The sequence below is a fragment of the Bradyrhizobium sp. genome, from assembly GCF_016213215.1.
Lineage (GTDB): Bacteria > Pseudomonadota > Alphaproteobacteria > Rhizobiales > Xanthobacteraceae > Bradyrhizobium.
In genome coordinates, this window is the sequence record NZ_JACRAW010000120.1 from 1 (window position 1) to 51,429 (window position 51,429).

General features: G+C 64.2%; 44 protein-coding genes and 2 pseudogenes. 27 read left to right on the forward strand and 19 right to left on the reverse strand.

What is annotated here, in order from left to right; all coding sequences use genetic code 11:
* The 12 genes and pseudogenes from HY852_RS20310 to recN all read left to right on the forward strand — a co-directional run.
* Positions 1 to 598, forward strand: a 598-nt coding sequence (locus HY852_RS20310; RefSeq protein WP_291606604.1) for an FtsW/RodA/SpoVE family cell cycle protein, incomplete at its 5' end; no start/stop codon positions are given.
* An 83-nt stretch (positions 599 to 681) separates the two neighbouring features.
* A complete protein-coding gene (gene murG / locus HY852_RS20315; RefSeq protein ID WP_291606605.1) occupies positions 682 to 1,782 on the forward strand; it encodes an undecaprenyldiphospho-muramoylpentapeptide beta-N-acetylglucosaminyltransferase in 1,101 nt (366 codons plus the stop codon).
* A 149-nt stretch (positions 1,783 to 1,931) separates the two neighbouring features.
* The gene (gene murC, locus HY852_RS20320; protein ID WP_291606606.1) at positions 1,932 to 3,344 is read left to right on the forward strand and encodes a UDP-N-acetylmuramate--L-alanine ligase; all 1,413 of its coding nucleotides are present in this window, start codon (positions 1,932 to 1,934) and stop codon (positions 3,342 to 3,344) included.
* Positions 3,341 to 4,264: a UDP-N-acetylmuramate dehydrogenase gene (gene murB, locus HY852_RS20325; protein ID WP_291606607.1), complete on the forward strand. Its 924-nt coding sequence runs from the start codon at positions 3,341 to 3,343 to the stop codon at positions 4,262 to 4,264. The genes murC and murB overlap by 4 nt, the downstream gene beginning before the upstream one ends.
* Positions 4,264 to 5,250, forward strand: a complete 987-nt coding sequence (locus tag HY852_RS20330; protein WP_291606608.1) for an ATP-grasp domain-containing protein — start codon at positions 4,264 to 4,266, stop codon at positions 5,248 to 5,250. The genes murB and HY852_RS20330 overlap by 1 nt, the downstream gene beginning before the upstream one ends.
* 125 nt (positions 5,251 to 5,375) lie before the next feature.
* A pseudogene (locus HY852_RS20335) lies at positions 5,376 to 5,625 on the forward strand (D-alanine--D-alanine ligase); the annotation flags it as partial.
* Entirely contained in the window at positions 5,592 to 6,566 is a 975-nt protein-coding gene (locus HY852_RS20340; RefSeq protein ID WP_291606609.1) for an FtsQ-type POTRA domain-containing protein, read from the forward strand. The pseudogene HY852_RS20335 and the gene HY852_RS20340, both read left to right, overlap by 34 nt.
* Positions 6,563 to 7,882, forward strand: coding sequence for a cell division protein FtsA (gene ftsA / locus HY852_RS20345; protein ID WP_291606610.1), 1,320 nt, complete (start codon positions 6,563 to 6,565; stop codon positions 7,880 to 7,882). Before HY852_RS20340 ends, ftsA begins: the two co-directional genes overlap by 4 nt.
* Positions 7,883 to 7,978: 96 nt before the next feature.
* Positions 7,979 to 9,790, forward strand: coding sequence for a cell division protein FtsZ (ftsZ, locus tag HY852_RS20350; protein WP_291606611.1), 1,812 nt, complete (start codon positions 7,979 to 7,981; stop codon positions 9,788 to 9,790).
* 330 nt (positions 9,791 to 10,120) lie between these two features.
* Positions 10,121 to 11,080 carry a UDP-3-O-acyl-N-acetylglucosamine deacetylase gene (gene lpxC / locus HY852_RS20355; protein ID WP_291606612.1) on the forward strand — a complete coding sequence of 320 codons (960 nt, stop codon included), beginning with the start codon at positions 10,121 to 10,123 and terminating at the stop codon, positions 11,078 to 11,080.
* A 262-nt stretch (positions 11,081 to 11,342) separates the two neighbouring features.
* On the forward strand, positions 11,343 to 12,227 hold the full coding sequence (locus tag HY852_RS20360) for an outer membrane protein assembly factor BamD (protein ID WP_291606613.1): 885 nt from the start codon (positions 11,343 to 11,345) through the stop codon (positions 12,225 to 12,227).
* Between the two features lie 13 nt (positions 12,228 to 12,240).
* Positions 12,241 to 13,914, forward strand: coding sequence for a DNA repair protein RecN (gene recN, locus HY852_RS20365; RefSeq protein WP_291606614.1), 1,674 nt, complete (start codon positions 12,241 to 12,243; stop codon positions 13,912 to 13,914).
* 92 nt (positions 13,915 to 14,006) lie between these two features.
* Here the strand turns inward: recN and HY852_RS20370 are convergent, their stop codons facing one another.
* Positions 14,007 to 14,294 carry a GIY-YIG nuclease family protein gene (locus tag HY852_RS20370; protein WP_291606615.1) on the reverse strand — a complete coding sequence of 96 codons (288 nt, stop codon included), beginning with the start codon at positions 14,292 to 14,294 and terminating at the stop codon, positions 14,007 to 14,009.
* Positions 14,295 to 14,411: 117 nt separating this feature from the next.
* On the opposite strand from HY852_RS20370, the gene ligA reads away from it, so the two are divergent.
* Complete coding sequence (gene ligA / locus HY852_RS20375; protein ID WP_291606616.1) at positions 14,412 to 16,559, forward strand: NAD-dependent DNA ligase LigA; 2,148 nt, start codon at positions 14,412 to 14,414, stop codon at positions 16,557 to 16,559.
* A 114-nt stretch (positions 16,560 to 16,673) separates the two neighbouring features.
* Here ligA and HY852_RS20380 read toward each other — a convergent pair whose 3' ends face one another.
* Together HY852_RS20380 and HY852_RS20385 are read right to left on the reverse strand one after the other, a co-directional pair.
* Positions 16,674 to 17,915 carry a multidrug effflux MFS transporter gene (locus HY852_RS20380; RefSeq protein WP_291606617.1) on the reverse strand — a complete coding sequence of 414 codons (1,242 nt, stop codon included), beginning with the start codon at positions 17,913 to 17,915 and terminating at the stop codon, positions 16,674 to 16,676.
* Between the two features lie 290 nt (positions 17,916 to 18,205).
* The gene (locus HY852_RS20385) at positions 18,206 to 20,032 is read right to left on the reverse strand and encodes an aminopeptidase P family protein (protein WP_291606618.1); all 1,827 of its coding nucleotides are present in this window, start codon (positions 20,030 to 20,032) and stop codon (positions 18,206 to 18,208) included.
* Between the two features lie 188 nt (positions 20,033 to 20,220).
* Here HY852_RS20385 and HY852_RS20390 point away from each other — a divergent pair, with 188 nt between their 5' ends.
* On the forward strand, positions 20,221 to 20,400 hold the full coding sequence (locus tag HY852_RS20390; RefSeq protein WP_291606619.1) for a hypothetical protein: 180 nt from the start codon (positions 20,221 to 20,223) through the stop codon (positions 20,398 to 20,400).
* Between the two features lie 9 nt (positions 20,401 to 20,409).
* Here the strand turns inward: HY852_RS20390 and HY852_RS20395 are convergent, their stop codons facing one another.
* Positions 20,410 to 21,306 carry a 50S ribosomal protein L11 methyltransferase gene (locus tag HY852_RS20395; protein WP_291606646.1) on the reverse strand — a complete coding sequence of 299 codons (897 nt, stop codon included), beginning with the start codon at positions 21,304 to 21,306 and terminating at the stop codon, positions 20,410 to 20,412.
* 166 nt (positions 21,307 to 21,472) lie between these two features.
* Here HY852_RS20395 and HY852_RS20400 point away from each other — a divergent pair, with 166 nt between their 5' ends.
* Positions 21,473 to 21,637 (forward strand): Flp family type IVb pilin, encoded by a 165-nt coding sequence (locus HY852_RS20400; RefSeq protein WP_291606620.1) that lies wholly within the window; start codon positions 21,473 to 21,475, stop codon positions 21,635 to 21,637.
* Between the two features lie 283 nt (positions 21,638 to 21,920).
* On the opposite strand, the gene HY852_RS20405 is transcribed toward HY852_RS20400, so the two are convergent.
* Both HY852_RS20405 and HY852_RS20410 read right to left on the reverse strand, forming a co-directional pair.
* Positions 21,921 to 22,265 (reverse strand): cytochrome c, encoded by a 345-nt coding sequence (locus tag HY852_RS20405; RefSeq protein ID WP_291606621.1) that lies wholly within the window; start codon positions 22,263 to 22,265, stop codon positions 21,921 to 21,923.
* A 38-nt stretch (positions 22,266 to 22,303) separates the two neighbouring features.
* The gene (locus tag HY852_RS20410; RefSeq protein WP_291606622.1) at positions 22,304 to 23,905 is read right to left on the reverse strand and encodes an NAD(P)/FAD-dependent oxidoreductase; all 1,602 of its coding nucleotides are present in this window, start codon (positions 23,903 to 23,905) and stop codon (positions 22,304 to 22,306) included.
* A gap of 189 nt (positions 23,906 to 24,094) precedes the next feature.
* Between HY852_RS20410 and HY852_RS20415 the strand changes: the two genes are divergently transcribed.
* Positions 24,095 to 26,374, forward strand: coding sequence for a spermidine synthase (locus HY852_RS20415; RefSeq protein ID WP_291606623.1), 2,280 nt, complete (start codon positions 24,095 to 24,097; stop codon positions 26,372 to 26,374).
* Between the two features lie 16 nt (positions 26,375 to 26,390).
* On the opposite strand, the gene HY852_RS20420 is transcribed toward HY852_RS20415, so the two are convergent.
* From HY852_RS20420 to HY852_RS20435, 4 genes are all read right to left on the reverse strand, one after another.
* Entirely contained in the window at positions 26,391 to 27,314 is a 924-nt protein-coding gene (locus HY852_RS20420; RefSeq protein WP_291606624.1) for a glycerophosphodiester phosphodiesterase, read from the reverse strand.
* Positions 27,315 to 27,557: 243 nt separating this feature from the next.
* A complete protein-coding gene (locus tag HY852_RS20425; protein ID WP_291606625.1) occupies positions 27,558 to 28,337 on the reverse strand; it encodes a L,D-transpeptidase in 780 nt (259 codons plus the stop codon).
* Positions 28,338 to 28,613: 276 nt separating this feature from the next.
* Complete coding sequence (locus HY852_RS20430) at positions 28,614 to 29,375, reverse strand: ABC transporter permease (RefSeq protein ID WP_291606626.1); 762 nt, start codon at positions 29,373 to 29,375, stop codon at positions 28,614 to 28,616.
* A complete protein-coding gene (locus tag HY852_RS20435) occupies positions 29,372 to 30,295 on the reverse strand; it encodes an ABC transporter ATP-binding protein (RefSeq protein ID WP_291606627.1) in 924 nt (307 codons plus the stop codon). Before HY852_RS20435 ends, HY852_RS20430 begins: the two co-directional genes overlap by 4 nt.
* Before the next feature lie 246 nt (positions 30,296 to 30,541).
* Here HY852_RS20435 and HY852_RS20440 point away from each other — a divergent pair, with 246 nt between their 5' ends.
* Complete coding sequence (locus tag HY852_RS20440) at positions 30,542 to 31,267, forward strand: hypothetical protein (protein WP_291606628.1); 726 nt, start codon at positions 30,542 to 30,544, stop codon at positions 31,265 to 31,267.
* Positions 31,268 to 31,352: 85 nt separating this feature from the next.
* Positions 31,353 to 32,279, forward strand: coding sequence for a LysM peptidoglycan-binding domain-containing protein (locus HY852_RS20445; protein WP_291606629.1), 927 nt, complete (start codon positions 31,353 to 31,355; stop codon positions 32,277 to 32,279).
* 19 nt (positions 32,280 to 32,298) lie between these two features.
* On the opposite strand, the gene HY852_RS20450 is transcribed toward HY852_RS20445, so the two are convergent.
* From HY852_RS20450 to HY852_RS20475, 6 genes are all read right to left on the reverse strand, one after another.
* Complete coding sequence (locus HY852_RS20450) at positions 32,299 to 32,922, reverse strand: isoprenylcysteine carboxylmethyltransferase family protein (RefSeq protein ID WP_291606630.1); 624 nt, start codon at positions 32,920 to 32,922, stop codon at positions 32,299 to 32,301.
* A 36-nt stretch (positions 32,923 to 32,958) separates the two neighbouring features.
* Entirely contained in the window at positions 32,959 to 33,990 is a 1,032-nt protein-coding gene (locus HY852_RS20455; protein ID WP_291606631.1) for an NAD-dependent epimerase/dehydratase family protein, read from the reverse strand.
* Between the two features lie 21 nt (positions 33,991 to 34,011).
* Positions 34,012 to 34,536 carry a DUF962 domain-containing protein gene (locus HY852_RS20460; RefSeq protein WP_291606632.1) on the reverse strand — a complete coding sequence of 175 codons (525 nt, stop codon included), beginning with the start codon at positions 34,534 to 34,536 and terminating at the stop codon, positions 34,012 to 34,014.
* Between the two features lie 315 nt (positions 34,537 to 34,851).
* Positions 34,852 to 35,514, reverse strand: a complete 663-nt coding sequence (locus tag HY852_RS20465; RefSeq protein WP_291606634.1) for an OmpA family protein — start codon at positions 35,512 to 35,514, stop codon at positions 34,852 to 34,854.
* Positions 35,511 to 35,924, reverse strand: coding sequence for a hypothetical protein (locus HY852_RS20470; RefSeq protein ID WP_291606635.1), 414 nt, complete (start codon positions 35,922 to 35,924; stop codon positions 35,511 to 35,513). Before HY852_RS20470 ends, HY852_RS20465 begins: the two co-directional genes overlap by 4 nt.
* An 85-nt stretch (positions 35,925 to 36,009) precedes the next feature.
* Positions 36,010 to 38,616: an ATP-dependent helicase gene (locus HY852_RS20475; protein ID WP_291606636.1), complete on the reverse strand. Its 2,607-nt coding sequence runs from the start codon at positions 38,614 to 38,616 to the stop codon at positions 36,010 to 36,012.
* 281 nt (positions 38,617 to 38,897) lie between these two features.
* On the opposite strand from HY852_RS20475, the gene HY852_RS20480 reads away from it, so the two are divergent.
* Positions 38,898 to 39,071 carry a DUF1328 domain-containing protein gene (locus tag HY852_RS20480; RefSeq protein ID WP_291606637.1) on the forward strand — a complete coding sequence of 58 codons (174 nt, stop codon included), beginning with the start codon at positions 38,898 to 38,900 and terminating at the stop codon, positions 39,069 to 39,071.
* 16 nt (positions 39,072 to 39,087) lie between these two features.
* Here the strand turns inward: HY852_RS20480 and HY852_RS20485 are convergent, their stop codons facing one another.
* Entirely contained in the window at positions 39,088 to 39,594 is a 507-nt protein-coding gene (locus tag HY852_RS20485) for a thioesterase family protein (protein WP_291606647.1), read from the reverse strand.
* Positions 39,595 to 39,685: 91 nt separating this feature from the next.
* Between HY852_RS20485 and HY852_RS20490 the strand changes: the two genes are divergently transcribed.
* From HY852_RS20490 to HY852_RS20500, 3 genes are all read left to right on the forward strand, one after another.
* Positions 39,686 to 41,104: an FAD-linked oxidase C-terminal domain-containing protein gene (locus HY852_RS20490; RefSeq protein WP_291606638.1), complete on the forward strand. Its 1,419-nt coding sequence runs from the start codon at positions 39,686 to 39,688 to the stop codon at positions 41,102 to 41,104.
* 144 nt (positions 41,105 to 41,248) lie between these two features.
* Positions 41,249 to 42,577, forward strand: coding sequence for a Spy/CpxP family protein refolding chaperone (locus HY852_RS20495; protein WP_291606639.1), 1,329 nt, complete (start codon positions 41,249 to 41,251; stop codon positions 42,575 to 42,577).
* 83 nt (positions 42,578 to 42,660) lie between these two features.
* A complete protein-coding gene (locus HY852_RS20500) occupies positions 42,661 to 43,041 on the forward strand; it encodes a hypothetical protein (protein ID WP_291606640.1) in 381 nt (126 codons plus the stop codon).
* A 38-nt stretch (positions 43,042 to 43,079) separates the two neighbouring features.
* On the opposite strand, the gene HY852_RS20505 is transcribed toward HY852_RS20500, so the two are convergent.
* Together HY852_RS20505 and HY852_RS20510 are read right to left on the reverse strand one after the other, a co-directional pair.
* Complete coding sequence (locus HY852_RS20505) at positions 43,080 to 44,534, reverse strand: caspase family protein (protein WP_291606641.1); 1,455 nt, start codon at positions 44,532 to 44,534, stop codon at positions 43,080 to 43,082.
* Positions 44,535 to 44,651: 117 nt separating this feature from the next.
* Positions 44,652 to 44,807, reverse strand: a complete 156-nt coding sequence (locus tag HY852_RS20510; RefSeq protein WP_291606648.1) for a hypothetical protein — start codon at positions 44,805 to 44,807, stop codon at positions 44,652 to 44,654.
* Between HY852_RS20510 and HY852_RS20515 the strand changes: the two are divergent.
* The 5 genes and pseudogenes from HY852_RS20515 to HY852_RS20535 all read left to right on the forward strand — a co-directional run.
* Positions 44,791 to 45,417, forward strand: a pseudogene (locus HY852_RS20515) (EAL domain-containing protein); the annotation flags it as partial. The gene HY852_RS20510 and the pseudogene HY852_RS20515 overlap by 17 nt on opposite strands.
* A gap of 167 nt (positions 45,418 to 45,584) precedes the next feature.
* Positions 45,585 to 46,886, forward strand: a complete 1,302-nt coding sequence (locus HY852_RS20520; RefSeq protein ID WP_291606642.1) for an MFS transporter — start codon at positions 45,585 to 45,587, stop codon at positions 46,884 to 46,886.
* Between the two features lie 227 nt (positions 46,887 to 47,113).
* Entirely contained in the window at positions 47,114 to 49,732 is a 2,619-nt protein-coding gene (locus tag HY852_RS20525; RefSeq protein ID WP_291606643.1) for an EAL domain-containing protein, read from the forward strand.
* Between the two features lie 121 nt (positions 49,733 to 49,853).
* A complete protein-coding gene (locus HY852_RS20530; RefSeq protein WP_291606644.1) occupies positions 49,854 to 51,089 on the forward strand; it encodes a cytochrome P450 in 1,236 nt (411 codons plus the stop codon).
* Between the two features lie 133 nt (positions 51,090 to 51,222).
* Positions 51,223 to 51,429: AsmA family protein (locus HY852_RS20535; RefSeq protein WP_291606645.1), on the forward strand; the 207-nt coding region annotated here is incomplete at its 3' end.

Consider the following 51,429-nt stretch of genomic DNA (forward strand, 5'->3'; position numbering starts at 1 on the left):
CGCGGGCATGCGCATGATCTGGGTGATGGGATTGGCTGGTACCGTCGCTGCCGGGCTGTTCGCGGCCTATCTGTTCGTTCCGCACGTCGCCGGCCGCATCAAGCGCTTCATGAATCCCGCCTCGGGCGACACGTTTCAGGTCGACACGGCGATGGAGGCGTTCTTCAACGGCGGCTGGTTCGGGCTCGGTCCAGGCGAGGGCATCGCCAAGCGCAGCCTGCCGGACAGCCACACCGATTTCGTGTTCGCAGTGGCGGCCGAGGAGTTCGGCATCATCCTGTGCCTGGCACTGCTCGCGCTGTTCACCTTCGTCGTGGTCCGCACCCTGACGCGCGCCTATGCCAACCAGGACATGTTCTCGCGCTTTGCCGCCTCGGGGCTCGCGATCCTGTTCGGCGTGCAGGCGGCGATCAACATGTCCGTCAATCTGCAGCTGATCCCCGCCAAGGGCATGACGCTGCCGTTCATCTCCTACGGCGGCTCCTCGATGGTGTCGCTGGCCTACGGTGTCGGCATGATGCTGGCGCTGACGCGGCTCCGACCCAGGACTGAGGTCGAGTCGATCGGCGAGGCCGAAGCGATGCGCAGCTACGCGTAGGCTAAGCCGGCGGCGACGGTGTCGCGTTGCCGCGGTGGGGTGGCTCGCATTCGCGGCGCTTTCGCTGTAAACACCCCCGCGTCATGGATAACTCGCCCTTGATTCTCCTGGCCGCGGGCGGCACCGGCGGTCATCTGTTTCCCGCCGAGGCGCTCGCGGTGGAGCTGATCCGGCGCGGCTTTCGCGTCCGCCTGGTGACCGATGCCCGCGCGCTGCGCTATAGCGGACTTTTCAGCAAGGACATGATCGACGTGGTGCCGAGCGAGACCGTGCGCAGCCGCACGCCCTGGTCGTTGGCGCGCACGGCGGTCACGCTCGCCTCCGGTATCGTCACAGCCGTCATCCTGATGCGGCGCTTGAAGCCTGCCGCGATCATCGGTTTCGGCGGCTATCCAACCGTGCCGCCGCTGATCGCGGCAAGGCTGGTCGGGATTCCCAGCATCATCCATGATGCCAACGCGGTGCTCGGGCGCGCCAATCGCTTTCTGTCCCGCTACGTGCGCGCGATCGCAACTTCCCTGCCGGGCGTGCTCGATCGCGATCCTGCGCTGGCCGGCAAGACGACCACGGTCGGCACGCCGATGCGTCCCGCGATCCTGGCGGCCGCGGCCGTGACGTATGCGCCGCCCGATCGTAATGGACCGTTCCGCTTGCTGGTGGTCGGCGGCAGCCAGGGCGCGCGCGTGATGGCTGACGTCGTGCCTGGCGCGATCGAGCGCCTGGAGCCCGCGCTGTGGAGCCGGCTGATTCTGACGCAGCAGGTGCGCGAGGAAGACATGACACGCGTTCGCGCGGTCTATGACCGGCTGAAGATCAACGCGGAGCTCGCGCCGTTCTTCACCGATCTGCCGGCGCGGCTCGCCTCGAACCATCTGGTGGTGTCGCGTTCGGGGGCGGGAACCGTCGCCGAACTCGCCGCCATCGGCCGTCCGTCCATACTGGTGCCGCTGCCCGGCGCGATCGACCAGGATCAGTTCGCCAATGCCGGCGTATTGGCAAAGGTCAATGGCGCCCTGCGCATCCCGCAGACCGAGTTCACCCCCGACCGGCTGGCTTCGGAAATCTCCGCATTCGCCGCCGAGCCGGAGCGCCTCGCCGCGATGGCCGAAGCTGCCCGCAGCGTCGGCCGGCTTGATGCCGCCGACCGGCTGGCGGATCTGGTGGCGAAAGTGGCAGGAATCTGACGCAAAAACCGCTTGTCAGCGCCTTCAAAAGCGGGGCATCCAGTATTTCGCGCGGCTGACTGTGACCTCTGGCTTCGCGTCATACCGGGACGCCCGCCGTGTGCAATCCGCACAAGGCGGGCGATGAGAAAACCATTCAGGACAGACCTATGAGACTGCCGCGCGAAATAGGACCCATTCATTTCATCGGCATCGGCGGCATCGGCATGAGCGGCATTGCCGAGGTGCTGTGCAATCTCGGCTACACGGTGCAGGGCTCGGACGCTTCGGAAAACGCCAACGTGGTGCGGCTGCGCGGCAAGGGCGTCAAGGTTTCTGTCGGCCACCGGGCGGAGAACGTCGACGGCGCCGATGTCGTCGTGGTGTCGACCGCGATCAAACGCGACAATCCGGAACTGATGGCAGCGCGTGCGCAGCGCATTCCCGTCGTACGCCGCGCCGAGATGCTGGCCGAACTGATGCGGCTGAAGAGCTGCGTCGCCATCGCCGGCACCCACGGCAAGACGACGACGACGTCGATGGTCTCAACGCTCCTGGACGCCGGCGGCCTCGATCCCACCGTGATCAACGGCGGCATTATCAATGCCTATGGCACCAATGCGCGGCTGGGCGCCGGCGACTGGATGGTGGTCGAAGCCGACGAGAGCGACGGCACCTTCCTGAAGTTGCCGGCGGATGTCGCCATCGTCACCAATGTCGATCCCGAGCATCTCGACCATTTCAAGACCTTCGAGGCCGTGCAGGAGGCATTCCGCAACTTTGTCGAGAACGTGCCGTTCTACGGCTTCGCCGTCATGTGCATCGACCATCCGATCGTGCAGACGCTGGTCGGCAAGATCGAGGACCGCCGCATCATCACCTATGGCGAAAACCCGCAAGCCGATGCGCGGCTGGTCGACCTGACGTCCGGCGGCGGCGGCTCGAAATTCAAGGTCGTGTTCCGCGATCGCAAGACCGGCGCGACACACGAGATCGCAAACATCGCGCTGCCCATGCCCGGCCGGCACAATGCGTCGAACGCGACCGCGGCGATCGCAGTGGCCCACGAGCTCGGCATGTCCGATGATGCGATCCGCACGGCGATGGCCGGGTTCGGCGGCGTGAAGCGGCGCTTCACCAAGACCGGCGAGTGGAACGGCGTCACCATCATCGACGACTACGGACATCATCCGGTCGAGATCGCCGCCGTGCTGAAGGCGGCGCGCGATTCCTACGGCGGCAGGATCATCGCGGTGGTGCAGCCGCATCGCTTTACCCGTCTGCAATCGCTGTTCGAGGAATTCTGCACCTGTTTCAACGATGCCGATGCGGTGGTGGTCGCCGAGGTCTATCCCGCCGGCGAGACGCCGATTCCCGGCATCGACCGCGACCATTTTGTCCTGGGTCTGCGCGCGCATGGGCATCGCGAGGTGATTCCGCTGCCGAAGTCCTCCGATCTCGCGGGCATCGTCAAGGGCCTCGCCCGTCCCGGCGATCTCGTCGTGTGCCTGGGTGCCGGCAACATCACCCAATGGGCCTACGCCTTGCCGGGCGAATTGAAGGCACTGGGGTCAGGCCAGTGAGCTTTCCCGACACCACGCCCGAACTCAAAGCCGCGATGCCGGGCTTGCGCGGACGGCTGCTGGCGAACCAGTCGCTGGCCGAGCTGACCTGGTTTCGCGTCGGCGGTCCGGCGCAGGTTCTGTTCACGCCGGCCGATGAAGACGACCTCGCCTATTTCCTCGCGCATCTGCCGAGCGATATTCCGGTCCATGTCGTCGGCGTCGGCTCCAACCTGATCGTGCGCGATGGCGGCCTTCCCGGCGTCGTGATCCGACTGTCGCCGCGCGCCTTTGGTGAGGCGAGCGCGGCAGGCGAGGTGGTCAGCGCCGGCGCGGCCGCGCTCGACAAGCGCGTGGCGGAAGTTGCAGCCAGCGCCAATATCGGCGGGCTTGAGTTCTTCTTCGGCATTCCCGGCACGATCGGCGGCGCGCTGCGGATGAACGCGGGCGCCAACGGCAGCGAGACCAAGGACGTCCTGATCGAAGCCACTGGAATCGGCCGCGACGGCAGCAAGCATGTGTTCTCGAACGCTGACATGAAATTTGTCTACCGCAGCAGCGGAGTCGATCCCTCGATCATCTTCACCTCGGCGCGCTTCCGCGGCACGATCAAGGACGCGGAAACGATCCGCGCCGGGATGGCCGAAGTGCAAAACCACCGCGAGACCGCACAGCCCATTCGCGAGAAGACCGGCGGTTCGACTTTCAAGAATCCGCCCGGCCAAAGCGCCTGGAAGTTGATCGACGCGGCCGGCTGCCGCGGCCTGCGTGTCGGCGGGGCGCAGGTCTCGGAGATGCACTGCAATTTCCTGATCAATACCGGTAACGCGACCGGCTCTGACATCGAGACGCTGGGCGAGACCGTACGCGCCAGGGTTAAGGCAAAGTCCGGGATTGAGCTACAGTGGGAAATCAAGCGGATCGGGATCGAGCGGAGCTAATGCGCATCACCATTCTCTTCGGCGGTTCGAATAAGGAGCGCCTGGTCTCGGTCGCGAGCGCGCAGGCGCTGCACCAGGCGCTGCCCGAGGTCGATTTGTGGTTCTGGGACGTGGCGGATCGCGTGCATGTCGTCCAGTCGCAGGCACTTCTCAGTCACGCGCGCCCGTTCGAAGACGAGTTCAAGCCGGGCAATCAGGGCATTCCGCTGGAACAGGCGCTGGACCAGGCCAGGGATGAAGATCGCCTGCTTGTGCTGGGCCTGCATGGCGGGCGCGCGGAGAACGGCGAGCTGCAGGCGATGTGCGAGATCCGCGGCGTTCCCTTCACGGGATCCGGCTCAGCCTCGTCCCATCTAGCCTTCGACAAAGTGGCGGCAAAACGCTTTGCCGCGCTTGCGGGCGTGAAGGCGCCGCAAGGCATCGCGCTCGAGGATCTCGATGCTGCACTCGACGAATATGGCAAGCTGATCGCAAAGCCGTCGCGCGACGGCTCGAGCTACGGGCTGATCTTCGTCAACGCAAAGCAGGACCTTGAGGCCGTGCGTAGCGCGGCAAAGCTGGAAGAATATGTGATCGAGCCGTTCATCAGCGGCGTGGAAGCAACCTGTGGCGTCCTTGAGCGGTCTGACGGCTCGCTCTTTTCGCTGCCGCCGATCGAGATCGTGCCGGCGGAGGGCGGCTTCGATTACACAGCCAAATACCTCCTGAAATCGACGCAGGAGATCTGTCCTGGGCGCTTTTCGCCAGAAATCAGCGCCCAGATCATGGACCAGGCGCTGCTCGCCCATAAGGTCCTGTCATGTTCCGGCTATTCCCGCTCGGACTTCATCGTGTCGGAGAAGGGGCCGATCTTCCTTGAGACCAATACGCTGCCGGGGTTGACCAAGGCCTCGCTTTACCCGAAGGCCCTGAAGGCGCAGGGAATCGACTTTGTCGACTTCCTGCACGAACAGATTGTTCTGGCAGCTCGTCACACGCAAAAATAGCGAAAATCCGTTAAGGGCGCCCCAGGCTGGATGAAGCGCCCCACCGGAACCCGAATCGGTAAATCCCCGGGCCCCGCGGCGCAACTGCTTCACAAAACGAGCCAAAACGCACCGGCTCTCAACTAGTTTTACCTTTTGTTTACCAGGGTGTCCGAAGGTTAACGCTGGCGGCGCAGATGGCGCTTGGCTGCCGGCGCGTGAGTTGTCGCGGGTTTCCGCTGCACGGATCGCATTGAGAGGGGATGGCTTCTTCTGCTCAAGACCCAGCCGGGCAAGTCCGAGACGTCTGACGTGCCGAACCCCGCGAAGTTCTGCGGGCAAACTGTTGACGAGCTCGTGCAATGGATGGTGCAGCACGCCCCGCCCGATCGGTGAGGCCGAAGGCTAATCTGAAAGCGGCCGCGGTTGGCGCGGTCGTGCTGCTGCGCGAGTGGCTCAAGGCCAAGCGCCAATATCGCAAGCCCGCCATCAACCGCGAGCCGCCGCACCGGCTGATTGCCACTGTCGAACGCTATCTCCCGCGCCGGGTCGGCATCGCTGCGACCGCGCTGCTGCTGCTCGGCAGCACCGCCTTTGGCATCGTGAAAGGCGGCCATCTCCAGGAATTCACGATTGCCGTCGGCAACGCACGCAACGCGCTGGCCAATTCCGCCGGATTTCGCATCACCTCGGTCATCATCAACGGTCGCAAGCAGCTGAGCCAGGACGAAGTGCTCGGTATCGGCGGCGTCAGCGGCAGCTCGTCGCTCCTGTTCCTGGATGCCGAAGGCGTCCGCGACCGCCTGAAGGCCAACCCGTGGATCGCCGATGCCACGGTCCTGAAGCTTTATCCGGGCCAGCTCCAGATCGACATCACCGAGCGCAGGGCGTTCGCGTTGTGGCAGGAGGGCGGCCGGCTCTCGGTGATCGCCGACGACGGCGCCGTGCTTGAGCCCTACGTGTCCCGGCGCTTCCTGTCACTGCCGCTGGTCGTCGGCAAGGGCGCCGAAACCCATGCGAAAGATTTCCTGGCACTGCTCGCGCGCTATCCCCAGGTGCACTCGGTGACGCAGGCCGCGATCTTCGTCGGCGAGCGGCGCTGGAATTTGCGTCTGAAGGACGGGCTCGATATCCGCCTGCCGGAGCATGATGTCGGCAACGCGCTGGCGGCACTCTCGAAGCTCGACAAGGACGACAAGCTGTTCTCCCGCGACATTGTCGCGGTCGACATGCGCCTGCCTGACCGGTTGGTCGTGCAATTGTCCGACGATGCCGCCAGGGCACGCGAAGAGCTGTTCAAGGACAAGAAACCCAAGAAGAAGGCCGGTGACGCATGACCGGCCTTGATCGCCACCAGACACCGAAGACTCGCCCGATGTCGCACAAGCGCGCGGCGCTGGTTGCTTCGCTCGACATCGGAACCAGCAAGATCGCCTGCATGATCGCGCGGCTGAAGCCATCTCAGCCGAGCGAGGCCCTGCGTGGCCGCACGCACGCCGTTGAGCTGATCGGTTACGGCCAGATCCAGGCCCGCGGCATGAAAGCAGGCGCGGTGACCGACCTTGCCCAATGCGAGCACGCGGTGCGCCAGGCGGTGGCGCTGGCCGAACGCAAGGCCAAGGTGCGGGTGGAGTCCGTGCTGCTCTCCGTCTCGGGCGGCCGGCTGCAGGGTCACCTGGTCGAGGCGGCCTCGGATATTCGCGGCGGGTCCGTCACGGCGGCCGACGTCGACCGCGTCACCTCCACCGGCATGCACCATGCGACCGGGGAAGGCCGAACGGTGCTGCACACGCTGCCGGTCGGTTACACGCTCGACGGCGTCCGGGGAATCCGCGACCCGCGCGGCATGGTGGCGCGCCAGTTCGGCGTCGACATGAACGTCGTCACCTCCGACGCGACCGTCGCGCGCAACCTGATGCTGGTGGTCGAGCGCTGCCATCTCAACGTCGAAGCCATGGCCGCAAGCCCGTATGTGGCGGCGCTGTCGGTGCTCACCGACGACGAAGCCGATCTCGGGGCGGCGGTAGTCGAGATGGGCGCGGGCACGACGACGATCGCCATCTTCTCCGGCGGGCGCTTCGTCCATGCCTCGGGTTTTGCGGTCGGCGGGCAGCACATCACAATGGACCTTGCGCGCGGACTCAGCGCGTGCATTGCTGATGCTGAGCGAATCAAGACGTTATACGGCACCGTGCTGACCGGCGGGTCCGACGCGCGTGAGTTGATGTCCGTGCCGACCGCTGGCGACGAGCACGATCTGCCACAGATCGTATCACGCGCAACCATCGCCAACATCGTCAAGCACCGTGCGGAAGAGATTTTCGAAATGGTCCGGGACCGACTCGCGGATTCGCCGTTTGCGGCGGAGCCGAAGGGGTGTGTCGTGCTGAGCGGGGGCGCCTCCCAGCTCACCGGACTTGTGGAACTGGCGAGCCAGATACTTGGCCGGCCGGTGCGGATCGGACGTCCGCTCGGCTTCGGCCGGGTGCCCAACGAGGCAAAGAACGCCGCTTTCGCGGTGCCCGCGGGGCTCCTGGTCTATCCGCAATATGTTCACCTCGAACATATCGAGCCGCGGCATGCGCGGCCGTTGAAGACTGGGACGGGCGGCTATTTCGGCAAGGTCGGACGATGGCTTCGCGAGGGCTTCTGATGAACCTTTCAAAATTTTTCCGCCGCAAACGACATCAACCAACTCCCGCGGCCGCCGGCCGGGGCGAAACCACACGCGCGTGATCGAGAGGCAACCATGACCATCAATATCAACGTTCCTGATATTCACGAGCTGAAGCCGAGGATCACCGTGTTCGGCGTCGGTGGCGCCGGCGGCAACGCGGTCAACAACATGATCACCGCGGGCCTGCAGGGCGTCGACTTCGTGGTCGCCAACACCGACGCGCAGGCGCTGACGATGTCGAAGGCGCAGCGCATCGTCCAGATGGGGACGCAGGTTACCCAGGGGTTAGGCGCCGGCTCGCAGCCGGATGTCGGCGCGGCGGCGGCGGAAGAAGTCATCGATGAGATTCGCGATCACCTCTCGGGCGCCAACATGGTCTTCGTCACCGCGGGCATGGGCGGCGGCACCGGCACCGGCGCCGCGCCTGTCATCGCCAAGACCGCGCGCGAAATGGGGATCCTCACCGTCGGCGTGGTGACAAAGCCCTTCCATTTCGAAGGTGCGCGCCGCATGCGTACCGCGGAGGCGGGCATCGCCAACCTGCACAAGGTGGTCGACACCCTCCTGATCATTCCGAACCAGAACCTGTTCCGGGTTGCCAACGAGAAGACCACATTTGCCGACGCCTTCGCGATGGCCGATCAGGTGCTCTACTCGGGCGTCGCCTGCATCACCGACCTGATGGTCAAGGAAGGCCTGATCAACCTCGATTTCGCCGACGTGCGCGCCGTTATGCGCGAGATGGGCAAGGCGATGATGGGCACCGGCGAGGCCTCCGGCGACAAGCGGGCGCTGACCGCCGCCGAGGCCGCCATCGCCAACCCGCTGATCGACGATTCGTCGATGAAGGGCGCCAGGGGCCTGTTGATCTCGATCACCGGCGGCAAGGACCTGACGCTGTTCGAAGTCGACGAAGCCGCCACGCGTATCCGCGAGGAAGTGGATCAGGACGCCAACATCATTGTCGGCGCCACCTTCGACGAGGCGCTCGACGGCCTGATCCGGGTCTCGGTGGTCGCGACCGGAATCGAGCAGGCGCAGATCGCCCGCAATGCGGCCACGGCCGGCGCCCCCGCGGCCGCCAGCGCTCATGCCGCTGCCAACTCTCCGGCCGCTCCGGCACCAACGGCGGAAAATCGGCTGGCCGACCTGACCGCGCGGCTGCGTGCCGACAACCAGCGGCTGGCGGAGCGCGCCCAGAAACTGGAGGCGCACGCTGCTCCGGGAGCCGCTCCGGCTCCGGCGGCTCTGCAGCGCAACCATGTCGAACGGGCGGCCCTTGCCGCGATCGCCGCAGCCGTTGCGCCCGAAGCTTCGCAAGCCGCCGCGCACGCGCCGGTGCAGCCGGCGTCCTATGGCGACGTCACGGTTCGCCCGATCGCGCAGAAGCCTTCGCTGTTTCCCGAACCCGAGGCGGCCCCCAGCGCGACAAATGAGCCGCTGACTCCCGAGAACTTCATCCCGCCGCCGGCCGAACGTCCGCCGGGCCGCGCGCCGCGCATGCCGAAGTTCGAGGATCTGCCGATGCCGGCCCAGGCCGAGATCAGGCAGGCGCGTGGCGAGGTCGAGGAGGACATTCCGCAGAAGACCCGCCTGTCACTTCTGCAGCGGCTCGCCAATGTCGGCCTCGGCCGCCGCGACGAAGAGAACGAGCCGCCGATTGCGGCTAGATCCGCAGGTCCGGCGATGCCGTCCCTGCCGGAGCGGAGGCCGCAGCGCACGGTTACCCAGCAGATCGCGACCAACGAGCCGGTATCAGAATATGCCCGTCGGCCGGCGCCGCAGGGATTGGACCAGCATGGCCGCCCGGCGCCTGTTGCGCCTGCGCCACAGGCTGACGACCATCTCGATATCCCCGCCTTCCTGCGCCGTCAGGCAACCTGACGATCGTTACAATTGTGGTGATGAAAAGGGTCCCGGCGCTTCCTCGCCGGGACCTTTCCTTTACCGGAATAGCCAACCGGCTCGCAGGCAAGTACCTGATTTAAATGATTAATTATCGCTTTCGTGATGCAATTGAGTTGCAAGTGCCTTTCGCGGCGTGGCGCAATTTGGCGCGAATGCGGCAGAGTTGGGGTAACAATTAGTAAAAAAGCGTGAGTTGGCGCTGTTTGGGGCAAAGTTTATGGTTCGCCATGACTTGGGGATGTCGAGATTCGGAACGGCCCTAACGGCCAACGGGTCTTTGCATAAGTCGTGTGGGCGGGTCTTGGAATGAAATTCAGCCGGCAAACAACGCTTAGGGCGCAGGCCACCGTGTCGGGCGTCGGCGTCCATTCGGGGCTTCCTGTCAATTTGACCATCGGGCCTGCACCGGTTGACGCGGGCTTTGTTTTTATCCGTACCGGCCTTGATGGTTGCGACCGCGAAGTGCAGGCGACCGCCACCTCGGTAATCGCGACCGACTTTGCAACCGTCCTCGGCGACCGCGAAGGTCCGCTTGTTTCCACCGCCGAGCACGTGCTCGCTGCACTGCGGGGCATGGGCGTCGACAACGCCACCATCGAGATCGATGGACCGGAAGTGCCGATCATGGACGGCAGCGCGGCCGACTTTGTTGCCGCGATCGAGCAGGCTGGAATCATCACCCAATCGGCGCCACGCCGCTTCATCCAGGTGCTCAAGCCGGTTCAGGTCGCAATGGGTGACTCCTTCGGGGAATTGCGGCCTCATGCGGCTGGATTCCGCGCCGAAGTAGAGATCGACTTCGCCAACCCGCTGATCGGCCGGCAGAAGTACACGCTCGATCTCGGTGCAGAGCGGTTCCGTCGTGAAATCGCCCGTGCTCGTACCTTCGGTCTCATGTGCGATGTGGCGCGGCTCTGGGGCGCCGGATTCGCGCTCGGCGCCTCCTTCGAGAATTCCGTCGTGTTTGACGACACCCGCCTGCTCAATACCGATGGGTTGCGCTACAGGGACGAATGCGTTCGCCACAAGATGCTGGACGTGATCGGCGATCTTGCGCTCGCCGGCCTGCCGCTGCTCGCGGCCTATCGCTCGGTTCGCGGCGGTCACAAGCTCAACCATGCCGTGCTGACGGCGCTTTTGGCCGACCGCAGCGCCTGGCGGGTGGTCGAGGGCGAAGCCGCGCGTCGTTCGCGGACGCATGCCGAAGCAGGCAGCGGGATCATGGGCGGCATGATCGCCCCGGCCTACGGGCCGGACGTTTCCTGAAGGCCAGTTCCTGAAAGCCAAGTTGTTCTGAAAGCAAGGCGCGAATCGGCCGAGGCCGTTTCCACGCCTGCTCCTGGTAACCATCATCTGGTCGTGCCGCCTTAATCCCGGCGAAATGCCTCCCTATCCGGTTGGTTAACGATCGTTTTTCGGTTAAACGGGCTTGGTCGCATGGCAGGGCGCCATCGGCCGCGCCAATCATTGCCTTGGGCCGCGTTTTCGGGGCGGCGGGCACCGCATTACAGGGCGTCAGGTCTCATTCATGTCGGCACAGCGTATGACGCGCGGATTACCCAGGGTTTCGCCTCAGGCACGCTCGCTGCGGCTCGTGGCCGGCCTGTTCATGATGGGCCTTCCCTTGGGCGGCTGCTCCGAAATGTGGGACAAGTTCACCGCGAAGGACGACACCTTCGTCGAGGTGCCTGCAGACAAGCTCTACAATGAGGGCTTGTATATGATGAACGAGAAGAAGGATCCGAAGGGCGCGTCGAAGAAATTCGAGGAAGTCGACCGGCAGCATCCTTACTCGGACTGGGCCCGCAAATCCTTGCTGATGTCGGCTTACTCCTTCTACCAGGCAGGCGATTATGACAACTGCATCGGCGCTGCGACGCGCTATGTGACCCTTCACCCCGGCAGTTCGGATGCCGCTTACGCGCAGTATCTGATCGCCGCCTCGCATTACGACCAGATTCCGGACATCAGCCGCGACCAGAGCCGCACCGAGAAGGCGATCGCCGCGCTCGAAGAAGTGATTCGCAAATACCCGAACTCCGAATACGCCGCCAACGCCAAGGCCAAGCTGGAAGGCGCGCGCGACCAGCTTGCGGGTCGCGAGATGAATGTCGGCCGCTATTACATGCAGAAGCGCGACTACACGGCGGCGATCAACCGCTTCAAGACCGTGGTCACGCAGTATCAGACCACCCGGCATGTCGAGGAAGCGCTGGCGCGCCTGACCGAAGCCTATATGGCCATCGGCATCGTCGGCGAGGCGCAGACCGCCGCGGCGGTACTTGGGCACAATTTTCCCGACAGCCGCTGGTACAAGGACGCGTATAATCTAGTAAAGTCCGGCGGTCTCGAGCCGAGCGAGAATCAAGGCTCCTGGATGAGCAGGGCCTTCAGGAAAATGGGTCTCGGCTAGGAAGCTGAGTCTCATGCTGGCGCGTCTGTCGATCCGCGACATCGTCCTGATCGAACGGCTCGATATAGAGTTTTCCCGTGGCCTCGCAGTCCTGACCGGCGAGACCGGGGCGGGCAAATCCATCCTGCTTGATGCTTTCGCGCTGGCGCTGGGCGGCCGCGGCGACGCCGGCCTCGTTCGCCATGGTGCGGAGCAGGGGCAGGTCACAGCCGTCTTCGACGTGCCGAAACGCCACCCGGCCACCGCGATCCTTGCCGGGAATGGGCTCGAGGACACCGGCGAGATGATTCTGCGGCGGGTTCAGTTTGCCGACGGCCGCACCCGCGCTTTCATCAACGACCAGGCGATCAGCGTGCAGACGTTGAAAGCGGTCGGCTCCGCGCTGGTCGAGATCCACGGCCAGCACGATGAGCGCGCGCTGGTCGATGCGGCCACCCATCGCCGCCTGCTAGATGCCTTCGCGGGGCTCGAGAAGGACGTTGCCGCCGTGGAAGAACTCTGGGAGGCCCGCCGCGCCGCCAACAGCGCGCTGGAGCAGCATCGGGCCAGCATGGAGCGCGCCGCGCGCGAGGCGGACTACCTGCGCCACGCCGCCGACGAACTGAAAGCCCTGGCGCCGAAGGACGGCGAGGAGACGGCCCTTGCCGAACGGCGGACTGTCATGATGCAGGGCGAGAAGATCGCCGGCGATCTGCGCGAGGCACAGGAGACGGTGAGCGGGGATCATTCGCCGATCGCAGCCTTGTCGGCCGCGGTGCGCCGTCTCGAGCGGCGCGGCGTAAGCTCGCCGGCCCTCGTCGAGCCCGCGGTGAAGGCGATCGACGCTGCGATCAACTCGCTGGAGGAAGCCGATCAGCATCTGGCCGCGGCGCTTGCCGCAACCGATTTCGACCCTGCGGAACTGGAGCGCATCGAGGAGCGGCTGTTCGCGCTGCGCGGCGCCTCGCGCAAATATTCGACGCCGGTCGACGGTCTCGCCGAGCTTGCTGCGAAATTCGCTGCCGACGTGGCGTTGATCGATGCGGGCGCCGAGCAGTTGAAGAAGCTCGAGAGCGCGGCAACGCAAGCCGACCAGCGCTATGGCACCGCCGCCGCCAGACTTTCCGCCGCCCGGGCAAATTCCGCGGACAAGCTCAACAAGGCGGTGAACGCCGAGCTGGCGCCGCTCAAGCTCGAACGCGCCAGGTTCATGACCCAGGTGGAGAGTGATCCGAAAGCGCCGGGACCGCAGGGCTTTGATCGCGTCGAATTCTGGGTGCAGACCAATCCGGGCACCAAGCCCGGCCCCTTGATGAAGGTGGCCTCCGGCGGCGAGCTGTCGCGTTTCCTGCTGGCGCTGAAGGTCGTGCTGTCGGACCGCGGATCGGCGCCGACGCTGGTGTTCGATGAAATCGATACCGGGGTGGGCGGCGCGGTTGCGGACGCCATCGGGGCTCGCCTGGCGCGGCTCGCCGGCAAGGTGCAGGTGATGGCGGTGACACACGCGCCGCAGGTCGCTGCAAGGGCCGACCAGCACCTTCTGATTTCCAAGGACTCGCTCGACAGGGGCAAGCGCGTTGCCACCCGCGTCAATGCGCTCGCTGCCGACCACCGTCGCGAGGAGATCGCCCGCATGCTCGCCGGCGCCGAGATCACGGCCGAGGCGAGGGCCGCCGCCGAGCGGCTGCTGCGCGCCGCGACGGCATAGCTTGGTACCGTCATTCCGGGGCGCTGCGAAGCATCGAACCCGGAATCTCGAGATTTCGGGTTCGGTCCTGCGACCGCCCCGGAATGACGTTCTCAATTGCAGATCGAATCGTACAGGTCATCCCAGTTCGGGTTATTCTTTTCGATCAGTTTGGTTTTCCAAGCACGCTTCCATTTCTTCAGCTCCTTCTCACGCGTTATCGCCGAGACGGGGTCGTTATAGATTTCGAACCAGACCAACCGCGTGATATTGTATTTGGATGTGAAGCCGGAGACGGCCTTTGATCGGTGTTCAAAGATGCGGCGGATGATGTCATTTGTGACGCCGACATAGATTGCCCCATCTCGTCGGCTTGCTAGGATATAGACGTCGTATGCCATGAGACGCGATTCCCACCACATCGTTATTCCGGGCACGCGAAGCGCGAACCCGGAACCTCGAGATTCCGGGTTCGGTCCTGCGGACCGCCCCGGAATGACGGATCAATAGTCTTTCGCATGATAGCAAGAGCAAAATCCAAAACCCTTCCCGACGTCGCCGATCTCACCAAGGCCCAGGCCAAGGTGGAGTGGAAACGGCTGGCGCTCGAGATCGAGGGACACGACCGGCGCTATTACCAGGAAGACGCGCCAAATATTAGCGATGCCGAATATGACGCGCTGCGCGGTCGCCTCAAAGCCATCGAAAAGCGCTTTCCCGAATTCGTCACCGCCGAGTCGCCGACGCAGAAGGTCGGCGCGGCGCCGTCCGGGCGGTTCAAGAAAATCCGCCATGCGGTCCCGATGCTGTCGCTTGACAATGCCTTTGCCGAGGAGGACGTGCGCGATTTCGTCGGCCGCATCGAGCGCTTCCTCAAGCTGACGGATGCGAAGATCGACCTTTCCGCCGAGCCGAAGATCGACGGCCTGTCGATGTCGCTGCGCTACGAAGACGGCGAACTCGTCACCGCCGCGACGCGCGGCGACGGCGCCGAGGGCGAGGACGTCACCGCCAACATCCGCACGCTCGAAGACGTGCCGCAGAAGCTGCATGGCCGCAACGTGCCCGAGATCTGCGAGGTGCGCGGCGAGGTCTACATGACCAAGAAGGCCTTCCTTGCGCTCAACGAGCGGCAGAAGGCGGCCGGCGACACCATCTTCGCCAACCCGCGCAACTCGGCGGCCGGATCGCTGCGCCAGAAGGACCCGGCCATCACCGCAACGAGACCACTAGGCTTTTTCGCCTATTCCTGGGGCGAAATGAGCGGGATGCCGGAGGAGACGCAGACCGGCATGATTCACTGGTTCGAGCGCTGCGGCTTCAAGACCAATCCGCTGACCAAACTGTGCCATTCGGTCGAGCAGTTGCTGGCCTTCCATCGCAAGATCGAGGAGCAGCGCGCCGCGCTCGACTATGACATCGACGGCGTCGTCTACAAGGTCGATCGCATCGACTGGCAGGAGCGTCTCGGCTTCGTATCGCGCACGCCGCGCTGGGCGATCGCCCACAAGTTCCCGGCCGAGCGCGCCATGACCGTGTTGCGCGATATCGAGATCCAGGTCGGGCGTACCGGCTCGCTCACACCGGTCGGCAAGCTCGAGCCCGTCGGAGTCGGCGGTGTGATCGTGCAGAACGTCACCTTGCACAACGAGGATTATATCCGCGGCATCGGCGGCAAGGGCGAGAAGCTGCGCGAGGGGCGCGACATCCGGATCGGCGACACCGTGGTGATCCAGCGCGCCGGCGACGTCATTCCGCAGGTCGTCGACGTCGTGATCGAGAAGCGGCCGAAAGATGCCAAACCATACCATTTTCCGAAGAAGTGCCCGTGTTCGCTGCACACCGACGTCGTGCGCGAGGAAACCGCGACCGGTGAGGAGGGCGCCCGCGCGCGCTGCACCGGCGAATTCGCCTGCCCGTTCCAGAAGATCGAGCACCTCAAGCTGTTTGCCTCCCGCCGCGCCTTCGACATCGACGGTCTCGGCGAAAAGCAAATCGAGTTCTTCTTCGAGCAGGGCTGGGTCAAGGAGCCCGCCGACATCTTCACGCTTTCCGAGCGCAACGCGAGCATCAAGCTCGAGGAGATCGAAGGCTACGGCGAGACCTCGGTACGCAACCTTTTCAATGCCATCGAGCAGCGGCGCCGTATTCCACTCGAACGCTTCATCTACGCGCTCGGCATGCGCCATGTCGGCGAGACCACGGCGCTGGCGCTGGCGCGGGGCTACGGCTCCTGGGACGCGGTCCACGACGCCTGCATGAAAGTCGCCAAGGGCGATGAAGATGCGATCGTCGAGATGGATGCGCTCGACCAGATCGGCGATACCGTGATCAGGAGCATCGCCGCCTATTTCGGCGAGAGCCATAACCGCGGCATCGTCGAGCGGCTGACCGGGCAGGTCGATATCCTGGACGCCGAAAAGCCGAAGAGTAATTCGGCAATTGCCGGCAAGACCGTGGTGTTCACCGGAACGCTGGAGCGCATGACGCGCGACGAGGCAAAAGCGACCGCCGAGCGGCTGGGTGCCAAGGTCTCCGGTTCGGTATCGAAGAAAACGGATTATGTGGTCGCGGGTCCCGGCGCCGGTTCGAAACTGGCGGAGGCCAAGAAGCACGGCGTCACCGTGCTGACCGAGGACGAGTGGCTCAAGCTGATCGGGGAGTGACATCATTCATCGTCGCGAGGCGCGCAGCGGACCAAGCAATCCAGACTGTGACCGCGGAAGCATTCTGGATTGCGTCGCTTCGCTCGCAATGACGGAGTTCGTGTCTTCCCTCTTTTACTCTCCCTCCGCCTGCCGCTTTCGTCGCGGCACGACGAAAATCATCATGGAGGCGCACGCGAGCGACAGGGCGAAGATCGCGGCCGTCAGCGGCAGGGTCGAGCTAAAGTGACCGCCGAGCCAGGCGCCGAACTGGGAGACCAGGGAGCCCAGTCCCATCTGCAGAAATCCCATCGCGCCGGAAGCGGTGCCGGCGGCCTGTGGCCGCACGCTGATGGCGCCCGCGGCCGAGTTCGACATCACGAAGGCGTTCGCGAACATCACGATCATCTGCGCTCCGAACAGCCATGACGGGGTCTGGTTGAAGCCGGCGACGCTCAGGAACAGGTTGAGAAGGCTGCCGGCGAGTTGCAGTGCAAGGCCGATCCAGATCAGTCGCTCCAGCGCGTGGCGCGGAGCAAAGCGGACGCAGAACAGGTTGCCGATGAGATAGGCAAACGCGGTGGTCGCGAACCAGGCGCCATATTCGGCGCTGCTGCGGCCCATCTCGTTGATCACAAGATAGGGGCCGCCGCCGGCGAAGATGAAGATGATCTGGGAGGCCAGCACCTGGCACAGCATGAATCCGACGAACGGGCGGCTGGTGATCAGGCTGCCGACGTCGGTACGAAATCCACTGTCCCCAGTGCGTGCACGGCGGGTCTCCGGCAGCGCCACCACGATCAGCACGGCGACGAGCACCGACACTGCGGCGATGGCATAGAAGATCGCGCGCCAGCCGAAGGCGGTCTCCAGCAGGCCTCCGGTGAGCGGGCTCACCATCTGCGCGATCATCATTACCCCGACGACCAGGCTGATCATGCCGCCGACGCGTTCGCGGCTGTAGAGGTCGCGGATGATGGCCCGGCTGATCACCATGCCGGTGGCCCCGCCCAGCGCCTGCAGAAAGCGCGCGACGATCAGTTGAGGCAGGGTCTGCGCGAACACGCATCCCACGCTCGCGGCCACCGTCAGGCTGAGTCCGGCGATCAGCACCGGGCGGCGTCCGAACTTGTCGGACAACGGCCCCATGATGATCTGCGAACAGGCGATGCCGACGAAATAGAGCGACACCGTCATCTGGGCGACCGAGATGGCGCTGTCGAAGGTGGTAGCAAGTACAGGCAAGGCCGGCACGAGGAGATAGAGCGAGATCGGCGCCACGCCGTTCATGGCAACCAGCAGGACCAGCATCACGCGCGAGGTCGCCAGGTCCTTGCCTGTTGCGGCTTCCGCCGGCTTTCCCGTCGTCCCGTGCATCGGTCCCGATTCCGTTCGTGAGAGACTGTAGCGGGATCGCTCCCGCCGCGAATATGGGCGTTTGGGAATGTGCCTATTCCGATTTCGGGAGGGTGGTAATGACGGCGACGGCGCAGCTCAAACGGTCATCATCATCCGCAGAAGCGGATCCAGTATTCCAGGGGCGGCCATTCCTACGGAAATCGCACGATCTGGATTTTCCGCCGGAGCCTGTTATCGGGCGGCGCTTCGCGCCGACCCGTTGGCGAGGGACAACAGTTCTTCTGAAAAGGCGTTGTTGCTGCCGCCGGCTATTTCAACTCTGCCGTCGCCTGGTCGAGCCAGAGACCGGTCGTTTCATCCAGGCTGGAGCGCACCTCGCGCCTGACACGGGCGTGATAGGCATTGAGCCAGTCGAGTTCATCCCGGCCCAGCATCCTCGCATCGATCAGCCGCCGGTCGATGGGCGCGAGCGTCAGCGTCTCGAACGCGTTCATGGTCTTTTCGGCGCCGGCGATCTCGGTGCCGATCACCAGCTCCAGATTCTCGATCCGGATGCCGTAGGCGTCCGTCTTGTAATAGCCGGGCTCGTTCGACAGGATCATGCCGCGTTTCAGCGGCGTGGTCCCGAGCTTCGAGATCCGCGCGGGTCCCTCATGCACCGACAGGTAGCTGCCGACGCCATGGCCGGTGCCGTGCTCGAAATCGATGCCGGCGTTCCAGAGAAACTGCCGTGCCAGCGTATCGAGCTGGGCGCCGGTGGTGCCGTCGGGAAATACCGCGCGTGCAATCGCCAGATGGCCGCGCAGCACGCGGGTGAAACGGTCGCGCATCTCTTCGGTCGGCTCGCCGACCGCGATGGTGCGCGTGACGTCGGTGGTGCCGTCTTCATATTGCGCGCCGGAATCGACCAACAGGAGATCGCCGGGTGCGATCCGCCGGTTGCTCTTGCGGGTAACACGGTAATGCACGATGGCGCCGTTCGGTCCGGTGCCGGCAATGGTCGGGAATGAGACGTCCTTCAGCGCGCCGGTTTCGCGCCGGAACGTCTCCAGCGCCTCGACGACGTCGATCTCGGTCAGGGTACCGGCGGGTGCTTCGCGATCGATCCAGGCAAGAAAGCGCGCCAGCGCCACCGCATCACGCCGATGGGCGGTTCGCGTTCCTTCGATCTCGGTGGCGTTCTTGACCGCCTTGAGCATGGCCACCGGATCGGTGGTGGGCACCGGCTTGCCGCCTTCGGCGCTGATCAGCCGGCTCAAGGCATCGGCGGCGGTGACATTGTCGAGCCCGATCCAGGCGCCGGTCTCGGCGATCGCCGCCAATTTGTGCGTCAGGGCCTCGGGGTTCTCGACGTCGGCCGATTGTTCGAGATGGTCGCGGGTGGAGTTCGACAGCTTGCGGTGATCGATGAACACCGTCGGTCGGCCGTCCCTTGGGACCAGCGCGTATGACAAGGGCAGCGGCGTGTGGGCAATGTCCGCGCCGCGGATATTGAAGGTCCAGGCCACCGCATGGGAATCAGACAACACCAGCGCATCGATGCCGAGCTTTTCGAGCTGCAGCCGGATGCGCCTCAGCTTGTCGGCCTCGCCTTCGCCGGCCAGTCGCAGGCCATGCACGGAGACGGGACCGAGCGGCGGCGTTGGGCGTTCGGGCCAGACGGCATCCACCGGGTTGGAGTCGACGGCGACCAGCTCGGCACCCGCCTTGGCGCAGGCCTTGGCCAGCCGCTCGGCAGCCGGCGTCGTGTGAAGCCAGGGATCAAATCCAAGCCGGTCGCCGGGCTTGAGGTGGCTCGCGAGCCAGCTTTCCGGCGGCGGATCGACCAGCGACTCGACGGCCCACGCCTTGCCATCCACCTGCTTGCCCGCCTGCAGGGTGTAGCGGCCGTCGACGAAGATCGCGGCTTCCTGGGGCAGGACGACGGCCATGCCGGCCGAGCCGGTGAAGCCCGTCAGCCAGGCGAGCCGCTCCTCGGACGGCGGAACGTACTCGTTCTGCTGCTGGTCGGCGCGCGGAACGACGAAGCCGGTCAGCTTGCGCCGCGCCAGTTCTTCGCGAAGGACCGACAGACGCGCACTCAGCGCAACGCCGGTTTCGGGTTCCTCGAAAGTCTGGAAAAGCGCCTCGAACATGCGGTCCACCGTAGAATTAAGGGGGGCTGTCCGCAATGTAGACTCGAACGCACCTGATGTGGCATAAACTGTGCTTCAAATAGTTCCATCCGACGGGCGATGGAACGGGCGCGGCCGCTCAAGGCTCCGCGTGTGATCTCAGGGGAAATAACCAGGAGTGTTTCAACTCAATGACGAGGGGATACACCATGGCTGCGTTCACATTTGAGAAGATCTCGTCTCCGGATCGTCGCACACCCATTGCGCCGGCTGCCAAGAAGCAGCGAGGCCTCATCAGCCAGATGATCGACCGCTTGGCAGAGACCCGCGCCAGGCGCAGCTCGCGCGGGGAGCACAACGGTCGCCGCGAGGGAAAGTCGGGCAGCTAGAGTACTGGATTATCGGTCTGGACTATTCGTGTAGCGCAGCAGCAGGCTGCTCCAGCCTTCGATACGCAAATGCCGCACAGGGACCAGTCCGCGTGCGCGGTAGGCGGCAATCACACCTCGTGCCTGATGGGTCAACAGGCCGGACAGGATAACCAGCGCCGAAGGCGCGAGGTGCTCTGCCATCGCTCCCGCCAGTTGCCGCAGAGGATTGGCGAGGATGTTCGCCAGCACCAGGTCGAACGGACCACGCGCGGCAAATTCCGGCGCCGAAAAGCCGGTAGCCTGGATCACCATCACTAGATCCCCGACGCCATTGAGCGCCGCATTTTCGCGCGCCACCTGCACCGACGGCGGATCGATGTCGCTGGCGAACACCGGTCGATGCCGCGCCTTGGCTGCCGCGATCGCCAGCACACCGGTGCCGGTGCCGAGGTCGAGCACACGCCGGGGCTGACGCGCCTTCAGCACATGGTCGAGCAGCAGCAGGCAGCCGCGGGTGGTGCCGTGATGGCCGGTGCCGAAAGCGAGCGCGGCCTCGATCTCGATACCGAGCTTGTTCGCCGGCACGCGCGCCCGGTCGTGCTGTCCATGCACGACGAAGCGGCCGGCCGGCACGGGAACGAGATCCTCAAGGCTGGCCTTGACCCAATCCATGGCTTCGACGACCTCGAAGGTGATCGCGTCGGCGATCTGTTGGCCGGCCGCATTGGCGACGACTTCGCGCAACAGCACCTGATCGGGTGCTTCGGCAAAATGCATGCTTACGGCCCAGCGCCCGTCGGGGCGCTCGAACCCGGCAATGGCGGCTTCGGCTTCGAAGAAGATCTCGGTGAGGACGTCTACGGCGCGCCTGGCCGAGGCTTCATCGCCAATGGCGAAGGTGGCGCGATGGGTGGCGGGGGTCATTTCGGGCAAGTTGCTCACGTCTTTTCCGACAGATTTGCAGATTTATGGAGCGATTGCCCTGCATCAACCGCAACACTTGCAGCGCTCGCCTTTATACAACCTTAGGTCTATGTTCGTACAACTACTGGTGTTTGGCTGGCCAAATACACCATGAACGGAGGCGAACTTGAAGCGCATGGTTCTGACGTTCCTGTCTGACGAGTCCGGGGCGACCGCGATTGAATACGGGCTGATTGCCGCCGGCATCGCGCTCGCCATCCTCACGATCATTTTCAACCTGGGCACTGAGCTGGTCGCGAAGCTTACGGCCCTCAGCAGCGCGTTGAAGTAGTCCGGCCCGAAGTCTCCCTTCCCAGAGAGAGAATTCGCGATCTTCATAGGTCCTCATCCGACAATGGCCGCAAGGGAAGACATCCCCTTGCGAAAACGTCGCGAGCAGTACCCGCTGCCCACAGCCGGCGCACCGCTTCTCAAACACGTTTTCCACATCTTCTGCACGGCTTGATCACAGTTTGTCCACAGCGACCTAGCCGCGCTCGCTCCCGCGTTGTACCAAAACTGTCCAGCCGGAATGCACCGTTTGTCCACCGGCTTTTCCCGGAGGCATCCACAGGTCATTTCCTGAGCGCGAGCGCATACAGGTAGGCCATGATGGCGTCGGTATCCTCGTCCGAAAAGTCGATCTGCGGCATTTCCCGGTGCCTGGAGACCATGCCCTCCTGGATTTCGGCGCGCAGTTCCTTGGGCGCGAAACGGCCGTAGATGGTGCGCATCGGCGGCGCGCCTTTGAGCGGGCTTAAGTCCCTTGTGCCGACGGCATGGCAGCGGCTGCACTTCTCCTCCAGGATCGCCTTGCCGCGGCTGCGCAGCTCTTTTGTGGTCGCGGCCTGCGCGGCAGCCGACACCCCCAGGCTGAGCGCCATCACAAGCAGGGCTCGGCTGGTAAAACGGCAGAGCATCACTCAACCCCTCGGTGCGTGTCCTTCGTTGAAGATGGTTACCCGAATAATGCCCGCTCGTCGCGCAGGATCGCCCGCGCGGCATTGTGGCCGGGTGCGCCGGTGACGCCGCCGCCGGGATGGGCGCCGGAGCCGCAGTGGTAAAGGCCTTTGAGCGGGCCGCGGTAGTCGGCGTAGCCCAGCATCGGTCGGGCCGAGAACAGCTGGTTGAGGGTCAATGCGCCATGAAAGATGTCGCCGCCGAGCAATCCGAACTGCCGCTCCAGGTCGAGCGGAGACAGGATCTGGCGCCCGATCACGCTGGCCGCAAAGCCCGGCGCATGACGATCGACGGTGGCGATCATGAGGTCCGCGACTTCTTCGCGGTGATCGTCCCAGGACTTGCCGTCGGGCAATTCGGGCGCGACGTGCTGGCAGAACAGGCTCGCCACGTGCTGGCCTGAAGGCGCCAGCGTGTCGTCAAGCATGGAGGGGATCAGCATCTCCACGACCGGCTCGCGGCTCCAGCCGAAGCTCCGCGCGTCGAGCCAGGCGCGATCCATGTAGGAGAGGCTCGGCGCCATGATGATGCCGGAGGTGAGATGATCGCCTTTGCCAGGCAGCACTGTGAACGAGGGCAGGGCGCTCAGCGCCACATTCATGCGGAAGGTGCCCGAGCCGTTGCGCCAGTGCTGCATGCGCGCCAGGAATTCCGGCGCGAGCGTTTCGGCCGGCACAAGACGCGTGTAGAGCAGCTTCGGATTGACGTTGGACGCGACATACCTGGCGCGGATGGTCTTGCCGTTGTCGAGAACGACGCCAACGGCGCGGTCGTTCTCGACGATCACCTCGCGCACGCCCGCTTCCGTCTCGATCTCGGCCCCATGCGCACGAGACGCGGCCGCCATGGCTTGCGTGATCGCGCCCATGCCGCCGATGGCGTGGCCCCACACGCCCTTCTTGCCGTTCACCTCGCCGAAGGCGTGGTGCAGCATCACGTAGGCCGAGCCGGCGCTATAGGGGCTCGCATAGTTGCCGACGATCGCGTCAAAGCCGAACAGCGCCTTGACCAGGTCGTTGTCGAAGCGCTCGTCCAGCATTTCACCCGCCGAGCGTGTGAACAGGTCGAGCAGGCTGCGCTGCTGCTCCAGCGACAGCTTGCGCAGGATGTTGGCCGTGCCGAGCGCGTTGACGGCCTCCCGGATCGCGGCGGCGCCGAAGCCTTCCAGCAGGTTAGGCGGTGCGCGCAGCACGAACTGGCGCAGCACGTCTGCGATCGCCTCGAGTTCGCGTGAGAAGATCTCGAAAGCCTTGGCGTCGTGCTCGCTGAGCTTCCTGACCGCTTCCAGGGTGCGGCCCTCGCCCGTAAGCAGAGAGCTGCCATCCGGCGAGGGGAGAAAATTCTGGGCGCGCCGCTCGACGATCCGCAAGCCGTGCTCGGCGAGCTTTAGGTCTCGAATTACTTTCGGGTTGAGCAGGCTCACCGTGTAAGCCGCGACTGAGTTGCGAAAACCCGGATGGAACTCTTCCGTCGCGGCGGCGCCGCCGACGACCTTGCGGCGCTCCAGTACCTTCACGCGCAGGCCGGCCTTCGCAAGATAGGCTGCGCAGGTGAGGCCGTTATGCCCCGCGCCGATGATGACGACGTCCGTCCCGGTCATGAAAGCTTCAAGAATTGTTGATCGCTGTGTGCTGTCGCGCCATCGCGGGCATTCGTCAAGCAGCGTTTATTGCCCGTTCAGGCGCCATGTGCTCGATTGCGCCGCCCGGCGCCCGCCGGGCTTTTCTGGCGCGCCTTTCGCGCGCGGACCGGTTTTTGCTTCGATTGAAAAGATAGTACCGGAGCTTTCATGGATTCTCGCCTGCAATCCGTTGCCGCGGAGCAGCCCTCTGCTTCGCGAAACCGCCTGGTGCTTGCGGTCTATACCGCCGCGATCTTCCTGAGCGCGTTGCTGCTGTTCTCGGTGCAGCCCCTCTTCACCAAGATGGTGCTGCCGCGGCTCGGCGGCTCGCCGGCGGTATGGTCGGTGGCCATGGTGTTCTTCCAGGCACTTTTGCTCGCAGGTTACGCCTACGCGCACTTTCTGACGCAGATCAGGCATCGCGCGATTCCCGTGGTCGTGCACCTTGCCCTGCTGCTCGTTGCGCTGCTCAGCCTGCCGCTCTCGATCGCAAGCACCTGGGGCGAGCCGCCGACCAGCGGTTACGCCTTCTGGCTGCTCGGCCTGTTTGTGGCTTCGATCGGCTTGCCGTTCTTTGCGCTCGCCGCCAACAACCCTCTGCTGCAGGCCTGGTTCGTCCGCACCGGCCACCCGGCCGGGCCCGATCCGTATTTTCTCTACGCGTCCTCGAATATCGGCAGTTTCCTGGCGCTGCTGTCTTATCCGGTTCTGCTGGAGCCGTTGTTCACGTTGCGCACGCAAAACCTGATCTGGACCTTTGGCTATGGCCTGTTGATCGTGTTGATCGCCGGATGCGGCGCGCTGCTGGTGCGCTCGCCTGCATCGGTTGTGGTCGATGCGCCGGCCGACGAAGCGAATGAGCCGCCGCCTTCGTGGCTGTTGCGGGCGCGCTGGATCTTCCTTGCCGCGGTCCCCTCCGGACTGCTCATCGCAGTGACCGCGCATATCTCGGCCGACGTCGCTGCCGCCCCCTTACTGTGGGTGCTGCCGTTGTCGCTCTATCTCTTGACCTGGGTGCTGGTGTTCCAGTCGCGGCCGTTGGTGCCGCACAAATGGATGCTGCTGCTCCAGCCGATCGCGATCGCCGACATCGTCATCCTGCTCGCCTTCGGTAGCGAGCAGAATTTGCTACTGACCCTCGGCGGCCATCAATTGTGCTTCTTCATCATCGCCATGGCCTGTCATGGCGAACTGGCGCGCACGCGGCCGCCGGCAAAATACCTTACCGGCTTCTATGTCGCGCTGTCGTTCGGCGGCATGGTGGGCGGCCTGTTCGCCGGCCTCCTTGCGCCCTACGCATTTTCCTGGGTTGCGGAATACCCGATCCTGCTGGCGCTGGCGGCGCTATGCCGGCCGGCGGGCCATGAACGATTGTCGCGCTGGATGCGCTGGTACTGGCCGGCGCTGGCAGTGCTTGCGGTCGTCCTGGTCACACTCGCCTATTCCGGCGGCCAGATCACCGAATGGCTCAAGGATCATCGCGCCTGGGTCGCCGGCAGCGTGGCGGCGCTTGCGGTGCTGCTTGCGCTCGCGCTCAATGCCGACCGCTGGAAAATTTCTGCGACGGTCGCCCTGGCACTCGTTCTGATCCGCGTCTATCCGGCGGATGAGGGCCGCGTCGAAACGGTGCGCAGCTTCTTCGGCGTGCACAAGATCGTGGTGACGCCCGGCGATCATTATCACGTGCTGATGCACGGCACGACTATCCATGGCGCCCAGCGATTCAAGAACAACGACGGTACGCCCGCGTCGGGCCGGCCCGAGCCGATCACCTACTATCACAAGGACGGCGGCATCGGGCAGGCGATCACGGCGGTCCGCGAGCGCAAGGGCGCGCCTCTCAAGGTTGCCGTCATTGGCGTCGGATCCGGCACGCTGACCTGCGCCTCGGAGCCGGGCGAGAGCTGGAAGTTCTTCGAGATCGATCAGACCATGGTCGATACCGCGCGCGATCCAAAATATTTCAGCTACATCGCCAGCTGCGAGCCGGACATGAAGCCTGTGATCGGCGATGCGCGTCTCACCTTCGCCAGGGAGTCGGACGGCGCCTACGACCTGATCATCGTCGATGCCTATTCATCGGATGCGATCCCAATCCATCTTGCGACCAAGGAGGCAATGAAGATCTACAAGGACAAGCTTGCGCCTCAGGGCGCGGTGGTGATGCATGTGTCCAACCGTCATCTCGAGCTGGAAAGCGTCGTTGTCGGCATTGCCGATGCCAACGGCTTGAAGAGCTGGGTCTACAACGAGGATTCCGGGCGCGATGACGAGTATATCTTCTCGACCGACGTCGTGATCTCGGCACGGGAGGCAGCCGACGTAGGCAGGCTGGCATCGTTGGAAGATTGGGAGAAGACCGAGCCGGAAGAACACGAGCGCGTCTGGACCGACGACTACTCCAACATCATCGGGGCGCTCTACCGGCGCTGGCGCAATGTCGAGTGATCTTTCGTAGCCTTTGCTAGGGCGTAACCGGGTAGCCGGCCGGCAGGTCGATGCCCTTCTCCGCGGCTATCTTACGCAATAGGTCGGGACGGTCGGAGATGATGCCGTCCACGCCCATGTCGATCATGCGCTCCATGTCTGCCGGCTGGTTGACGGTCCACGCGATGACGCGCAGTCCGACATCGTGAGCTTCGGCGATCAGCACAGGGCTCAAGTCGGCGTAATGAGGCGACCAGATCGCGCCGCCGGCGGCTTTGATCGTGCGCGGCAGCGATCCGCGGTGGTCGGCGGGATTGAAGCCAGCAGTCCAGTTGGTGGCCTTGTCGAGCGCGACGTTTTGTGAAGATCCGCGCTGCAGGGTGAGATAGGCGGTCGGCACCGCCGGCGAGCGTTGCTGGACGATCTTTAAGGTACGCCAGTCGAAGGACTGGATCATGACGCGGTCGGTGAACTTCTCCGCCTCGAGCAGACCGAGAATCCGCCTGACGAACGTTTCGGGATCGGGTGACTCCTGCGGATAGTCCGGGTCGATTTTGGTTTCGATGTTGAGCCGCACGCGGGGATTACCTGACTTGCGCACCAGGTCGATGACTTCCTTGAGCATCGGAATTCGGGTGCCCGGGACGGCCTGTTGCTCGGGAAACTGCTTGGCGTAGGCGCTGTCCGGCCGAATCTGGCCGACGTCATATCTCCTGACCGCTTCGAGGGGCAGCCGGACCAAGGGCGTGCCGGGCGGCGAGACATAGGTGCCATCGGCATCGCGGGCGAGGTCAGGGTTCAACCGGCGTTCGTGCGACACGACGATCGCGCCGTCCTGCGTCACCCCGACGTCAAGCTCCAGCGTGTCGATCCCCATGGACAACGCCTTGGCGAAGGCCGGCAACGTATTTTCCGGCAGCAGCGCCCGTCCGCCGCGATGCGCCTCGATGTCGAAAGCCATGGCCGCCCCGCTGAAGAGAAAGCAAAGTACGGTCAGGATGACACAGAGGATGGGCATTTGTCGCTTTGGTTCGGAAGCAATAGTGATGAGCCCAAATGTAAATGAATCCATATCATCGGCATCGCCGCTGCATGAGAGATGAGCGGCCGCGCAACGTCAATGTGGTGTGTGGAGACCTTTTGCGGTGATCGGAGCGGATGCCCCGAGAATCGTAGTACGCCGGCCGTTGGGCCACCGCCGCAATCAATCCTGATAATAGTAGCGACGCGGCTGGTAATAGGGACGTGGCTGATAGTATCCCTGTGGCGCGTATTGCTGGCGGTAGCCGGGATCGTAATACTGGTATTGCTGCTCCGGAAGGACTTGCGAGCCATAGAGGCGACGGCTGCTGCGCGGCGCCGGATAACGTGCGCCGTCCGAGCTGCCATCGGCAGGATAGATGTAGTCGTCGTCGGCCTGTTGCTGGGGCGCGTAGCGACGGCCCGGCGCCAGGTCGACCGGATCTCCGACCGTATATTGCTGGTCGTACTGCTGCATCTGGTCACGACGCGCGACCGCCGTGTTGCCGCGGCGCGGATTGCGCGCAAGCGCCACCTGCGCGGAGCCGGTGAGGGTCACCGTGGTCTTGAGCACGCCTTCGTTTTGTACGAGGTCGTAAAGCGTTGCGGCATTGGCGCGCGACAGTCGTACACATCCGTGTGAAGCCGGCGAGCCAAGCTTGGCTTCGAAATCGGTGCCGTGGATCGCATGCCCGATCTTGGTGAAGAAGATCGAATGCGGCATCGGTGCGTCGTCGAATTCCTTGGAATAGTGGTCCTCCTCCATCCGGAAGGTGCGGAAGCTGCCGTTCGGCGTCTCGTAAGAGGGAATACCGGTCGAGACCGGCCACCGATAGCGCTCGACGCCGTCGACCGACACGGTCATGGTCTGGTTGTCCTTGTCGACGAGGATGGAAACATTCGCCTGGGCGGCGGAGCCGGCGAATAGCGTCAAACCGGCAATCGCAATAAGCAAGGAACGCATCTGACTTGGCCTCCGGCCTTCGCAGCGCCACGGCTCTCCGTCTCCCGGCATCCATTATGCCCGGGAGCCGGCTTCGGTTCCAGCGGCCCGGCACGCATCGTTAAAGGCCGGAAGGGTTTAAGCAAGGTCGGCACAGGCGGATTCGGCGAAGCCAGGCTGACGTTTTCGCGAGCATAACGGCCGGCGTTGCGACCTTGGTCACAGAGGCGCAACCATTTGGCCGCATCGCTCCTTCGCATTGCCCGTCTCTACAGAGTTGATCACCGCTGCCGCGGATCAGTTCTTCAGCCGGTAGCCGGTTCGGAAGATCCACCACACGATGATCATGCAAATGACAAGAAACGCCGTTGTCATGCCGACGCTGAGGGCGACGCTGACGTCGGCGATCTCGTAGAAGCTCCAGCGGAAGCCGCTGATCAGATAGACCACCGGGTTGAGCAGCGCGACGGTGCGCCAGCCCGGGGGCAGCATGTTGATGGAATAGAAGCTGCCGCCGAGGAAGGTCAGGGGCGTCACCACGAGCATCGGGATCATCTGCAGCTTTTCGAAGCCGTCGGCCCAGATGCCGATGATGAAGCCGAACAGGCTGAAGGTGACCGCGGTCAGCACCAGAAACGCCAGCATCCAGAACGGATGCTGGACGTGCAGCGGCACGAACAGGCCGGCGGTGGCGAGGATGATCAGGCCGAGGATGATCGACTTGGTCGCGGCTGCGCCGACATAGCCGAGCACGATCTCGAAATAGGATATCGGCGCCGACAGGATTTCATAGATGGTGCCGATGAATTTCGGAAAATAGATTCCGAAGGACGCATTGGCGATGCTCTGCGTCAGTACCGACAGCATCACCAGACCCGGTACGATGAAGGTGCCATAGCTGACGCCTTCGACCTGGGTAATGCGCGAACCGATCGCCGCGCCGAACACGACGAAGTAGAGCGAGGTCGATACCACCGGCGAGACGATGCTCTGCAGCAGCGTGCGCCAGGTGCGGCCCATTTCGAACAGGTAGATGGCGCGGACCGCCCGGCAATTCATGACGTCCTCACGAGATCGACGAAAATGTCTTCCAGCGATGATTGCGTGGTTTCGAGATCGGCAAAGCGGATGCCGGCATTGCGGAGATCGCCGAGGAGGCTCGTGATCCCGGTGTGCTCGCCCCGGGTGTCGTAATTGTAGATCAGCTGCCTGCCGTCGTCGCAGAGCTCGAGCTTGTAGGGCGCGAGAGCCGGCGGGACGGCATCGATCCTGTTTTGCAGGTGCAGCGCCAGGCGTTTCCTGCCGAGCTTCTGCATCAGCCTGGTCTTGTCCTCGACCAGGATGATCTCGCCCCTGTTGATGACGCCGATGCGATCGGCCATCTCCTGGGCCTCCTCGATGTAATGCGTGGTGAGGATGATGGTGACTCCGGCGGCCTTGAGTTCGCGGACAACCTCCCACATGCCCTTGCGCAGCTCGACGTCGACGCCCGCGGTGGGCTCGTCGAGGAACAGGATCTGCGGTTCGTGCGACAGCGCCTTTGCGATCATCACGCGACGCTTCATGCCGCCCGACAACGTCAGGATCTTGCTGTCCTTCTTGTCCCACAGCGAGAGGTCCTTCAGCACCTTTTCGATGTGCGCGGGATTTTTGGCCTTGCCGAACAGGCCGCGGCTGAAGCTGACCGTCGCCCAGACGGTTTCGAAGGAATCGGTATGTAGTTCCTGCGGCACCAGCCCGATCAGTGAGCGCGCCGCACGATACGACTTGATGATGTCGTGCCCGCCCACCGCCACGCTGCCTTGGCTCGGGTTGGCGATGCCGCAGATGATGCTGATCAGCGTGGTCTTGCCGGCGCCGTTCGGCCCGAGCAGCGCGAAGATTTCGCCGCGCCTGATGTCCAGGTTGATGTCGCTCAGCGCCTTGAAGCCGGACGCGTATGTCTTCGACAGATTGGTGAGGGAAATGACGGGCGACATGTGATCCGGGAAGTGGGCCTCGAGGAGGCCATGAAGGGAACGGCTGAGATATGAAGCCGAGCGCTCGCCTGCAATCAGTGGACAAACTTGCCTTGGAACGCGGGCACCCGGGGATATGATTTCCGCAAGTGTTGCAGCGGAGACACGCTCCGCGGGTTAAGCTCTCGTTCCCAACGCCAGAATGTTGCATGTGCGAGCAGGCGAAGGGTACGCTTGCTGGCGACGCCCAGGTCCCAGGGAACTTCGATGAAGCCAAGCAGCAGCCGTCACGGCTCCCGCGCTAGCCGTTCGTCCGCCATTCAGATGCGATTGCAGGCGTGGGCAATTTGCCTGCTTCTGGTGTTGCCGTTCGCGATGACCCCGGCCGGCGCCACCGCCGCGGCGCCGTCCACGGCCGCAGCGACGACGCATGTCTATCTGCTGCGTGGCGTGCTGAACATCTTCTCCCTCGGGCTTGACGATATCGCGGCCAAGCTGCAGGCGCAGGGCATTCCGGCGACGGTCCACAACTTCATGTTCTGGTCCTCGCTGGCCGATGAGGCAGCGGCGGGCTACAGGAGCGGACGACTGAAGACGATCATTCTGGTCGGGCATTCGTCCGGCGCCACTGCGTTGCCCGACATGATCGCGAAGCTTGCCTCGCTTGGCGTCCCCGTCAAACTGGCGATCGGCTTGGATTCGGTATTCAAGACCAGGCTCGCCGGCGCCGCGGAGCGCTACATCAATTTCTACATTGCGAGCGGCGCCGGCGAGCCGGTGACGCGCACGCAGGATTTCAAGGGCAAGCTGGAGAATGTCAATGTGCAGTCGGTGCCCGGGGTCGGGCACGTCTCCATCGAAAAGAATCTGATCATGCAGCAGAAGGTGATCAACGCCGTCGATGCGGTCGTTTTCCGCCAGAAATCACCGGCGGCTCCGGCCGGGGCGAGCGCCGCGCGGCACAATGCCGGCGTCGCCACCACGCGCAACTAGGGCGGCCCCGGTAGCGCCCCAAATTCCGCCAAATCAGCCGCCAGTAAGTCTCGGTGGGAGACAGCCCCGTTTCCCACGCGGAGGGATGCGTGGCGTGGCTTATCCGAGGCGAAAAGCCCTGCTTGCCGTTTGCGCGTTGCTCGCGCTGATACTGTCCGCGGGCGAAGCGTCGACCAAGTCGGTGATGGCTGAGACCGGAACCGCTCCTCCATCAGCCGCTGAAGTGGAGCCTCTGCCGCAGGGGCGAGTTTATTTGTTCCGCGGGGCGCTCGGACCGATCTTCTCGCGCGGCATCGATCGCCTGGCGGCGCGGCTGACCGATGCCGGTCTGAAGGCCGACGTTTATGAATTCACCCTCTGCCGGCTGGTCGCCCAGTGGGCGATTTCGAGCTATCGCGAGACGCACGCCCCGATCATCCTGATCGGGCATTCCATGGGCGGCCTGTGTGCGCTGATATTCGCCGAGGTCCTCAGCAAGGAGAATATTCCCGTGAGCCTCGTGGTCACCATCGACCCAGCACACGCCAGCCCGAAGGTCCCGCTCAACGTCGAACGCTTCATCAATATCTTCCTCTCCGACGGCGTACTGGGTGGTGGCGATATCGTGGCAGAGCCTGGCTATCGCGGTCACTACGCGAGCTTCGACCTGAAGAAGCAGGGGGACGTCACGCACATCAACATCGATAAGGCGGACTACATCCACGAGCAACTCGTCGGCATGATCACGCAGCTGCCGCGGGTGCCGGCGAGGACGGAAGGCGACGCCGTACCGCTCCGCTATCTCGTTCCGCCGGATACAAAAGTGGAACTTTGGGACAGCGGCATGCGCCTGCCTGCGCGGCCGGGCGACACGCTGGAGCGTGTCGCTGCGCTCTATCGCGTGCCGGTGTGGTCGCTGCTGCAGGCCAACAAGCTGCCGCAAGACGCGCCGCTCCCGGCCGGGCAGGAAATCGTCGTGCCGCGTCGTCTGACGCCGGCGGAAGTCGCACCTGCGGTGTCGACGCCGCGCTAGCCTGACAGCCTGGAGGCGATCAGCGCGGCAGGAACGGAATGATCATCGGAACACGGCGGCAATAGGAGCCGTAGGCATCGGCGCCGAGCTCCTCGGTGAGAAATCGCTCCTCCATGCGGGCTTTCTGCCACATGCCGAGCGAAATGAGAATAGCGCCCAGGATCGCGGTGATCGTTCCGACGGCGATGCCGGTCGCGAGCATGCCGGTGATCAGTCCCGTGTATATCGGATGGCGCACGAGCCCGTATGGACCGGTATCGATGACGCGATGACCTTCCTTCTGGGTGATCGCATTGGACCAGAAGCGACCGAGATGGATTCGCGCCCACCACGTGAACGAAATGCCGGCGATCATGATCGCCACGAGCACGTAGATGCCGGCATTGCCGAAGTGCCATAGCGGCTTCTCACCCAGAGCCTCGGACGTCCACGGCGTAAGGAGGATGGCTCCGGCGAGGATGGGCAGCCGGTAGCGGCTGGAGTCCAGGGTCATCACGTGTTTTTTGGTCTGACCAGACCAGAACGATGCGGCGACCCAGCTGGCGAGCCATGCGAGCCAGATGATCGCCAGAAGTTGAGTTGGCCAGGTCGCGGTCCAGCCGCTCCAGACGAAAGATACCAGTTTGCTGAAATCGTAAGACATGCGTTGGATTGTATCCGAACTTGGACGGAGCGAAAATCAACTCGCGCGGGAGCTCAGGGCCGGTTGCTTCAGCGATGCTGATCCCGCGTTGGCTTCGAGGGCGAGAAGATGGGCGATGGTTTCCTGCAGCACAGGCTCGATCGGACGAGGCTCATAGCCCAGTTCGTGTCGGGCCTTCTCGATTGAAAGATCGCTGGCCGCCAGCGCGATCCGCACGCCCTCGCCGGTTCCGCTCGGAGGCTTGTGGGTCAGGCGATCGGCAATAAGTTCCAGCATGGTGGCCGACAGCTCGGCAATCCTGCCCGGAACCGGGACGGGAAGCTGTCGACGGCCGCTGATCGCAGACATCATCCGCAAAATCCTGCGCAGCCTGATGCTTTCACCGCCGAGAATGTAGCGCTGGCCAATCCGTCCGCGCTCCATGGCCAGAGTTAGCCCCATGGCGACATCACGCACGTCGACAAGGTTCACCAGGAAGTCGACATGCAACTGCAGGCGGCGCCTCAGAAAGTGCCGCAGCATGGCCGTCGGCGGCGTCAAATTGTGATCGGCGGGCCCGATCGGCATGGTCGGAGTGCCGATGACGACGGGAAGGCCTGATGCCGCCGCCTGTCGCGCCAGCCCTTCTGCGAGCGCCTTTGAACGCGTATAGGCGCCAGGCATCACTTCGGCGGGCTGTAGCATTTCCTCTGCGCTGCCGCAGCCGAGGTCGGAATAGCGGAAGAGAATGGATTCGGTCGAGCAATGCAGGAAACGCGAGATGCCGCGCTTCTGCGCGGCCGCCAGCATGACTTCCGTGCCACCACAATTGACCGCGTGGAAGTCCTGCTTCCTGCCAACCCACATGCCCGGCAGCCCGGCCAGATGATACACCTGATCGACACCGGTCAGAGCCCGATCCACCGCCGCGGGATCGAGCACTGAACCCTGAAGGTATTCCACGTCCGAAGGCAGGGCTCCCGGAGAACGGGTATCGAGAATTCTCACGCGCTGCCCTCTTGCCTGGAGGGCCGCTACGACGTGGTGTCCGATAAAGCCGCTGCCGCCAGTGACAAGGACATGCATCATGAAAAAAGAGTGCCGCTCTCCTCAGCCCTCGCGCGTCGAAACTGCGTTGGCCGGAACGGGTCCGATAATTGCGGCCAAATCGCGTCGAAAGCCAAATGCAATGTAAAGTTTCGCCATCACAAACATTGGTCCAAGCATCAGATGATTTGGGAACGTGAACAGCGACGGTTCGCGTCCCTCGAACACTTGGTGGCCAATGGTTTGCGCGGCGAGGCCAAGCACAATCAGTACGCCAAATATAGACCACATCGTGGCGGTATCCGAGTGACTTGCAATTGTTGCGGCAATCGAAAGAGGTATCACCGCCGCCACCAGGATTCCGATGCCGAGAGCCGCGTCGAGTAACAGCCAATAGACGAAGCACGGCACCGCCAGAAGCGCCCCGAGGGTGACCGGAACACCGAGAATGTAGAACTTCTGCAGGCTCAGCGGCAGCACCGCGCCGGTGAACAGAAGCAGGATTCCGCATACGTGCATGAACGCGTTGCGGGGGTCGCGATGGTACTCGATATAGATCGCCATTTGGCGCTTGAAAAAGTCACCCATAGTTATCGTCCTCGCGTACAGCAGGTCTGGAGCGACCGAAAACCCTATACCATTTGCCCGTCTGGGCGACAAACGGCGAGTTCGGTTCAAAGGCCGCACGGGAGCCGAGATCCGTTTGTTGGCGTGTGCCACGCCGCACAGCGACGGGTTTGCGGACTCGACGAGGGTTGTCGCGGACTGCGGGCGCTCGGCGGTCATCCGTTCAACGCATGAAGATACCGGCTGGGCCGCATCAACGCTGGAATCTCAGTACGGCGGAGGAGTTTAGCGCGGGCGAGAGCGCGCTGAATGGAACGCAGGTCGAGAAGCGATCGTCTATTTCCTGCTCGCCTTTTTCTTCGCGGGCGGTGCCGGCGTAGCGGCCGTGGGCTCGCTCTGCTCGGGCACTTTGGCAAAGGTCAGGATTTGCAGCTGCCCGTTGGCCGCTGCGGTCGGATGCGCCGGATCGAGAAGCTGCTCTTCGCCGAGGCCGATCGACTGGATCCGTTTGGCCGAAATCTTGAACGTGTTCACCAGCACGTCGCGCACCGCGTCCGCCCGACGTTGACTGAGGATCACGTTGGCTTCGCGCCTTCCGTTCGATTCGATGTGACCGACGATCAGGAACGTGTAGGGCAACAGCGAGGCATGGACGAGCGCGTCCGCCATGCGCCCGACTGTCTGGTACGATGCCGGCTGAATGATAGGCGTGTCTGCATCGAACTGGATGGGGGTCGTGAAACTCGGCAGTTTGACGAGGTCCGGCGCCACCGGCGGGCGGTTCACCGGGCCGGGATCGTTTTTGATCCTGGTCTTTGCCCGCTCCAGCACCTGCTGACGCAAGGCCGCCAGGTCGATCTCGGGCGCCGTTTCAAAGCGGTTGAGCTTGCCGACGATGTCGTCCCTGGTCGCTGGCGCCTGGGCGTTCGCCGGCGCGGCTGCGGCAAAGGCCAGAGCGGCGAGCAACAGGCCGATATGGAATTTCGCCGTTCCCATCATCGATAACCCGCCTCGCCCATGGCCTGGATGCAACGCGCGCTGACGCCCGCCGTCGTCGTCAGGCAGGGAATCGATTTGCTCGTCTCCTTGGTCGAGCCGCCGCACAGTTTGACGATCTCGCGCGAACAGGCGTTGGCAACCGTGGTGCGTGCCGCGACCCGCTTCTGGATAGCATCGAAAGCGGCGAGATAGTTGCTCTGGCACTGAGGCGACAGCGCGTCCCGGTTGCGCGAGAGACACTCCTTGAGGCGGTTCGAGTCGGGATTGACGCCGCGGCAGTTGGCGACGATTTCCGCGCCGCAGCTTTTCGCCAGCAACGCCACCGAATCGCCAAAGCTCATGGTCTCCGCCGCTGCCAGCGACGGTACCGCAACTGCGAGCATCAATGCGACAATGGAGCCCCGGACCATGCGTGCATCTGATACGGGGAAGCTGGGCACGGTCAAGACCTGTGAATGGGCGCGAGTGGCGGCGAAACGTCTCGCCCGAGAGCTCTCATGCCCGCTGCACGAAACTGTCCACTACCTTCTTCTCGCCGGCCTTCTCAAAGGCGATGGTGAGCTTGTTGCCATCGATTTTCACGACATGGCCGTAGCCGAATTTCTGGTGAAAAACGCGGTCGTCCAGTGAAAATTGCGACACTGTTCCGGTCGATTTGGCCACCAGTTCGCCTTCGATGGTCATCGGACCGCGCCGGCGCGAGAAGGTGCCGAACTCGCGCGAAGAGAACGGTGACTGCGCTTCGTCAAAGCCGCCGCGCGCGGATCCGTTGCGGCCGGCTTGGCCGCGGGCGCGGTTGGCCTGGGCGCGCTGCCAGCCCGGCGTTGCATAGCTCGAGCCGAACGCCTCGACGTCATCGAAGCGCGACGGGCCGTAGCCGCCGGCGCCGCCCCAGGCGGTGCCGCCCTTGGATTCGGTGATCTCGACATTGGCGGCCGGCAGCTCGTCGAGAAAGCGCGATGGGATGTTGGTCGACCAGGTGCCGTGAATGCGGCGGTTGGTCGCGAAATAGATCTTGGCCCGGCGACGGGCACGGGTCAGCCCGACATGGGCAAGCCGCCGCTCCTCTTCCAGCCCGGCCCGGCCCTGCTCGTCCAGCGTGCGCTGGCTCGGACACAGCCCTTCCTCCCAGCCGGGCAGAAAGACGTTTTCGAATTCGAGGCCCTTGGCCGAATGCAGCGTCATCAGCGACACCGCGTCGTCCTCGGCCTCGCTGTCACGGTCCATCACCAGCGCGATGTGCTCGAGAAAGCCCTGCAGGTTCTCGAACTCCTCCATGGAGCGCACAAGCTCTTTCAGGTTCTCCAGCCGCCCGGCGGCATCGGCAGAGCGGTCTTTCTGCCACATCTCGGTATAGCCGCTCTCGTCGAGCACGATTTCGGCCAGCTCGGTATGCGTGGTCACCTCGCGCTGGGCGCGCCAGCGGTCGAAATGGGCGATGAGCTCGCGCAGGCTGCCACGCGCCTTCGGTTTCAATTCGTCGGTCTCGACCACCGCCCGCGCCGCCTCGAACAGCGGAATGCGGCGCTTCCTGGCGTGATCGTGCAGCATCTGCACGCTGGCATCGCCCAGCCCGCGCTTGGGTACGTTGATGATGCGCTCGAACGCGAGATCGTCGGCCGGCGAGTTGATGACGCGCAGGTAGGCCAGGGCATCGCGGATTTCGGCCCGCTCGTAGAAGCGCGGGCCGCCGATCACGCGGTAGGGCAGGCCGAGGGTAACGAAGCGGTCTTCGAACTCGCGCATCTGGTAGGAGGCGCGCACCAGGATCGCGATTTCGTTGAGCCGTTCGCCCGCGCGCTGCAGCTGCTCGATCTCTTCGCCGATGCCGCGGGCTTCCTCTTCCGAGTCCCAGGCGCCCGTCACGGTCACCTTCTCGCCGTCCTCGTCCTCTGTCCGCAGCGTCTTGCCGAGCCGGCCCTCATTGTGGGCGATCAGGTGGGAGGCGGCGGCAAGGATGTGGCCGGTGGATCGATAGTTGCGCTCCAGCCGGATGACCTTGGCGCCGGGAAAATCGTGCTCGAAGCGAAGGATGTTGTCGACCTCCGCGCCGCGCCAGCCGTAGATCGACTGGTCGTCGTCGCCGACGCAGCAGATGTTCTTGGCATGGGCTTTCTCCCTCTCCCCGCTTGCTGGGTCGAGACGAGCGGAGCTCGCGCTCTGAGGGGGAGCCTCCACGAGCTCGGCCTGCGGAGAATCCTCCTCACCCGGATCGCTCAGGCGCGCAGTTGCGCTGCCGGGCAATCCGACCTCTCCCCGCACGGGGGGAGAGGTGAGCGAAGACGATGACGGTGCCTGCGAGAGCAGCCGTAGCCAGAGATACTGCGCGACGTTGGTGTCCTGATATTCGTCGACCAGGATGTACTTGAAGCGGTGCTGGTATTGCCGCAGCACGTCCGGGTGCTCGCGGAAGATGCGGATGTTCTCGAGCAGGAGATCGCCGAAGTCGGCCGCGTTCAGGATCTTGAGCCGCTCCTGGTAGCTCGCGTAAAGCTTGCCGCCCTTGCCGTTGGCGAAAACGGCGGCTTCGCCCGCCGGCACCTGGGAGGGCATCAGGCCGCGATTCTTCCAGCCGTCGATCAGTCCCGCCAGCATGCGGGCCGGCCAGCGCTTGTCGTCGATGTTCTCGGCCTGCAGGAGCTGCTTCAAAAGGCGCACCTGGTCGTCGACGTCGAGCACGGTGAAGTTGGATTTGAGCTGCGCCAGTTCGGCATGGGTGCGCAGGATGCGGCCGCCGATCGAGTGGAAGGTGCCGAGCCAGGGCATGCCTTCCACCGCCTGGCCCAGCATCTGGCCGAGGCGGAGCTTCATCTCGCGCGCGGCCTTGTTGGTGAAGGTCACCGAGAGAATCTCGCCCGGCCGTGCCCGGCCTGTCGAGAGGATGTGCGCGATGCGCGTCGTCAGCACGCGGGTCTTGCCGGTGCCGGCCCCGGCGAGCACCAGCACCGGTCCTTCCAGCGTTTCGACCGCTTCCCGCTGTTCGGGATTGAGCCCGGCGAGATATTTGGCCCCGGCCCCCGCACGGGCACGCGCGGCTATCCCGCCTGCCACGGGCTGGTGGTCGGGCACTCTGTGAGAACTGAGTTTACTCGGCTCGGTCATGCGAATCGGTCTGCCCCACGATGGCACCGCGGGAGCGTGAAAGGGAGCCTTCATAGCAGGGATTGTTGGCTATATAGGGCCGCTCCGGCCGCTTTAACAGACTTATCCGAAGCCACGCGCCAAGGTCCCGGCGACGAGCAGCCGGGTTTGTTCCTGATGGAGCGCAAATTTCGGGCGGCCGAACCCCGGAACCTTCATTTCCAGGCGAGATTGTTTCTTTCGAGAAAGGCGCGGGTCAGCCCCCGCCGATCGAAGCACAATTTGAAACGGAGGTTGCCATCATGCTCGGTTGGGTTGTTACTTTCCTGATCATTGCCCTGATCGCCGGCATTCTGGGTTTTGGCGGCATCGCGGGCGCATCCATCGAAATCGCCAAGATCATCTTCTTCATCGCGCTGGTGCTGTTCCTGGTGTCGGCCGTGGTAGGCTTGGCGCGCGGCCGCACCAGGGTCTAGCGACGCTCGCGCGACGCTAGCGTTTGGCGGGCATCCCGACGCTTCGGCCGATGCCCTCCGGGCGCGGCGCCGAACTGTGGGCGTTCGTGATGGTCTGGATGCGCTCGCGAATGTCGGGCGGAAACGGCGCGGTCTTGCGCGTGGTCATGTCGATGTGGATCGTCATGTTTTCTGAAGTCGCCGAAATCCAACCTTCGGTCGCGTGACGCAACTCCTCGAAGGTGTGCAGCCGCTTCTCGTCGCCGCCGAGGAGCCACACGTGGACCTGCACGGGATCGCCGAGTTGGATTTCGCGCAAGTATCGCACGTGGCATTCCACCGTGAAGGTGGAGCCGTTCCGTTCCTTCATGTAGCCCGGCCCGATTCCTAGCTCGAGCCATAGCTGGTCGATGGCGCGGTCGAACATCACGTTGTAGTAGGCCATGTTGAGGTGGCCGTTGTAGTCGATCCATTGCGGCTCGATCTGCATCACCGAGGAGCGAAACGGCCCACCCTGCGGCCCGGCACCATCCTTGGCAGTCATAGACGTCATCTTTCCTCCGCTTTTGCGTCCGGTCGCCTGACTTGACCGGCTACATATCCTTTGCCACGGTCTTCTGTCGGGAGGAAATTCCGTGGGTACCATCATCACAAATAATCTGCCGCGGCCGGACCCGAAGGCGCTGGCGGGCGTGCTGGAGTCGCTCGCCGCGCGGTTTGGAAACCGCCTGATCACGTCGCAAGCCGTGCGCGAGCAGCACGGCCATACCACCACCTGGCTGCCGACGCAGCCGCCGGATGGTGTGGTGTTGGCGCAGGACACAGCCGACATCCAGGACGTGGTGCGGATCTGTGCGAGGCACGGCGTGCCCGTGATTGCCTTCGGCACCGGAACCTCGCTGGAAGGGCAGGTCAATGCGCCTGGCGGCGGCATCTGCATCGACCTGCGCGACATGAACCGCGTGCTCGAAGTCCACGCCGAGGATCTCGATTGCGTCATCCAGCCCGGCGTCACGCGCAAGGCGCTGAACGAGCATTTGCGCGACCAGGGCCTGTTCTTCCCGATCGATCCCGGCGCTGACGCCTCGCTCGGGGGCATGGCCTCGACGCGCGCCTCGGGCACCAATGCGGTGCGCTACGGCACGATGCGCGAGAACGTACTGGCCCTGAAGGTCGTGCGCGGCGACGGAGAGATCATCACGACCGGAACGCGGGCCAAGAAGTCCTCTGCCGGCTACGACCTGACGCATCTCTTTGTCGGTGCCGAGGGCACTCTCGGCATCATCTCCGAACTCACCATTCGCCTGCGCGGCATCCCCGAGACCATTGCGGCGGCAGCCTGTTCATTTGCGACGGTGCGCGGCGCCTGCCAGGCCGTCATCCTCGCGATCCAGACCGGCATTCCGGTTGCCCGCATCGAGCTGCTCAATGTCGAGCAGGTGAAGGCCTGCAACTCGTATTCCAAGCTGACGCTGCCGGAGACGCCGCTATTGCTGCTGGAATTCCACGGTACGGCCATCGAGGTGGGCGAGCAATCCAAGGCGTTCGGCGAGATCGCGCGGGAATGCGGCGGCGGTGATTTCACCTGGACCACCAAGCCGGAGGACCGCACCAGGCTGTGGCAGGCGCGCCACGACGCCTATTGGGCCGTCAAGGCCCTGCGGCCCGGCGCCGGCGTGGTCGCAACCGACGTTTGCGTGCCGATCTCGCGCCTGGCCGATTGTGTCACCGAGACAGAGGACGACCTGAAACGGTTGAACCTGCTGTCGCCGATCGTCGGCCATGTCGGTGACGGCAATTTCCACTGCTCGCTGGCGTGCGATGTAAACGACCCCGAGGAAATGGCGCGCGGCGAGGAATTCATGCACCGTCTGGTCGAGCGCGCGCAGTCGATGGGCGGCACCTGCACAGGCGAGCACGGCATCGGGCAAGGCAAGCAGAAATATCTGAAAGCCGAGCTCGGCCAGGAGGCGCTGGATGCGATGCGGGCGCTCAAACGCGCGCTGGACCCGCAAAACATCTTCAATCCTGGCAAGATCCTGCCGGCGGGCTAGCGTTCGCGACCCACTTCTCGGGGCAAACCTTTACTACGGCGCCGTCGTCCGCGCAGGTACTTGCGGAACTTTCGGTTCCCATGGCGGTTCCCATTCCCGTCACTTTCCGATGTCTCAATGGAAGCGGGCGTGCGGGAGGGTGCGATGGTCAGACCGGTCGTTGGGATTGCTGCGATTGCGCTTGCAACACTGCTGGTGGGCGCGGCTCTGGCGAAAGGTGGCGGCCACGGCGGCGGTCATGGGGGCGGCCATGGCGGCGGACACCATGGAGGAGGCCACCTTGGCGGCCATGGCTTCGGTCGCGCGCATTTCGGGGGCGGGCATCATGGTGGCGCGGGGTTTGCGGCCCGCCGCTCGTTTTCGAGGGTGGGCGTGCGGCATGGCGCGAGCTTGGGTCAGATCCGCAACGCGGCGGTGCGGCCGTCCAGCATGCGGAGTGCGCTGAACTCGCTGTCCCGCTCCGGCGGCTTGCGCAACGGTCGTCTGCTCGTGAACCCAGCGGCGCGGACCCAGCTCGTTGCGGCGGCGGCTCTGGCCGGCTGGCATGGCGCCTACGGAGCCGGCGGATGGTGGCGGCACCCGGGCGGTGGCTACGGGTGGGTCGGCCCGTTGTTCTGGCCGTTCGCCTATTACGACGTCTATGACTACCTGATCTGGGGCGACCCCGGTTTCTGGGGCTACGGCTATCCCGACATTTATGCCGGAATTTTCGCCCCCTATGGCTACAACGGCCTCGCCGGCTATTTGCCGCCGCAATCGCGCGGACGCAGGCACGTGCGCGGTGTCCGGCTTGACCAGCTTTGCTGCAATGACAGCCGCGACATAGCCGGCCTGCCGATCGATCAGATCGCGGCGGCGGTTCAGCCGACCGAAGCGCAAGGTGCGGCCCTGGACGAACTCGCGAACGCATCGATCCAGGCGGCCCAACTCATTCGCAACGCCTGTCCGACGCAGGTTGCAGCGACGGCGCCGGGACGGCTTGCCGCGATGCAGCAACGCATCGAGGCGATGATCAGCGCGGTAGCCTTGGTGCAGCCGCCGATGGACAGGTTCTACGGCTTGCTGACTGACGAGCAGAAGGAGCGGTTCAACGCACTGGCCGCGGACCAGCGCGGCAAGGCCGCTGCCAAAAACGCCGACCCCTCACTGGTTGAGAGCTGCGGCGCGCCTTCCGGCGCGCGTGAGTGGCCGCGCAGCGAGATCGAGGCCAAGCTGCGTCCGAACGATACCCAGCGCGCGGCACTGGAGGTGCTTCAGGATACCAGCGCGAAGGCCAGCGACGCGCTCAAGGCGACATGCCAGCCGAACGAGATCAGGACTCCGCCCGCGCGGCTCGCCGCTGTCAGCAAGAGGCTCGATATGATGCTGGATGCGGTCAAATCGGTGCGGGCGGCGCTTGAGGATTTCTATGCCACGCTCGACGACGAGCAGAAGGCGCAGTTCGAGGCCATCGGTCCGCGACGAACCTCGTGATGCACGGCCGCTTTCCGGCATCGACCGAAGCGGCTCGCCTGCCGCGGCGCCGTCCTCTATGTTGAGCACCCGAGGGATGGGCGATGGGGTGGTTTCAAGAGCACAAAGGCCCTGAGATCTGGGAAGAGGCCATCGAGCTTCCGCTCGGTGATATCGACGCCGCGCAGCGCATCCGCGACATCTGCCGTTCGGCGGCCGACAGTGCCGAAAACGCCGGCTCGCAGGCGCAGCCGGACAAGAAGAGCCGACAACACCGCGAGCGCTTTCAACGGGCGGCGAAGGCCGCGATGGAAATCGCGATCAACATTTCCGACGATCTGATGCGTGATGCCTCGGTCAGCCAGATCGTGGAGCTGTGCATGAAGGCCGACGATCTGCGAACCGCCCGGATCCTGGTGCGCGCCATTCAGTCCGTGTCGATCCGGGAGGATGCTTTGAAAACGCACCCGATGCTACGGGAATGAGAATGCTCGCAGGCTTTCGCCTGCGAGCAGGACTGCCGTTACCTGTAGTCGTGGTGGCGCATGCCGCCGCGTCCGCCGCTGCCGAGGCCAATCCCGACCCCGATGCCGATGCGCCGCGTGACGAGGGGTGGCGGAATGTACCTTGGCGGCGGCGGACGGCGCTCGATCATAACCACGGCCGGCGGCGGCCGGCGCCTTGGGGTATCGACCACCCGGTTCCTCGGCGGCGGGGTATCGTCGACGCGCTTCCTGGTCGGAGTGATGGTCGGCGCTGCCGGCGCTTGCGGCGTAGAGCAGGGGCAGGTCGGTCCCAGCGCTACGTTGACCGGCGGCGTCAGCGAGGCGGTCGCGCCGAAGGAGCGGTTGCGCACGCGTTCCATCAATCTGCGCGCGGTTGCGGCGAGATCGCTGCCTGCATAGTTCGTCAGGAAAGTCTCGTACGAGGCGCGGGTATTGATCTCGACTGCGGTCTGCCAGGCGATCATCTCGCGTCGGCGCTCCAGGAGCGAGCGCACGCGCGGCGTATAGGCGGCTTGCGCGAACAGCTCGATATAGGCCTGGTAGGCGACCACGCTGTCGTCGGCGATCACGAGCTCAAAGGCAGCCTTCGGGTCTTTGCCGCTCAGTGAGCGCTTCCAGTCATCGACGCTGCGCGTTACGCTCGCCGAAGCGGACGATGACGGCCTCGACGCCGTTGTTTCCGGCTGGCTGCCTCCGGCTGGGAAGAACTTGAAGTCGGTCGTCAGCGACGAGCTCTCCCAGGGGATTTGCCGTCCGTCAGTCGCCTGGTTCACGGCGACACGGATGCGCTTGAAGACCTCCTCGATCGGCAGGTTCGGTTCCTTCGCGGCCGAAAGCACGGCTGTGGTGTACGGACTATCGACGCCGCTGCCGTCTTCCGCCTCCGCGCCCGGCGAAGTCGAGTAGGAAATGAAGGAGCCCGGCGCGCCGGCCTTGGTGTCGACGATGGCAAGGCCATGGCCGGCCCGGTTGAGCGCCGGGAAAGGATTGTTGCGGCAGGCGTCGAGCATGAAGATGCGCGCGCGGGTCGGCAGCGCACCGAGCGTATTCATCATGTCGTTGAGCCGCACGCCCTGCAGCGGAATGTCGGCTTCGCGTTTCGGATCGAGATCGACCGGCACGAGATAGTTTTCGCCGTCAATCTGCAGCCCGTGCCCGGCATAGAACACGAGCGCAACCGTATCGGCGCCGCCGGCCGAGACCTTGCCGGCGAACTCGCTGATCGCCTGGCGCATTTCGTTCTGCGCGAGATTGGGGGCCGAGGTCACGCTGAAGCCGGCACCGGTCAGCAGCTCTGCCATGCCCTTGGCGTCATTGGCGGCATTGGGCAATTCCGGCACGGCGCGATAGGCCGACTGACCGATCACCAGAGCCAGCCGCGTCTCGGCGCTGGCATCGTGCAGCGTCACGATCTGCGAGAAGGCGAACAATGCTGAAGCAAGCAATAGCTTGCGGAAGGCTGGTCGGGGCATGGCATTCCCTCTATGGGCGTTGACCCGGATGGAGCCGGCTGTTTCTAGACGACCATGCATTCGCCGTCTGTGCGCTGGGTCACTCATGTTGCGCGGCGAGATGGGACGGCTGTGCTGTCAATCCTTCTCGAGCAAGGCGTGAGCCAGGCCGCGATCCCACGGCGGCTCGGGCGAAAACCGCACGGCGAGAAAATCGATGAAGACGCGGACTTTGGCCGGCGGCCGGAGGTCGGGGAGGTAGACCGCGTAATCCGACCCGCCCGACCAGTTCATTCCGCTCGCGGAGGAAAGCGGCCTGATCGTTCCCATCGGCGAATGGGTGCTGCGGCGCGCCTGCGAGGATGCGGTCTCCTGGCCGTCCGAGGTCAAGGTCGCCGTGAACCTGTCGCCGGTGCAGTTCAAGGAGGCCGAGCTGTTCAATGTCATCTGCTCGGCATTGCGGGATTCCGGCCTGCCGCCCGGACGCCTTGAAATTGAGGTTACCGAATCCGTCCTGCGGGAACGGGGCTCAGAAAATCATGCCTTCATGGAACGGCTCAGGAGCATCGGGGTCGGGTTCGCTCTCGATGACTTCGACACCGGCTATTCGTCCCTGAGCTATCTGACCGCGTTTCCGTTCGACAAGATCAAGATCGACAAATCGTTTATTCGGAATCTGACGCAGCGTCACCGAAGCTCCGCGATCATCTCGCCGATCGTGACTCTGGCCCAAGGCCTCGACATTTCGGTGACCCCCGAAGGGGTGGAAACGGTGGAGCAGTTCGAGACGCTGAAAGCGCTTGGCGTCAATTTCGCCCAGGGCTCCCTGCTCGGCCGACCGCAGCCGATCGACGAGCTCGAAGCGGAGCGGCGGTCCTGCCATTCGCGTTTGGACGCTGCCTGACGAGCTGTTCTTCAATTGGTTGTTTCGCCAGGCATCGCGGAATTCGCCTGGGTTGCGGCTGGGATGAACCGGATGTCATCGCGCTGCAACTGGTTTGCGCGAAAAGGGCTTGACCAGATCGTCCCGGGATGGTGCGAAGGACCGTCTAGGGATGAAACAAACCAAAAATGCGACTTCCGTTCTTCTACGGCTGGATCGTGGTCGCGGTGACCTTCGTCACCATGGCCATCGGCGTCAACGCGCGCACGGCCTTTTCACTGTTCTTTCCGCCCATCATCTCCGAGTTCGGCTGGGAGCGCGGCGTTACCGCCGGCGCATTCTCGTTCGGCTTCGTGGTCTCCGGCGTCGTCAGTCCCCTGATCGGTCGCTTGATGGATCGCGGCGGGCCGAGGGCCCTGATGGAGCTCGGTGTTGCGCTGATGGCGGGCGGCCTGCTGCTCGCCCCGCTTACCCGCGAGCCGTGGCATCTGTACGTGACCATCGGGGTCATGGTCGGGGCCGGCAGCGTCTGCATGGGCTATTCCGGCCAGTCGCTGTTCCTGCCGAACTGGTTCATCCGCAAGCGCGGTTTCGCCATGGGCATCGCATTCGCCGGAGTTGGCATCGGCTCGGTGACCCTGCTGCCCTGGGTGCAGCTTATGATCGAGCAGACGGGCTGGCGCACCGCCTGCACGGCAATGGGCATCCTCGTGCTGATTGTGCTGGCGCCGATCAACCTGTTGCTGCGCAAGCGTCCCGAAGATCTCGGCCTTCAGCCGGACGGCGATGCTGCGCCGCATGCCACATCGGCCAAGCCGGTCTCGAATGTCGTTGATGCGGGGTGGGCCGGGACCGACTGGACGCTCAGGCGCGCGATGCGCACCGCGCGATTCTGGTGGATTGCGCTCGGTTACTTCTGCGGCCTGTACATCTGGTACGCCGTGCAGGTGCATCAGACCAAGTTCCTGCTCGATATCGGCTTTAGTCCGGCTGTTGCGGTCTGGGCGCTTGGCGTCGTCAGCCTGCTCGGCATTCCCGGCCAGATTCTGCTTGGTCACGTGTCCGACCGGATCGGACGGGAGTGGATCTGGGCCGCGGGCTGCGCAGGGTTCGCGATCTGCTTCGCAGCGTTGGTCGCGCTGAAATATGTGCCGACGCTGCCGCTGGTCTACCTGATGGTATTCACCCAAGGCGCGCTCGGCTACGGGCTGACTTCCATCATGGGCGCGATCGTGCTCGAAATATTCCAGGGCAGGCAATATGGCAGCATCTTCGGAACGATCATGCTGATGGCTCTCGCCGGCGGCGCCGCCGGTCCCTGGATGACTGGCCTGCTATACGATCTGACCGGGAGCTACACGGTGGCCTTTGCGATCGCGATCGCGGTGAGCGCGTTATCGGCGCTCTCGATCTGGCAGGCCTCACCGCGAAAGGTGCGCGCCGTCGCCGGCAGGTTGCACAAGCTCCAGCCCGAAACCGGCGCCGGATAGCGCTCCTGTGCACTTGCAGATCGCGTCCGTGCGAGGCGGCGCTCCTCGCCGACCCCGCATCGTAATACCGCGTCGCCAGCAATGGCCGAGAGCGTTCGCGGAATCTTAAGCATATCGATACTTCTTGCGGTTGAGAGAACACCAGAGAACACCTTGGACACCATCTGGCCGCTAGGCTGGCTGAAATCGAGGCGCCTAAACATTTTGTGAACTTGCCGGACCAAACGATGTCCGCTGACGATTGTCCCGTGGTCGAATTGTCGGAAGTTCTGCCGGCTGCGCTTGAGCAGGCAGACCAGGGCGTTGTGATCGTCGACGGCGACCACCGGGTCGCCGGATTCAATTCAGCTGCAGAGCGGATCTGGGAGCTGGATCGTGCTGCGGTGCTGGGCTGCGACGCAGGTCGCCTTGGGCTCAAGCATTTGTCTGCGCCCGCAGAGGGCGGTCCGGCGTGCGGCGAGAATTGTGCCGAGGTTCGGCGCTACGAAATTGCCATCCCGCACACCCACGGCGGAAACACCCGCGCGGAGGTGTCAGTCTCGTACGTGGAGAGTGCTGGCAAAACCACGCACGTGGCCTTTGTCCGCGACATCACTACCCAAGTCGAGCAGCGCGAGAGGATCGAGCTGCTTACCTCCGTGGCCGACAAGACCAGCCGTGCGATCGTCGTCGCCGATCCCGATCTGAAGATTCGCTATGCCAACGCCGCGTTCGCGGCACTCCTCGGTTACTCGCTCGAAGAGGTGCGGGGGCGGAGCGCAACCGCGCTGCTGGCCGGACCCTGTACCGATCGCAAGGCGATTGCCAGAGTGAGGCGCCACCTCCGCAAGCGGGAAAGCGGCGAGGTGGATCTCCTCGTCTACAGCAAGGACGGCGAGGAAATCTGGGCCTCACTTACCCTCGGCGTCTCGCGCGACGACAACGGTCAGACTCGGCACGTTTTCGCCCTGCTGAGCGATATCAGCGAAACCAGGCAGCTGTGGTCGCTGCAGCAGTTGATCATGAGCGCGCTGGCCGACGAAGTTCCGATCACGCAGATCGCCGGCCGGCTGTGCAGTCGCGTCGAGGAGATCGCGCCCGATGTCGTGTGCTCGCTGCTCCATGTTGACGCCGACGGACTGCTCCACCCGTTGGGCAGCCCCAGCCTTCCGGAGGAATATTCGCGGGCACTGGACGGTGTTGCCATCGGTCCCGACATCGGGTCGTGCGGATCTGCCGCGTTCTACGGCAAGCCGGTCCTGGCGATGGATATCGATGCGGACCCGCGTTGGCAGCCGTACAAGGCAATGCCGCTCCAGGTCGGATTGCGCGCCTGCTGGTCCACTCCGATCAAGGCCAGGGATGGCCGGGTCATTGCAACCTTTGCCTTCTATTTCAGAGAATGCCGCGCGCCGAGCCGCTGGCACCGGCGGATCGTCGAGGCCTGCGTCCAACTCGGTGCCCTGGCCATCGAGCGCAAGGAAGCGCGGGCCGAGATCGCGCGGCTCGCCTACCACGACACTCTGACCGGCCTGCCGAACCGCGCTCAGTTGCGTCACCTGATTGCGGCGGCGATCGAAACGTGCCCCGTGGGCAGCCACGTTGCGCTGGCGTTTCTCGACGTCGATCACTTCAAGGACGTGAACGATACGCTGGGGCATGCGGCTGGCGACGAAGTTCTGGTCGAACTCGCGGAACGCCTGCGCGCCCAGATCCAGCCGGAACACATGCTGGGCCGGCTGGGCGGTGACGAGTTCGTCGTGCTGCTGCCCGACTGCGATGCCGAGGGCGCCTTGCGTATCATCACCAGGATCACTCAGGCGCTGGCTTCACCGCTGAGGATCGGAACCAGGCAGGTACCGATGTCCGCCAGCATCGGCATCAGCCTCTATCCGGACAACGCCACCGACATGGATACGCTGATGCAGCAGGCGGACGCGGCCATGTACAAGGCGAAAGAGGCCGGGCGGTGCACCTACGTCCTGTTCAGCCCCGACATGAACGGAGTCGCCGAGCAGCGCCTGATCCTCAGCGCGGCGTTGCGTCGGGCCATTTCGGAAGGTGCCTTGAGCCTCTGCTACCAGCCTCAGATCCGCACGATCGACGGCACCGTCTATGGCGTCGAGGCGCTGGCGCGCTGGCGCGATCCCATGCTCGGCGAGGTTTCGCCCGCAAAATTCATCCCGCTCGCGGAGGAGTTCGGGCTCATCGAGCGGATCGGTCTTTGGTCGTTGCGCGAAGCTTGCCGGCAAATGGCGCACTGGCGCCGTGCCGGCCTCAACATCCCGAGCGTGTCGGTGAACCTGTCCCCGATCAATTTCCAGAATGTCGGACTGGCGAAGCTGGTGTCCGGCGTCCTCGCCGAGCATGGTCTGCCGCCCGACGCGCTGATGCTCGAGATCACCGAAGGCGCCATCATGCAGGAGCGATCGGTTGCCCTCGAGAGCATGAAGGCGATCCGCGAACTCGGCGTCGGCCTGTCGCTGGACGATTTCGGCACCGGCTATTCGAGCCTGAGCCGGCTCGCCCACCTGCCAATCGGTGAGCTGAAGATCGACCGCAGTTTCATGCGCAATATCGAAAGCGATGCAAGCGCGCTGGCGATCGCCAAGGCGGTGGTGCGCGTCGGTCAGAGCTTGAACATGACGGTCGTGGCTGAAGGGGTCGAAACCGACGGACAGCGCGATGTTCTGGCGGGGCTGGGTTGCGATGTGGTCCAGGGCTTTCTGTATGCCCGGCCGCTCGATCCAGTCGCTTTCGAGCATTGGTTGATCGACCATGGCGCCGATCAGGCCAAGGCGGTGCTTGGCCGTATGGGGCGGGCTTCGTCCGGCAAATCCGCCTCGAAAGCGAGACGGTCGGCCTAGCAAGTTCCGTCTTTTTCTGCTTCTGCGCCTGGTGCCGCTGCCGCGTGTGTCCACGCCATTTGCGGGCTTGCCGATGCTCTCGGCTTGTGGGCTAATCCTGTCATAAAAACGGGAGGACGCCATGAACGAGCGCGTGCAGGGCGCCGACAGCCAGCGGCTGCTGTTCGATCCGCTCTCGTCCGACTTCATCCGGGATCCTTATCCGGCCTACGAGCGGCTGCGCTCCACCGACCCCATGCATCTGACGGCTTTCGGCGCCTTCGTGGCGAGCCGGCACGCGGAGGTGAGCCTCGTATTGCGCGACAAGCGGTTCGGCAAGGATTACATCGAACGTACCATCCGCCGCTACGGTCCGAAGATCATGGAAGAGCCGGTCTTCCGCAGCATGAGCCACTGGATGCTGCAGCAGGACCCGCCCGATCACAGCCGCCTGCGCGGGCTGGTGGTGAAGGCGTTCACCGCACGCAGGGTCGAGGACATGCGGCCGCGAATTCAGGAGATCGTCGATCAGACGATCGATGCGGTGATCGATCGCGGCCACATGGACCTGATCGAGGACTTTGCCTTCCGCCTGCCGGTCACGATCATTTGCGATATGCTGGGCATTCCCGAGGAGCACCGCGAAATCTTCTACAAGGGCTCGCGCGACGGTGGGCGCCTGCTCGATCCGGTGCCTCTGTCGCCGGAAGAAATCCGGCAGGCGAACGCGGCCAACGCCATGGCGCAGATGTATTTCCAGCAGCTGTTCGAGCTCAGGCGGCGCAATCCGGGCGATGATCTGACCACCCAGCTCGTGCAGGCGGAGGAAGACGGAGCCAAGCTTTCCAACGAGGAATTGACCGCGAACATCATCCTTCTGTTCGGCGCCGGCCATGAGACCACCGTAAATCTCATCGGCAACGGCCTCTTGGCGCTGCACCGCCATCCCGACCAGCTTGAGCTCCTCAGGGCCAATCCCGAGCTTATCCAGAATGCCATCGAGGAATTCCTTCGCTACGACTCATCGGTGCAGATGACCGGCCGGGTGGCGCTCAAGGACGTCAAGGATGTCGGGGGAAGACGGATTGCGAAGGGCGAGGCCGTTCTATGCCTGCTGGGCTCGGCCAATCGCGATCCCGCCGTCTATCCGGATCAGCCCGATCGCCTCGACATTACCCGTCCCAACGTGAAGCCGATGTCGTTCGGCGGCGGCATCCACCATTGCCTCGGCGCCCAGTTGGCGCGCATCGAGGCGGAGATCGCCATTGCCACGCTGTTACGTCGCCTGCCTCACCTGCGGATCGACGACATCGAAAATCCGGAATGGCGGCCGACCTTCGTGCTGCGCGGCCTGAAACGGCTGCCTGCCAGCTGGTGAGGCGCGTCAAGCGGTCACGCGAAGCGCTGTCACTCCGCCACACTTGCCCCTATATAGGGTGGTGCTCAGGCGCCGATCGGTGCCGAGGCGGCGCACGCTTTTGGCGCACGCCGGAACTGCCGAGGGGAGACCCGTGCAGACGACGCTGCTCGGATTGGCGATAGCCTTCATCATTGCGCTGCTGGCCGCGCTGATCGGGCCGTACTTCATCGACTGGAATCAGTTCCGCCCCCAGTTCGAGGCCGAAGCGACGCGGATCATCGGCACGCCGGTGCACGTCGGCGGCGAGCTTGACGCGCGCCTGTTGCCGACGCCGACCCTGCGCCTGCGCTCGGTGACG

Bases quoted from the DNA above. Each gene is read 5' to 3' on its own strand.
- murG (WP_291606605.1), top strand. From the start codon at position 682: ATGGATAACTCGCCCTTGATTCTCCTGGCCGCGGGCGGCACCGGCGGT.
- murC (WP_291606606.1), top strand. From the start codon at position 1,932: ATGAGACTGCCGCGCGAAATAGGACCCATTCATTTCATCGGCATCGGC.
- HY852_RS20330 (WP_291606608.1), top strand. From the start codon at position 4,264: ATGCGCATCACCATTCTCTTCGGCGGTTCGAATAAGGAGCGCCTGGTC.
- HY852_RS20340 (WP_291606609.1), top strand. From the start codon at position 5,592: ATGGATGGTGCAGCACGCCCCGCCCGATCGGTGAGGCCGAAGGCTAAT.
- ftsA (WP_291606610.1), top strand. From the start codon at position 6,563: ATGACCGGCCTTGATCGCCACCAGACACCGAAGACTCGCCCGATGTCG.
- ftsZ (WP_291606611.1), top strand. From the start codon at position 7,979: ATGACCATCAATATCAACGTTCCTGATATTCACGAGCTGAAGCCGAGG.
- lpxC (WP_291606612.1), top strand. From the start codon at position 10,121: ATGAAATTCAGCCGGCAAACAACGCTTAGGGCGCAGGCCACCGTGTCG.
- HY852_RS20360 (WP_291606613.1), top strand. From the start codon at position 11,343: ATGTCGGCACAGCGTATGACGCGCGGATTACCCAGGGTTTCGCCTCAG.
- recN (WP_291606614.1), top strand. From the start codon at position 12,241: ATGCTGGCGCGTCTGTCGATCCGCGACATCGTCCTGATCGAACGGCTC.
- HY852_RS20370 (WP_291606615.1), bottom strand. From the start codon at position 14,294: ATGGCATACGACGTCTATATCCTAGCAAGCCGACGAGATGGGGCAATC.
- ligA (WP_291606616.1), top strand. From the start codon at position 14,412: ATGATAGCAAGAGCAAAATCCAAAACCCTTCCCGACGTCGCCGATCTC.
- HY852_RS20380 (WP_291606617.1), bottom strand. From the start codon at position 17,915: ATGCACGGGACGACGGGAAAGCCGGCGGAAGCCGCAACAGGCAAGGAC.
- HY852_RS20385 (WP_291606618.1), bottom strand. From the start codon at position 20,032: ATGTTCGAGGCGCTTTTCCAGACTTTCGAGGAACCCGAAACCGGCGTT.
- HY852_RS20390 (WP_291606619.1), top strand. From the start codon at position 20,221: ATGGCTGCGTTCACATTTGAGAAGATCTCGTCTCCGGATCGTCGCACA.
- HY852_RS20395 (WP_291606646.1), bottom strand. From the start codon at position 21,306: ATGACCCCCGCCACCCATCGCGCCACCTTCGCCATTGGCGATGAAGCC.
- HY852_RS20405 (WP_291606621.1), bottom strand. From the start codon at position 22,265: ATGCTCTGCCGTTTTACCAGCCGAGCCCTGCTTGTGATGGCGCTCAGC.
- HY852_RS20410 (WP_291606622.1), bottom strand. From the start codon at position 23,905: ATGACCGGGACGGACGTCGTCATCATCGGCGCGGGGCATAACGGCCTC.
- HY852_RS20415 (WP_291606623.1), top strand. From the start codon at position 24,095: ATGGATTCTCGCCTGCAATCCGTTGCCGCGGAGCAGCCCTCTGCTTCG.
- HY852_RS20420 (WP_291606624.1), bottom strand. From the start codon at position 27,314: ATGGCTTTCGACATCGAGGCGCATCGCGGCGGACGGGCGCTGCTGCCG.
- HY852_RS20425 (WP_291606625.1), bottom strand. From the start codon at position 28,337: ATGCGTTCCTTGCTTATTGCGATTGCCGGTTTGACGCTATTCGCCGGC.
- HY852_RS20430 (WP_291606626.1), bottom strand. From the start codon at position 29,375: ATGAATTGCCGGGCGGTCCGCGCCATCTACCTGTTCGAAATGGGCCGC.
- HY852_RS20435 (WP_291606627.1), bottom strand. From the start codon at position 30,295: ATGTCGCCCGTCATTTCCCTCACCAATCTGTCGAAGACATACGCGTCC.
- HY852_RS20440 (WP_291606628.1), top strand. From the start codon at position 30,542: ATGAAGCCAAGCAGCAGCCGTCACGGCTCCCGCGCTAGCCGTTCGTCC.
- HY852_RS20445 (WP_291606629.1), top strand. From the start codon at position 31,353: ATGCGTGGCGTGGCTTATCCGAGGCGAAAAGCCCTGCTTGCCGTTTGC.
- HY852_RS20450 (WP_291606630.1), bottom strand. From the start codon at position 32,922: ATGTCTTACGATTTCAGCAAACTGGTATCTTTCGTCTGGAGCGGCTGG.
- HY852_RS20455 (WP_291606631.1), bottom strand. From the start codon at position 33,990: ATGATGCATGTCCTTGTCACTGGCGGCAGCGGCTTTATCGGACACCAC.
- HY852_RS20460 (WP_291606632.1), bottom strand. From the start codon at position 34,536: ATGGGTGACTTTTTCAAGCGCCAAATGGCGATCTATATCGAGTACCAT.
- HY852_RS20465 (WP_291606634.1), bottom strand. From the start codon at position 35,514: ATGATGGGAACGGCGAAATTCCATATCGGCCTGTTGCTCGCCGCTCTG.
- HY852_RS20470 (WP_291606635.1), bottom strand. From the start codon at position 35,924: ATGGTCCGGGGCTCCATTGTCGCATTGATGCTCGCAGTTGCGGTACCG.
- HY852_RS20475 (WP_291606636.1), bottom strand. From the start codon at position 38,616: ATGACCGAGCCGAGTAAACTCAGTTCTCACAGAGTGCCCGACCACCAG.
- HY852_RS20480 (WP_291606637.1), top strand. From the start codon at position 38,898: ATGCTCGGTTGGGTTGTTACTTTCCTGATCATTGCCCTGATCGCCGGC.
- HY852_RS20485 (WP_291606647.1), bottom strand. From the start codon at position 39,594: ATGACTGCCAAGGATGGTGCCGGGCCGCAGGGTGGGCCGTTTCGCTCC.
- HY852_RS20495 (WP_291606639.1), top strand. From the start codon at position 41,249: ATGGTCAGACCGGTCGTTGGGATTGCTGCGATTGCGCTTGCAACACTG.
- HY852_RS20500 (WP_291606640.1), top strand. From the start codon at position 42,661: ATGGGGTGGTTTCAAGAGCACAAAGGCCCTGAGATCTGGGAAGAGGCC.
- HY852_RS20505 (WP_291606641.1), bottom strand. From the start codon at position 44,534: ATGCCCCGACCAGCCTTCCGCAAGCTATTGCTTGCTTCAGCATTGTTC.
- HY852_RS20510 (WP_291606648.1), bottom strand. From the start codon at position 44,807: ATGAACTGGTCGGGCGGGTCGGATTACGCGGTCTACCTCCCCGACCTC.
- HY852_RS20520 (WP_291606642.1), top strand. From the start codon at position 45,585: ATGCGACTTCCGTTCTTCTACGGCTGGATCGTGGTCGCGGTGACCTTC.
- HY852_RS20525 (WP_291606643.1), top strand. From the start codon at position 47,114: ATGTCCGCTGACGATTGTCCCGTGGTCGAATTGTCGGAAGTTCTGCCG.
- HY852_RS20530 (WP_291606644.1), top strand. From the start codon at position 49,854: ATGAACGAGCGCGTGCAGGGCGCCGACAGCCAGCGGCTGCTGTTCGAT.